Annotated in this window: 50 protein-coding genes, 1 tRNA gene and 3 pseudogenes; 35 read left to right on the top strand and 19 right to left on the bottom strand. The window is 73.3% G+C overall.

Annotation, left to right across the window (positions count from 1 at the left end; genetic code table 11):
- Positions 1–1,281 precede the first annotated feature (1,281 nt).
- The 8 genes and pseudogenes from AB0L74_RS30725 to AB0L74_RS30690 all read left to right on the top strand — a co-directional run bounded on the left by AB0L74_RS30725 (position 1,282) and on the right by AB0L74_RS30690 (position 7,030).
- On the top strand, positions 1,282–2,331 hold the full coding sequence (locus AB0L74_RS30725) for a pentapeptide repeat-containing protein (protein WP_365659552.1): 1,050 nt from the start codon (positions 1,282–1,284) through the stop codon (positions 2,329–2,331).
- Positions 2,332–2,651: 320 nt separating this feature from the next.
- Positions 2,652–3,014 (top strand): DUF2089 domain-containing protein, encoded by a 363-nt coding sequence (locus AB0L74_RS30720; RefSeq protein ID WP_365659550.1) that lies wholly within the window; start codon positions 2,652–2,654, stop codon positions 3,012–3,014.
- Positions 3,014–3,274 (top strand): hypothetical protein, encoded by a 261-nt coding sequence (locus AB0L74_RS30715; RefSeq protein WP_365659547.1) that lies wholly within the window; start codon positions 3,014–3,016, stop codon positions 3,272–3,274. The genes AB0L74_RS30720 and AB0L74_RS30715 overlap by 1 nt, the downstream gene beginning before the upstream one ends.
- Positions 3,275–3,293: 19 nt before the next feature.
- The gene (locus AB0L74_RS30710) at positions 3,294–3,731 is read left to right on the top strand and encodes a hypothetical protein (RefSeq protein ID WP_365659545.1); all 438 of its coding nucleotides are present in this window, start codon (positions 3,294–3,296) and stop codon (positions 3,729–3,731) included.
- A gap of 365 nt (positions 3,732–4,096) precedes the next feature.
- Positions 4,097–5,082, top strand: a pseudogene (locus AB0L74_RS30705) (ATP-binding cassette domain-containing protein).
- Positions 5,079–5,843 carry an ABC transporter permease gene (locus AB0L74_RS30700; RefSeq protein WP_365659542.1) on the top strand — a complete coding sequence of 255 codons (765 nt, stop codon included), beginning with the start codon at positions 5,079–5,081 and terminating at the stop codon, positions 5,841–5,843. Before AB0L74_RS30705 ends, AB0L74_RS30700 begins: the two are co-directional and overlap by 4 nt.
- 144 nt (positions 5,844–5,987) lie before the next feature.
- Positions 5,988–6,278 (top strand): GlsB/YeaQ/YmgE family stress response membrane protein, encoded by a 291-nt coding sequence (locus tag AB0L74_RS30695; RefSeq protein WP_365659539.1) that lies wholly within the window; start codon positions 5,988–5,990, stop codon positions 6,276–6,278.
- A 176-nt stretch (positions 6,279–6,454) separates the two neighbouring features.
- On the top strand, positions 6,455–7,030 hold the full coding sequence (locus AB0L74_RS30690) for a DUF6328 family protein (protein ID WP_365659536.1): 576 nt from the start codon (positions 6,455–6,457) through the stop codon (positions 7,028–7,030).
- Between the two features lie 239 nt (positions 7,031–7,269).
- On the opposite strand, the gene AB0L74_RS30685 is transcribed toward AB0L74_RS30690, so the two are convergent.
- On the bottom strand, positions 7,270–8,091 hold the full coding sequence (locus AB0L74_RS30685) for an ATP-binding cassette domain-containing protein (RefSeq protein ID WP_365659533.1): 822 nt from the start codon (positions 8,089–8,091) through the stop codon (positions 7,270–7,272).
- A 355-nt stretch (positions 8,092–8,446) separates the two neighbouring features.
- On the opposite strand from AB0L74_RS30685, the gene AB0L74_RS30680 reads away from it, so the two are divergent.
- From AB0L74_RS30680 to AB0L74_RS30655, 6 genes are all read left to right on the top strand, one after another.
- Positions 8,447–8,887: a hypothetical protein gene (locus AB0L74_RS30680; protein ID WP_365659530.1), complete on the top strand. Its 441-nt coding sequence runs from the start codon at positions 8,447–8,449 to the stop codon at positions 8,885–8,887.
- Between the two features lie 169 nt (positions 8,888–9,056).
- Positions 9,057–9,518, top strand: coding sequence for a hypothetical protein (locus AB0L74_RS30675; protein ID WP_365659528.1), 462 nt, complete (start codon positions 9,057–9,059; stop codon positions 9,516–9,518).
- Between the two features lie 14 nt (positions 9,519–9,532).
- Complete coding sequence (locus AB0L74_RS30670; protein ID WP_365659525.1) at positions 9,533–9,892, top strand: peptidoglycan-binding domain-containing protein; 360 nt, start codon at positions 9,533–9,535, stop codon at positions 9,890–9,892.
- Between the two features lie 209 nt (positions 9,893–10,101).
- On the top strand, positions 10,102–11,103 hold the full coding sequence (locus tag AB0L74_RS30665; RefSeq protein ID WP_365659522.1) for an RICIN domain-containing protein: 1,002 nt from the start codon (positions 10,102–10,104) through the stop codon (positions 11,101–11,103).
- A 185-nt stretch (positions 11,104–11,288) separates the two neighbouring features.
- Positions 11,289–11,861, top strand: a complete 573-nt coding sequence (locus AB0L74_RS30660) for a hypothetical protein (protein WP_365659519.1) — start codon at positions 11,289–11,291, stop codon at positions 11,859–11,861.
- Positions 11,862–11,958: 97 nt separating this feature from the next.
- Positions 11,959–12,495, top strand: coding sequence for an isochorismatase family cysteine hydrolase (locus AB0L74_RS30655; protein WP_365659517.1), 537 nt, complete (start codon positions 11,959–11,961; stop codon positions 12,493–12,495).
- Positions 12,496–12,528: 33 nt separating this feature from the next.
- On the opposite strand, the gene AB0L74_RS30650 is transcribed toward AB0L74_RS30655, so the two are convergent.
- The 6 genes from AB0L74_RS30650 to AB0L74_RS30625 all read right to left on the bottom strand — a co-directional run bounded on the left by AB0L74_RS30650 (position 12,529) and on the right by AB0L74_RS30625 (position 18,140).
- The gene (locus AB0L74_RS30650) at positions 12,529–13,773 is read right to left on the bottom strand and encodes an MFS transporter (RefSeq protein ID WP_365659514.1); all 1,245 of its coding nucleotides are present in this window, start codon (positions 13,771–13,773) and stop codon (positions 12,529–12,531) included.
- Positions 13,770–14,345, bottom strand: a complete 576-nt coding sequence (locus tag AB0L74_RS30645) for a hypothetical protein (protein ID WP_365659511.1) — start codon at positions 14,343–14,345, stop codon at positions 13,770–13,772. The genes AB0L74_RS30650 and AB0L74_RS30645 overlap by 4 nt, the downstream gene beginning before the upstream one ends.
- A gap of 70 nt (positions 14,346–14,415) precedes the next feature.
- Entirely contained in the window at positions 14,416–15,645 is a 1,230-nt protein-coding gene (locus tag AB0L74_RS30640; RefSeq protein ID WP_365659509.1) for a hypothetical protein, read from the bottom strand.
- Between the two features lie 94 nt (positions 15,646–15,739).
- A complete protein-coding gene (locus AB0L74_RS30635) occupies positions 15,740–15,892 on the bottom strand; it encodes a hypothetical protein (RefSeq protein WP_365659506.1) in 153 nt (50 codons plus the stop codon).
- Between the two features lie 359 nt (positions 15,893–16,251).
- Entirely contained in the window at positions 16,252–16,917 is a 666-nt protein-coding gene (locus AB0L74_RS30630) for a response regulator transcription factor (protein ID WP_365659503.1), read from the bottom strand.
- A gap of 5 nt (positions 16,918–16,922) precedes the next feature.
- Positions 16,923–18,140, bottom strand: a complete 1,218-nt coding sequence (locus AB0L74_RS30625; protein WP_365659500.1) for a histidine kinase — start codon at positions 18,138–18,140, stop codon at positions 16,923–16,925.
- Between the two features lie 132 nt (positions 18,141–18,272).
- Here AB0L74_RS30625 and AB0L74_RS30620 point away from each other — a divergent pair, with 132 nt between their 5' ends.
- Together AB0L74_RS30620 and AB0L74_RS30615 are read left to right on the top strand one after the other, a co-directional pair.
- The gene (locus AB0L74_RS30620; RefSeq protein ID WP_365659497.1) at positions 18,273–19,196 is read left to right on the top strand and encodes an ATP-binding cassette domain-containing protein; all 924 of its coding nucleotides are present in this window, start codon (positions 18,273–18,275) and stop codon (positions 19,194–19,196) included.
- A gap of 3 nt (positions 19,197–19,199) precedes the next feature.
- On the top strand, positions 19,200–19,937 hold the full coding sequence (locus AB0L74_RS30615; RefSeq protein ID WP_365659494.1) for an ABC transporter permease: 738 nt from the start codon (positions 19,200–19,202) through the stop codon (positions 19,935–19,937).
- A 220-nt stretch (positions 19,938–20,157) separates the two neighbouring features.
- Here the strand turns inward: AB0L74_RS30615 and AB0L74_RS30610 are convergent, their stop codons facing one another.
- Positions 20,158–20,742, bottom strand: a complete 585-nt coding sequence (locus AB0L74_RS30610) for an XRE family transcriptional regulator (RefSeq protein ID WP_365659491.1) — start codon at positions 20,740–20,742, stop codon at positions 20,158–20,160.
- Positions 20,743–20,861: 119 nt separating this feature from the next.
- On the opposite strand from AB0L74_RS30610, the gene AB0L74_RS30605 reads away from it, so the two are divergent.
- From AB0L74_RS30605 to AB0L74_RS30595, 3 genes are all read left to right on the top strand, one after another.
- On the top strand, positions 20,862–21,698 hold the full coding sequence (locus AB0L74_RS30605; RefSeq protein WP_365659488.1) for an EamA family transporter: 837 nt from the start codon (positions 20,862–20,864) through the stop codon (positions 21,696–21,698).
- A gap of 30 nt (positions 21,699–21,728) precedes the next feature.
- The gene (locus AB0L74_RS30600) at positions 21,729–22,376 is read left to right on the top strand and encodes an FMN-binding negative transcriptional regulator (protein ID WP_365659485.1); all 648 of its coding nucleotides are present in this window, start codon (positions 21,729–21,731) and stop codon (positions 22,374–22,376) included.
- A gap of 73 nt (positions 22,377–22,449) precedes the next feature.
- On the top strand, positions 22,450–23,157 hold the full coding sequence (locus AB0L74_RS30595) for a phenylalanine--tRNA ligase beta subunit-related protein (protein WP_365659482.1): 708 nt from the start codon (positions 22,450–22,452) through the stop codon (positions 23,155–23,157).
- A 73-nt stretch (positions 23,158–23,230) separates the two neighbouring features.
- Here the strand turns inward: AB0L74_RS30595 and AB0L74_RS30590 are convergent, their stop codons facing one another.
- Positions 23,231–24,529, bottom strand: a complete 1,299-nt coding sequence (locus AB0L74_RS30590; RefSeq protein WP_365659557.1) for an SGNH/GDSL hydrolase family protein — start codon at positions 24,527–24,529, stop codon at positions 23,231–23,233.
- A 321-nt stretch (positions 24,530–24,850) separates the two neighbouring features.
- On the opposite strand from AB0L74_RS30590, the gene pdhA reads away from it, so the two are divergent.
- The 4 genes from pdhA to AB0L74_RS30570 are packed head-to-tail and all read left to right on the top strand — an operon-like array spanning position 24,851 to position 30,200.
- Positions 24,851–25,930 carry a pyruvate dehydrogenase (acetyl-transferring) E1 component subunit alpha gene (gene pdhA / locus AB0L74_RS30585; RefSeq protein ID WP_365659479.1) on the top strand — a complete coding sequence of 360 codons (1,080 nt, stop codon included), beginning with the start codon at positions 24,851–24,853 and terminating at the stop codon, positions 25,928–25,930.
- A 2-nt stretch (positions 25,931–25,932) separates the two neighbouring features.
- The gene (locus AB0L74_RS30580; RefSeq protein ID WP_365659476.1) at positions 25,933–26,913 is read left to right on the top strand and encodes an alpha-ketoacid dehydrogenase subunit beta; all 981 of its coding nucleotides are present in this window, start codon (positions 25,933–25,935) and stop codon (positions 26,911–26,913) included.
- A 33-nt stretch (positions 26,914–26,946) separates the two neighbouring features.
- Complete coding sequence (locus AB0L74_RS30575; protein WP_365659555.1) at positions 26,947–28,227, top strand: dihydrolipoamide acetyltransferase family protein; 1,281 nt, start codon at positions 26,947–26,949, stop codon at positions 28,225–28,227.
- Between the two features lie 20 nt (positions 28,228–28,247).
- Entirely contained in the window at positions 28,248–30,200 is a 1,953-nt protein-coding gene (locus tag AB0L74_RS30570) for an acetolactate synthase large subunit (RefSeq protein ID WP_365659474.1), read from the top strand.
- A 55-nt stretch (positions 30,201–30,255) separates the two neighbouring features.
- Here the strand turns inward: AB0L74_RS30570 and AB0L74_RS30565 are convergent, their stop codons facing one another.
- The 3 genes from AB0L74_RS30565 to AB0L74_RS30555 all read right to left on the bottom strand — a co-directional run bounded on the left by AB0L74_RS30565 (position 30,256) and on the right by AB0L74_RS30555 (position 33,789).
- Positions 30,256–31,461, bottom strand: coding sequence for a cytochrome P450 (locus AB0L74_RS30565; protein WP_365659471.1), 1,206 nt, complete (start codon positions 31,459–31,461; stop codon positions 30,256–30,258).
- 419 nt (positions 31,462–31,880) lie between these two features.
- Positions 31,881–33,056 (bottom strand): cytochrome P450, encoded by a 1,176-nt coding sequence (locus AB0L74_RS30560; protein ID WP_365659469.1) that lies wholly within the window; start codon positions 33,054–33,056, stop codon positions 31,881–31,883.
- 202 nt (positions 33,057–33,258) lie between these two features.
- Complete coding sequence (locus tag AB0L74_RS30555; protein WP_365659466.1) at positions 33,259–33,789, bottom strand: flavin reductase family protein; 531 nt, start codon at positions 33,787–33,789, stop codon at positions 33,259–33,261.
- A gap of 200 nt (positions 33,790–33,989) precedes the next feature.
- Between AB0L74_RS30555 and AB0L74_RS30550 the strand changes: the two genes are divergently transcribed.
- A complete protein-coding gene (locus AB0L74_RS30550; protein WP_365659463.1) occupies positions 33,990–34,265 on the top strand; it encodes an acyl carrier protein in 276 nt (91 codons plus the stop codon).
- Between the two features lie 400 nt (positions 34,266–34,665).
- Positions 34,666–35,079: pseudogene (locus AB0L74_RS30545) on the top strand (SDR family NAD(P)-dependent oxidoreductase); the annotation flags it as partial.
- 267 nt (positions 35,080–35,346) lie between these two features.
- Here the strand turns inward: AB0L74_RS30545 and AB0L74_RS30540 are convergent.
- From AB0L74_RS30540 to AB0L74_RS30510, 7 genes and pseudogenes are all read right to left on the bottom strand, one after another.
- Positions 35,347–36,069: a class F sortase gene (locus tag AB0L74_RS30540; protein WP_365659461.1), complete on the bottom strand. Its 723-nt coding sequence runs from the start codon at positions 36,067–36,069 to the stop codon at positions 35,347–35,349.
- Positions 36,070–36,084: 15 nt separating this feature from the next.
- The gene (locus AB0L74_RS30535) at positions 36,085–37,041 is read right to left on the bottom strand and encodes a hypothetical protein (RefSeq protein WP_365659458.1); all 957 of its coding nucleotides are present in this window, start codon (positions 37,039–37,041) and stop codon (positions 36,085–36,087) included.
- A 799-nt stretch (positions 37,042–37,840) separates the two neighbouring features.
- A pseudogene (locus AB0L74_RS30530) lies at positions 37,841–38,239 on the bottom strand (transposase); the annotation flags it as partial.
- 83 nt (positions 38,240–38,322) lie between these two features.
- A complete protein-coding gene (locus AB0L74_RS30525; protein WP_365659455.1) occupies positions 38,323–39,705 on the bottom strand; it encodes an MFS transporter in 1,383 nt (460 codons plus the stop codon).
- 130 nt (positions 39,706–39,835) lie between these two features.
- Positions 39,836–40,942: an acyl-CoA desaturase gene (locus AB0L74_RS30520; RefSeq protein WP_365659451.1), complete on the bottom strand. Its 1,107-nt coding sequence runs from the start codon at positions 40,940–40,942 to the stop codon at positions 39,836–39,838.
- A 158-nt stretch (positions 40,943–41,100) separates the two neighbouring features.
- Entirely contained in the window at positions 41,101–41,283 is a 183-nt protein-coding gene (locus AB0L74_RS30515; protein WP_365659448.1) for a hypothetical protein, read from the bottom strand.
- 77 nt (positions 41,284–41,360) lie between these two features.
- Positions 41,361–42,389 carry a DUF2156 domain-containing protein gene (locus tag AB0L74_RS30510; protein ID WP_365659445.1) on the bottom strand — a complete coding sequence of 343 codons (1,029 nt, stop codon included), beginning with the start codon at positions 42,387–42,389 and terminating at the stop codon, positions 41,361–41,363.
- 183 nt (positions 42,390–42,572) lie between these two features.
- Between AB0L74_RS30510 and AB0L74_RS30505 the strand changes: the two genes are divergently transcribed.
- The 10 genes from AB0L74_RS30505 to AB0L74_RS30460 all read left to right on the top strand — a co-directional run bounded on the left by AB0L74_RS30505 (position 42,573) and on the right by AB0L74_RS30460 (position 52,356).
- Positions 42,573–42,659 (top strand) — tRNA-Arg (locus AB0L74_RS30505).
- Positions 42,660–42,752: 93 nt separating this feature from the next.
- Positions 42,753–43,766, top strand: a complete 1,014-nt coding sequence (locus tag AB0L74_RS30500; RefSeq protein WP_365659442.1) for a diacylglycerol kinase family protein — start codon at positions 42,753–42,755, stop codon at positions 43,764–43,766.
- Entirely contained in the window at positions 43,717–45,186 is a 1,470-nt protein-coding gene (locus tag AB0L74_RS30495; protein ID WP_365659439.1) for an MmgE/PrpD family protein, read from the top strand. The genes AB0L74_RS30500 and AB0L74_RS30495 overlap by 50 nt, the downstream gene beginning before the upstream one ends.
- Before the next feature lie 104 nt (positions 45,187–45,290).
- Entirely contained in the window at positions 45,291–46,898 is a 1,608-nt protein-coding gene (locus AB0L74_RS30490; RefSeq protein ID WP_365659436.1) for an aldehyde dehydrogenase, read from the top strand.
- Positions 46,899–47,299: 401 nt separating this feature from the next.
- Positions 47,300–48,439, top strand: a complete 1,140-nt coding sequence (locus AB0L74_RS30485) for an acyl-CoA dehydrogenase family protein (protein WP_365659433.1) — start codon at positions 47,300–47,302, stop codon at positions 48,437–48,439.
- Between the two features lie 69 nt (positions 48,440–48,508).
- Entirely contained in the window at positions 48,509–49,795 is a 1,287-nt protein-coding gene (locus tag AB0L74_RS30480; protein ID WP_365659430.1) for an aminotransferase class III-fold pyridoxal phosphate-dependent enzyme, read from the top strand.
- Entirely contained in the window at positions 49,795–50,280 is a 486-nt protein-coding gene (locus AB0L74_RS30475) for an SRPBCC family protein (protein WP_365659427.1), read from the top strand. Before AB0L74_RS30480 ends, AB0L74_RS30475 begins: the two co-directional genes overlap by 1 nt.
- A 16-nt stretch (positions 50,281–50,296) precedes the next feature.
- Complete coding sequence (locus AB0L74_RS30470) at positions 50,297–50,854, top strand: hypothetical protein (protein WP_365659424.1); 558 nt, start codon at positions 50,297–50,299, stop codon at positions 50,852–50,854.
- Between the two features lie 57 nt (positions 50,855–50,911).
- Entirely contained in the window at positions 50,912–51,916 is a 1,005-nt protein-coding gene (locus tag AB0L74_RS30465; RefSeq protein WP_365659421.1) for a VlmB-like protein, read from the top strand.
- A 209-nt stretch (positions 51,917–52,125) separates the two neighbouring features.
- Positions 52,126–52,356: an acyl carrier protein gene (locus AB0L74_RS30460; protein WP_365659418.1), complete on the top strand. Its 231-nt coding sequence runs from the start codon at positions 52,126–52,128 to the stop codon at positions 52,354–52,356.
- Positions 52,357–52,522: the final 166 nt, after the last annotated feature.

Below are 52,522 nucleotides of genomic sequence, written 5' to 3'. Positions count from 1 at the left end.
CCGCGGTGGGACGTGAAGTGGGGGGCGGGTCTGCGAGAGGAACGGGTGCTCAACACTGACTCCTTCTGCGCGGCCGCGGGTCGCGCGGCCAGTGGCCGGGCCGCTGCGCGGCGCCGGCCTCTCCTCGCCCTGTGCATCATCAGGCATCTTGTGTAGCGTCTGGGGTTCTGGGGTTTGGGCCCGCCCCCTCCGCTGCGCTGCGGGGGCGGGTGACGGTCCGTCCGCTCCGCTCCCGGACCGGGGCCCCTTCGGGGTCTGGCTGGTTACGAGGGAGGGGGGCGGGGTGGGTGGTCAACTGCCGGGACGGCTACAAGAGGTGATGTACATGTACCGATGGCGGATCGAGGCCACATCCCGTGCATCGTTTTGAGCGCTGTGTAGAGTCTGGAACCACAGCCCCCCTGCGGGCGTTCACGGGCCCGTCAACGCCCGGAACACGGGCGCGGCACACAGCACTCGCGGCCCTCCCCAGGCCGTGCGGGCGCAAAGGGAGGAACGAGGGGGCGCAGCGCTCTGACCTGCGAGTGCACCCGCCGCAGGCGTGATCCTGGCCGTGAACGACACCGCCCGGGCATCAGATCGGGTCAGTGCGGGGCGTTTGAGGCGCCGCGCCGGGGTGGCCGACTCCCGTGCGGGGCGGCTCGGCGGGCTCTGTAACCCACTGACAGCCTTTCGGATCCCGGCTGTAAACACAGGGCGGCCCCGGAACGGATTCTGTTCCGGGGCCGCCCTGTGGCATTCCGAATTACACGGACCGCTCCCGCTCCTTCTTCCGCCGATTAACAACCGTCGCGGACACCGGCATCGCAGCCCTCGTTGTCGAGTGCACGGCATCGCGGAGGCCCAGCCGAACGGTCTTCCGATCACGACCGACAAGTTCAGCGGTCTGGCTGAGCTTCAGACCATCGGGACCGGCGTCCCGGATCGCGGCCACTGCTTGTGAGAGCCAGACAGGCGTGGCCGTCCCGTCGTCGCTCTCGGCGGCACAGAACCTGATGCTGAGGGGGGTGACCAGGTATCAGGTCCTCAAGAAGGCCATGGTCTGCCAGGGGCTGACGGGCAGGATCTCACCCGCGAGGCTGCGGCGGGTGGTGCTGGCGGGCAGTCGTCGGCCCTGTTCGGTGTGGCTTGATCGTTTTCGCGGAGACGGCCTAGGCTCCCGTGTCCATGCGGACGGGGGAACCAGGTCAGGGCAGGTGGCCGTGGCGGGAGCGGCTGGTCGGGCGTCGTGTGGTCGGGGCGCTGGTCGGCGGGGTGGCGGGGCTGGCCGTACTGGGGGTGGTGTTCGTCGTGCTGCCGGGTGTCGTGGTCGACCGCGATCTGGCCGGGGTGAGCGTCGCTCCGCAGGACCGGTTGAAGGCGGTGAACGATGTCCGTACCGCGTTGCTCCAGGTGATCGGCGGTTTGGTGGTGCTCATCGGCGCGTACGCCACCTGGCGGCAGTTGCGGGTCAGCCAGGAGGGCCTGCGGCTCACCCAGGAGGGACACATCACCGACCGCTTCAGCCGGGCGGTCGATCAACTTGGCAGTGACACGCCGGATGTGCGTATCGGTGGCTTCCACGCTCTGCTGCGCATCGCGGAGCACTCGCCGCGTGACCGCGAGGCCGTCATCTCCCTCCAGGCCGCGTACCTGCGTACGCATCTGCCATGGCCGCCTGTCGGGCCGGATGCGCCGGCGGCGGACGTGCCCATCAACGACATCGCCCCGTTGGAAGTTCGTGTCCCCGATGCCCAAGTGGCACTGACCGGCCTCGGCATGCTCTGCGAGCGTCGCGAGCAGCGCTGGGTCAACCTCAGCGCCACCGATCTGCGCCGCGCTGACTGCGACGGGCTGGTGCTGCCCGAGGTCAACCTCGACCGCGCCTGCATGGAGGCCGCGGGCTTCTATCACGCCAACCTGACCCAGGCGTCCCTCGTCTCCGTCAACCTGCGGTACGCCGATTTCAAGACCGCGGTCCTGCGCCGGGCCCGCTGCGCCCTGGCCGACCTGCGGGGTGCGCGGCTGGTGGCGGCCGACCTGCGTGACGCCGATCTCACGGAGGCCGACCTGCGTGAGGCGAACCTGCGCAAGGGCGACGCCAGGGGCGCCGTGTTCCGCCGTGCCGACCTGCGCCTGGCCGACTTGCGGGGCGCCGACTTCAGCACGGCCGATCTCACGCAGGCACGCCTGGCCGGCGCCCTGGCCAGTGACCGTACGCGCTGGCCGGCCGGTTTCGACCCTTTGTCCCTGGGCGTCGTCGACGCCGAGGACCCCGGCCCCGAACCCCCTCCCCTGCTCCAGCCGCCGGGGATAACGGCACAGCATCCGCCGCTGCGTTCTCTGCCGTGACCCTAAGGCTCCGGTGAGGGCCTGATGCGGCACCTCCGGTTTCGCGGCACACGCCGCGGGGCGGGTGTCTCGGCCAAAAGGGGGGGTGTCGTACGACCGGCGGCCGAGTCCGTCGACATCGTGATCGCGGTGATCTGGGGAGGGCCGGGCCCCTGCCTGGCGCAGGCGGGGTGGAGACTCGTCCGGTCTCACGGGCGGTAGTGCGCCTTGCCACTCTTCAAAGTCGAAATTGAAAAAGTTAAGGTGCACACGTTCTGTTCTTAAAAAACTCAAGATACAAATGAGTGGCGGGCTCGTTGTCGAGAGTGAGGGAGCCGAAGGTGGACTGGCAGGAGCTGACGGACCTGACGCAGGGACAGCCGTTCACGGTCGAGCGAGTCCGTCTCGTCGGCAGCGGGGTCGCGATCGAGGGACAGTTCGTTCCGCCGAAGCTGGCTCAACTCAGCTTCGACGACCAGGTGTTCGTCGCCGCGTTCGTCCGGTCGCACGGTTCGATCAAGGAGATGGAGCGGATCTTCGGGGTGAGCTACCCGACGGTCAAGTCCCGCCTGAAGCGCATCGCCGAGCACGTCGACTTCGTCGACACCGACCCGGCGCCCACCGGCGCCGCCGATGTCGTCGACCGCCTGCGGCGCGGGGAGATCAGCGCTCAGGAGGCGCTGGCGGAGCTGGAGGGCTCCTGATGGTCCCGCAACTGGTGACGGTGCGCTATCGCCGCGCCGGCGGCCGCAAGCGGCGCCTGTCCGTCCCTGTCGTGCCGGTCCTGCTGGTGCTGTCACCGCTGCTGCTGCTCGCCGTGCCGGCCGGAGTGGTCGCCTGCCTGGCCGCCCGGATCAGCCCGATGGGCGCGCTGCGCGGCACCGGGCGGCTGCTGTGGGCGCTGCCCGGCACCCGGTTCGAGATCGAGGACGACCGCGCGGTCTTCCAGATAAGCGTCAGATGACCCGGAGAGGAAGAGCGACATGAACGAGCAGCGCCGGCAGGTCCTGCGGATGCTGTCCGAAGGCAAGATCACCGCCGAGGAGGCCGAGCGGCTGATCGACGCTCTCGACCGCGAGCAGTCCGAGCCCCCGCCGGGAGCCGCGCCCCGCCCGAAGACCCGCCCCAAGTACCTGCGCGTGGTGGTGGACGCGGCGGACGGCTCCAGCGCCGGCGGGGACGGGGCGAGCCGGGTCAACATCCGGATCCCGCTCCAGCTGCTGCGCGCCGGGGTCCGGCTCGCGAGCCTCCTCCCGCCGCGGGCCCTGGCCAAGGTCAACGAGGAGCTGAACAGGTCGGGGGTGCCCATCGACCTCGGCGAGCTCAAGCCGCAGCACCTGGAGGACCTCGTCGATCATCTCGACGAGGTCACCGTCGACGTCGACGACCCCGAAGCCAAGGTGCGGGTGTACTGCGAGTGACACCGCCACGGCGCCGTACGCCCTCCGGGGCCACGGCGCCGGGCTGCCGGCCGGAAGGACGGCGGCCACGGGCTCTCGGCCCGTTCCGGCGGACGGGGAGAATCCACGGACCCCGGACGCATACGCCCCCGGCCGGGCGGACCGCGCCCAGGCCGTTCACCGGCCGGCACAGCGCGGTCCCCGGCCGCACCGAGGCGGCCGGTGGCACACACCGGGTGACCCGCGGGCCGGCACCACCGCCCGGCTCCGCCCCGCTCCCCCTTTCTTCCTTCCTCTCTCTCCCCCCTGCCTCTCCTGCTCCCCGACTCGCCTTTCCCGCCCGTCAGTTCAGACTCCGCATGGGAGGACTCATGCCTTTATCTGTCATGCCCGCATCACGGCGGAACGGTGATCCGCAGTCGCCCGCCGCCATCTGCGCCGCGGGTCTGCGCAAGTCCTACGGCGGCAAGACCGTCCTCGACGGCATCGATCTGCGCGTCCCGGCCGGTTCGGTCTTCGCGCTGCTCGGTCCCAACGGCGCCGGGAAGACCACCGCCGTGCAGATCCTGTCCACCCTCATCCCCCCGACGGCGGCGAGGCCCGGGTCGCGGGCCACGACATCGCGGCATCGCCCGGCGGGGTGCGGGCCGCGATCGGTGTGACCGGGCAGTTCTCCGCCGTCGACGCCCTGATCACCGGCGAGGAGAACATGCTCCTCATGGCCGGCCTGCACCACCTCTCCAAGCAGGAGAGGAGCCGGGTGACCGCCGAACTCCTGGAGCGCTTCGGCCTGCTGGAGGCCGCCAAGAAGCCCGCCACCACCTACTCCGGCGGCATGAAGCGCCGCCTCGACATCGCCATGACCCTGGTCGGCAACCCGCGGATCATCTTCCTCGACGAGCCGGCCACCGGCCTCGACCCGCGCTCGCGCCACACCATGTGGCAGATCATCCGCGAGCTGGTCTCCGACGGTGTCACCGTCTTCCTCACCACCCAGTACCTGGAGGAGGCCGACGAACTCGCCGACCGCATCGCGGTGCTGGACAACGGCAAGATCGCCGCCGAGGGCACCGCCGAGGAACTCAAGCGGCTCGTGCCCGGCGGACACGTCCGGCTCCGTTTCACCGACCCGGGCGCCTACCAGAGCGCCGCCACCGCGCTGCGCGAGGTGACGCGCGACGACGCATCCCTCACGTTGCGGATCCCCAGCGGCGGCAGCCAGCGCGAACTGCGCTCCCTCCTCGACCGGCTGGACTTGGCCGGCATCGAGGCCGACGAACTGACCGTCCACACCCCCGACCTGGACGACGTGTTCTTCGCCCTGACCGGCGGCGCCAACGTCTCCGGCCAGGCCGAGGAGGCCGTCCGATGAGCTCCCTCGCCCTGGCCGTGCGCGACTCGTCCACGATGGTGCGGCGCAACCTGCTGCATGTGCGGCGCTACCCGTCGATGACGCTGAATCTGCTGCTCACGCCGATCATGATGCTGCTGCTCTTCGTCTACGTCTTCGGTGACGTGATGAGCGCGGGCATCGGCGGCGGCGCGGACCGCTCCGGCTACATCGCCTACCTCGTCCCGGGCCTGCTGGTGCTGACCATCGGCAGCACCGTGATCGGGGCCGCGGTGTCCGTCTCCATGGACATGACCCAGGGCCTCACCGCCCGCTTCCGGACGATGGCGATCTACCGGGGTTCGCTGCTCGTCGGGCACGTCGTGGGCAGCGTCCTGCGAGTGCTCGCCGGCGTGGCCCTGGTCGGCGCCGTCGCCGCGGCCATCGGCTTCCGCTCCGCCGACGCCACAGCCGTGGAGTGGATGGCGGCCGTCGGGCTGCTCACGCTGTTCGCCCTGGCGCTCACCTGGATCGCGGTCGGGATGGGCATGGCCGTCCCCAACCCCGAGGCGGCCGGCAACCTGGCCATGCCGCTGGTCCTCCTCCCGCTCGTCTCGAGCGCCTTCATCCCGGCCGGCACGATGCCGGGCTGGTTCCAGCCGATCGCCGAGTACCAGCCGTTCACCCCGGCCATCGAGACCCTGCGCGGCCTGCTGCTGGGCACCGAGATCGCCTGGTGCCTGGTCCTGACCGTGCTCGGCCACCGCTGGTCGCAGGCGTTGTTCAACCGCGGCCCGAAGTAGGCGAGACAACCGCGGCGGACCGGTGGCGCGACGCGGCCGGGACGGGCCCGTAAGAATTGCGATTGAAAAGGGACGTTTGTTCGGGCCTGGACGGTATAGACGGTGAGCTGAGACAACCGTTGGACGACGAGACGGAGACGCACCATGGGCATCATCGCCTGGATCATCATCGGCCTGCTCGCCGGTGCCATCGCCAAGGCCCTCATGCCGGGCAAGGACCCCGGCGGCATCATCATCACCATGCTCATCGGCATCGCCGGCGGCCTGCTCGGCGGGTGGCTCGGCAAGGTGATCTTCGGCGTCGACTCCGTGGACGGGTTCTTCGAACTCTCCACCTGGATCGCCGCCATCGTCGGCTCCCTCATCCTGCTCGCCCTGTACCGCCTCATCGCCGGCAACCGGCACGCGCACCGGCACACGCACCGGCACGCGTAACCCGCCGGCGCCGTGCGCGTCCGGACGCCTCTGAACGGCTCCCGCCCTGGTTCGCAGGGGGGAGCCGTCGGCGTACCGGACCACCGCCCCGGACCGGCCCCGGGTACCCGGGGCCGGTACCCGCATGGAAAGGGCGCGAGCGGGGCACGTGCTCTCCCTGGGATTCGGAGGAAGCCATGACCATGACGGAGCGGCCGGCCGAGCTGACGAAGGAAGACACCGCCTGCTGCACGCACCACCACGACCACGACCGGGGACCCGGTGACGAAGCGCCGGAGACGGCGCGTGAACGGGTCAACCGCCGCTGGAACGAGGTCCTGCAAGAGACACGGGTCACCCAGACGGGCGTGCAGATCCTCTTCGGGTTCCTGCTCAGTGTCGCTTTCACCCCGCTGTTCCGGGAGTTGGAGACGTTCGACCGTGTCGTCTACGTCACCACCGTGGTGCTCGGCGCGGCGGCCACGGGATCGCTCATAGCGCCCGTCTCCCTCCACCGCTTCCTGTCCGGTCAGCGCATGAAGGACGAGGTGGTGGAGGCCGCCTGCCGCCTGATGATGTGCGGCATGGTCTTCCTCGCGCTGACCATCGGCTGCACACTCCTGCTCATCCTGCGTGTGGTGATTCCGGGCGTCCTGGCCGAAGTGCTCGTCGGCGGGGTCATGCTGTGGTTCGCCCTGTGCTGGTACGTGCTGCCGCTGTGCCTGCGGCACCGCGCCGCCCGGCGCTCCCGCACCGACGGCACGGACGACTGAACGGCCCGGTCACAGGGCGATACACCTAGTGCCGCAGGCAGGCAACGTCTGCCCATCAAGGAGCGGCGTCCGGTGCGTGCTCTGGGGCCCCCGGCCGAAGGCCGGGGGGAGTGCCGGCCGGAAGCCCTCGTACCGGACGTACTCGGGCTTTCGGCCGGTGCGGCGAGCGGGGGCCCCTGCTCGAAGAGCCTGGGAGAGCGTGCCGGGCGCCGCGGCGGCGAACGCTGCCCGCCGCGGCACTAGCGGCCCGAGCGGGCGTACCAACGGCCGTCGTGGCGGGCGACGTGAACGGGACGCCCGAAGCAGGACGTCATGTTGTCCGGTGTGAGGACGTGGCCGACCGGGCCGGATGCCAGCGTGCGGCCTTCTTTGAGCAGGAAGGCGTGCGTGGTGCTGGGCGGGAGCTCCTCCAGGTGGTGGGTGACCGTGACGGTGGCGAGGTCGCCCCGGCCGGCTGCCAGCCGGTGCAGCGCGTCCACGAGGTCCTCGCGCGAGGGCAGGTCGAGGGCGTTGAACGGCTCGTCGAGCAGGAGCAGCGACGGATCGGCCATCAGAGCACGGCTGATCAGGACGCGGGCGCGCTGGCCGCCGGAGCAGTCGCCGAAACGGCGGTCGGCGAGCTCCTTGCACCCCAGCTCGCCGAGCAGGGCGTGGGCGCGCTCGCGAGTGGCGGTGTCGTACCTCCCCCACAGCGGCTGCACGGTCCCGGTCGCCCCGGTGAGGACGACGGTGTGGGCGGTGGCGTCCAGCGGGACTTCCTGGGCGGCGGAGACCAGGCCGATGCGTGCGCGCAGCTCGCGCATGTCGACCCGGCCGAGGCGGTGGCCGAGAACCTCGACCGTGCCGGCCGTGGGGTACATGACCGCTCCGACGAGCCGGAGCAGGGTGGTCTTGCCGGCTCCGTTGGGACCGAGGAGCGCCCAGTGCTCACCGGGCCGGACGGTCCAGTTGACGCCGTCGAGGACGGTCTCCTGTCCCGTGGTGCGGCGATGGACCGCCACGTCCGTCAAGGCGACGACGGCACGCGGCTCCTGGGCTTCCTCTACAGCGGCTTGGGTCACATGGGCACGATAGTGCGGAAGCCGGCGGCCCGCGGAGCCGTCCGGCAAGGCGCCGTCCAGGGCCCGCCGGGGGCGCCGCGGTCTGCCGCCGGGGTGGCGCGCCGCGTCTGCGGGGCGGGGTGCCGGCGCGGTGCGCTGGGCCGCCGCCGCGTCCCGTCCCGCTGCGGCCTGGCGTCAGTACCACGTCACCGCCGCGTCAGTTTTCCCTGTCACCGTACCCTCGCGGGCCCGGAAGCGCGCCGGCGGCCGAAGGCGGCCCGCCGGGTGCCCTGACGGTCCGCGCCCGCTCCACCGGCCCTTGCCATCGCGGCAGCACGGCCGTCCAGTCCCGGCCCGGCAGTGAGGAGTACGGACGATGATCGACGGCTTCCGGCGGGAGGCGCGCCGCCTCGCGGCGTCGGTGGTGGCGTCGGCTCTGGCGTGCTGCGCGGTCGCCGTGGCACCGGCCGCCTCCGCCGCCGAAACGGCCGAGTGCGGGCTGCGGCCCGCCGAGCAGCACCGCGACTGGACCGGGATGGACTTCACCGGCGATCTGTGGTGCGAGCTCCAGCCGGGCTTCGTGCGCATCCAGTCGCGTTCCACCAGTCCGGTGGTCGGCAGGATGCTGTACTCCCCGAGCTGGTTCGTGTGCTGGAAGCGGGGCAGCGACTACCTCGGCAGCGATATCTGGTACTACACCCAGGGCGACCAGGTGCTGACCCGGCCCGTGACGAAGGCATGGGGCTACATGCCCGCCGTCGCCGTCAAGGCGCCCGCCCCGGAGTCCACGGGCCTCGCCAAGTGCCCTTGGTCCTGAGGTCTTTCGTTCGGATCAGGCCGGATCGGGGAGCGTGGCCCGGTGCCGTGCGCCGCGAGGCGGAGGAGGGCGGGGCGCCATGGCGCAGCCGTGGCAGCCGTCGGCAACGCGGCCAGGCGCGGTGCCGCACCCCGCGGCGCCGGCATCGACACGAGGAGAGGGTCCACAGATGCACATCTCGACACCGGGCGCCGGGCGGCGCCGGAGGGCCGCCGTCGCGGCGGCCGCCGGGGCGCTGCTGGCGGGCACGGTCCTCGCCTCGCCCGCCCAGGCCGCGGCGACGGCCACGACGTGCGGCATGCGCGAGGGGCTCAGCATGCGCGACTCCGTGGGCAACGTCTTCAGCAGGGCTCTGTACTGCGACAACCTGCCGTCCGATGTCTACGCCAGGGCCGCGTTCGACGCTCCCCTCACCGGCTGGCTCGTCCTGTCGCCCTCCTGGTTCACCTGTTACACCAACGGCCCGAAGGACACCCAGGGAAACACCGTCTGGTACTACACCCAAGGCGATCAGGTGGGCGAGATGCCCCGGATCAAAGGGTGGGGGACCGTTCCCGCCGAGGTGGTGCAGGTGCCCGCCGGCGCGGCCCATCCCTACCCGGCGGATCTGCCCCGGTGTCCGTGGTACTGACGAGGAGACCATCCATGCGCATCCGATCCGGGTCTTGGCGTGCCGCTGCCGCCGCCCTGCTTGCCGTCGCTCTGGCCGGTGCCGCCCCGGGCGTCGCCGCGGCCCAGTCTCAGGCACCCGTCGCCACGGCCGCCGGCGAGTGGCGGCTGTGCCTGTACTTGGGCGGCCATCCGACGCTGCTGAAGGGCAGCACGGGAGAGGCGGTACGCCACCTCCAGTGCATCCTCAGCGAGGTCTACCGTTACCTCAACGTCTCGGTGAACGGTGTCTTCGACGAGGTCACCGAGGCCTCCGTCAAACATGTGCAGCAGCAGTTCAGCCTGCCCGTCACCGGGATCGTCGACGCGGCCACCTGGCAGGCGTTGCACCCGTGACCGGCCACCGCGGCCGCGCCCCGGCAGCGGCACGGCCATCGGTCACGGCAGCCCCGGCGACGGTGGCGAGCAGGCGCGGACACCAGCCCTGACCGCCTCGCGACGCTGACCCACGCGCCACGCACCGCGGACCGGGTCCGCGGTCATCTGCCCTCCCGCGCACCAGTGCCGTGCGCAGTCCTGCCCGTACGCACCTGAAGGAGCTGTCCATGCGAAGATCCCGTCTGCCTTTGCGCCACGCGTTCGCCGCCGCTTTCGCCGCCGCCCTCTTCTTCGCGGCGCCGGGCGCCCACGCCGCGCCGCGCCCCGCCGGGGCGGCAGTCGCCCAGGAGATCAACATCATCTCCACCCACAGCGGCATGTGCCTGGAGATCGGCACGCTGGCGGAGGGCGAGGCCGTACGGCAGCACCGCTGCGCGGGCCGGCCGGGGGCACAGTGGTATCTCCGGCCGTCCGCGGCGGGCAACGGGTCGGTGAACATCGTCAGCGCGTACAGCGGCAAGTGCCTCCAGGTGGCGGACTCCAGCCCGGCCAGCGGGGCGGCGGTGCGGCAGGGCGCCTGCGGCACCCAGACCGGCGCGAGCTTCGTCTTCGCGGACCTGGGTTCGGGCAGCGGTGCCGTCATCCAGCCGCTGACCGCCAGCCCCCGCAAGTGCCTGGAGGTCACGGACTCCTCCACCGCGGACGGAGCGGCGCTGCGGCAGTGGGACTGCGAGCGGCAGCCCGGTACCGGCTTCGCCCAGGGCCAGTTCAAGGGGCTGGCAGAGGGCTGGTCGACCATCCGCCCCGTCGGCGCTCCGGGCCTGTGCCTGACCGAGGGGCGTGCCCGCAGCGGTGCGTACGGCAGCGCTGTCGCCGTGCAGCGCCCCTGCGCCACGGCGACGCCCCCGCGCACCTACCTCCAGTCCGCGGGCAACGGCCTGTACCGCATCCAGTGGCACCACCCCGAGTTCGGTGTCGGCTGTCTCACCGTGATGAGCGGCGGGCCCGTGCCCGGGATGCTCGAACCCTGGGACGACTGCGCCAGGGCGACGCAGTTTCACGTGGAACCAGTCGATTCTCCCGTCTTCGGTGGTTACCGGTTCCGGGTCTCCGGCAGCAGCTTGTGCCTGGGCATCGTGAACGGTGAGACGGTGGCGGGCGCGGAAGCGGTGCAGGCCGCCTGCGCGGGCCGGGCCGACCAGGAGTTCTTCGTCGACCCGGCCGCGTGAGCCGCCTTGGCCGCCCCGGCGCGCGGCCAAGGCGGCGGCGTATCGGTGTCGCGGGCGGCACAGGCGTAACGGGCGCGCGTGGTCCGTGACCGCGAGTCATGTCGCGGCCGGGTGGAGGCTCGTGGCGGGCCGCATAATGACCTCAGCCGCGCACGAATCGCCCATGCCATCGCCTGGAGGGTGCCGTGACGTCACCCAGCCCGCCGCCGCGGCGGATCGCCCTGGTCGGTCCGGTCGCGTCCGGCAAGAGCACTTGGGCTGCCGCCGTCGCGGCCCATACCGGGCTGCCCCACATCGGCCTGGACGACCTGTTCTGGGGGCCGGCCTGGACCCCGGTCCCGGCCGCGGAGTTCCACATCCGGGTGCGGGAGGCACTGGCGGCCCAGGCGTGGATCGCGGACGGCAACTTCGGCGGCGCGGTCGCCGAGACGCTGCTGGCGCGGGCCGAGCTGGTGATATGGCTGGACCTGTCATTGCGTGTGTGCCTGCCCCGCCTGGTGGCCCGCTCATTGCGGCGGGCCGCCACCGGGCAGGAGCTGTTCGGGGGGAACCGTGAGACCTTCCGTCACCTGCTGGCCCGGGACTCGATCCTGTGGTCGGGTCCGGCCCACCATCACCGGGACCGGCGCCGCTGGGCGGCCCGCCTGGCCCGGGCCCGCGCCGCCGGTGCCCCGCCGCTGCGTCTGGGCAGTGCCTCGGCCATCGCCCCCGCCCTCGCCGCCCGCGGGCTCCTGCCCCCGGGGCGCCAGGACGCATGAGCCTGCCCCCGGCGGTCCCGGGAGCCGCGTCCGGTCAGCGCGGCCGCGCCCGGGCCACGGGTCGCTGGAACCCGGAGGGCGGGGAACCCTGGGGTGCATGAACAAGACCGCCCTCGTCGTCATCGACATGATCAATACGTACGACCACAAGGACGCCGAGCTGCTGATTCCTTCGGCCGCCGGGGTGGTGCCCGTCCTGACCGGCCTCATCGGGCGGGCCCGGGAGCGGGATGTCCCCGTCATCTACGTCAACGACAACTTCGGTGAGTGGCGCTCGCATCACGGAGAACTCCTCGACAAGGCCCTCGCCGGGCCGCACGCCGGCCTCGTCGAGCCGCTGCGGCCGGACGACTCGTCCCTCTTCGTGCTCAAGGCCCGCCACTCGATCTTCTTCGACACCCCGCTGGAGTACCTGCTCAGGCAGCAGGGGATCGACCGGCTCGTCCTGTGCGGTCAGGTCACCGAGCAGTGCGTGCTGTACTCGTCCCTCGACGCCCATATCCGCCACTTCGACGTCGTCGTCCCCCGGGACGCCGTCGCCCACATCCACCCCGACCTCGCGGACGCCGCCCTGCGCATGATGGAACGCAACATGGGAGCGCGCGTGTGCGGCAGCGACGAGCTGTGGGCCTGACACGACGCGGCGGGGTGCCGGGGAGGCCGGCTGTCAGCGGCGTGCGCCGCGCAGCGCCACCGCCGGGATCACCGCGAGGGCGAGGGCCCCGGCGGCCGCCGCCAGGACCGGGTAGCCGCCGCTGCCCACCACCAGGCCCGACGCCATGCCGCCTGTCGCGCCCGCCACGGACATCCCCACGTCCGCCAGGCCCTGTACCGCGGCGCGGTTCTCGGCGGGGGCGGCGTCCGTGATCAGGGCCGTGCCGCTGAGCAGGGCCAGGTTCCAGCCGATGCCGAGCAGGACGAGCGCGCAGGCCAGCAGGGGGACGGAGGCCGGCGGGGCGAGGCTCGCGAGCAGGCCGGCGCCCGGCAGGACGGCGCCGGCCGCGGCGGCGACCCGCCGCGCGCCGAGGCGGTCGGTGAGCAGGCCGCTCAGCGGTGACGGCAGGAACATGGCGCCCACGTGCAGGGCGATGACCAGGCCCACCGCCTGCGTGGTGTGTCCGTGGCCGTTCATGTGGACGGGCGTCATGGTCATCACGGCGATCATCACCAGCTGCCCGGTGATCATCACGGTGGCGCCGGTGATGAGGCCGGGGCGGGCGCGCAGCGGGCCGCGGGGCCCGGTGCCGGGCGCGGCGGCGGCCTCGCGGGGTGGTCCGGGCCGGGCCGGGGGCGGCGGGGTGGGGCGCGGCCCCATCAGCAGCACCAGGGCCGCGGCGGTGTAGGCGGCCGCCGCCAGCAGGAAGGGGCCCGCCAGGCGTGGAATGCCCCAGGTGTGGGCGAGGGTGCCGGTGGGGCCGACGAGGTTGGGGCCCGCGACCGCGCCCAGTGTCATGGCGAACAGCACGGTTCCGGCGGCCCGGCCGCGTCGCTCGGGCGGGGCGAGCTCGGCGCCCGCGTAGCGCGCGAGCAGCCCCGTGGCCGTGCCCGCCCCGTAGACGAAGAGGGCGGCCAGCACCACGAGGGGCAGGTGGGCGGCGGCTCCCGCGACCACGCCCGCGCTGCCCAGCGCGGCGATGCCGTTGCCGAGCGCGAGACCCGGGCGGCGCCCGAAGCGCTGGCAGACGCGCCCGAGGACGGCGGCTCCCAGGGCCGCGCCGATGGTGAACAGCGCGGCCGGCAGCCCGGCCAGGCCGGTCGAGCCGAGCAGGTCCTGGGCGAGCAGCGCGCCGACCGTGATGCCGGCCGCCATGCCGGCGCCGCCGAGCACCTGGGAGACGACGAGTACCGTCAGGGCGCGGCGCCGTGCCGGGGGGAGGTCCGCCGCCGTGGCCGGCGGCGCCGTCTGGGTCATGTGCGGTCCCGCGCCGTGGCCGCCGGGCCGCCGGGGGTCTGCGCGTCGCCGGCCAGGGCGGCTATCTCTCCCAGGGACAGGCCGAGTTCGTCGTGCAGGAACCGCACGATCGTCCAGTGCGGCAGGGCGTCGGCGTCGAACGGCCCGAACGCGGCCGTGTAGAGGGGGATCCAGCGCAGGGCCTGTTCGGCGGCGGCCTTTCGGCCGGGGGCTTGCTGGTAGGTGTCGTAGGAGATGCTCCGGTGGTGGATGAAGTGGCCGCCGGGCAGCCGCTGTTCGCACAGTTCGCGGTACTGGCGGGTCTGCAGGATGAGGTAGTGCCATATCTCGTCGATGTCCTGCTCGACGGGGAGGAAGAGGCCGCCGAGCCGGTCGGGGTGGCGGGAGACGAGGTAGAGGTAGCGCAGGCACTCGCGGACCTGGTGGCGGACGACGGCCGCGGACGGGGCGTGGGGCTTGGCCGTGAAGTGCCGTACCACTTCATCGTACAGGGCCGGGCCGAGCAGTTCCTCGGCGGTGGGCGCCGGTCCGGTGGCGGTGTCCGCGGGGGCGTGGGCTGCGGAGGCGGGCATGGGGCTCCTGTCGGGGGGCGTCGCCGGGCGCGCCGGGCCGGTGTCGTGCCCGGGGCCGGCCGGGGCGGGGTCAGGACGGGCCGGGTGCGGTGGTCAGCCAGGCGTATTTGCCGGAGCGGCCGATGGGGATGCCGGTGCGGTGTTCCACCTGGCAGGCGCGCCCGGTCAGGGCGCTGACGGTCGCGGCCAGTTCGGCCGCCAGGCCGGGTGCCGGCGGTACGTCGTCGAAGGTGGTGTACGCCAGCTCGCACGCGTCTTCGCCGGTCAGGCGCAGCTGGTGGAGGAAGACGCGGGTGCAGACGGCGGCGATTCGGGCGTCGAGGTCGGCCTGGGAGACGGGGCCCCGGGGGGTGGGCAGCAGTTCCTTCTCCCGTCCGCAGAAGGAGACGATGCGCTCCGGGTCGGTGCTGCCGTCGCGGGTGCGGACGCAGTCGCCGGACCGGTAGCGGACCAGCGGCATGTACGGGTTGCGGACGCTGGTGACGATGAGGCTGTGGATGCCGCTGCCCGGTTCCACCGGGATCAGCTCCACGCTCATGTCCTCCAGGTAGGGCCGGTAGCGGCCTTCGGCGTCGCTGTAGAAGAGGTAGCCGAGTTCGGTGCTGCCGAAGAGGTCGATGACGGGGCAGTCGAAGTGGGCGCGCAGGTAGGCGCGGACGTTCAGCGGCGTGTATTCGTAGGCGTGGACGATGCCGGCGGGGCGGGGGAAGCCGTCCCACAGGTCCCAGGCGGAGACTTTGCGGACCAGGTGCGCCAGGTGGTAGCCGGAGCAGTCGAGCAGGTACGCGCCGCCGGGATGGGCCGCGGCCGCCCGGCGGATCTCGGCGAGCATGCGCTCGACCTCGCCGCGGTCCCAGCCGGCCGGGTCCAGGCGGCGGTTGAGGTACAGCGTACGGTCGTCGAGCCAGCGTTCCCCGGGGGTCGCGCCGGGCTTGCGGGCGTTGACCCGGGTCACGTGCTCGGTGGCCAGGGCGGTGGTCAGGGAGACCCGCCGGGCGCCGTCGTGCCACGAGGGGCCGAGGTCGGGGTGCTCGCTCCACAGGCGGTAGTAGGAGCGGAGCAGGAAGTAGGGCGGCCGGATGAGCTGCATACGGGCGTGGTTGGTGCCGGTGGACAGCACGAACTCGGCTTGTCCCGTCTCCAGTGCGCGGGCCAGCGCGGGAGTCATCCAGTTGTCGGGGAAGCCCTGGGCGATCTGGGGTTTCTCCAGGATCGGGAAGTGGCCGCGCTCGAGGGAGGGGCGGTAGATCGGGATGTCGCGCACCTTGTCCAGGACGTCGGCACTGGGCTGGGGGCTCACGCGGGCTCTCCGGGCGGGGTCGGCGGCGAGGAAGCGGGCGGGGCGCGCCGGCGCGGCGTCGGCCGCGCCGGCGCGCGAGGGGGATGTCAGCGGGTCAGGAGATGCAGCCGCTCTTGGGGGCGGCGCTGATACAGCCGCTCTTGGGCGTGGCGCTGATGCACCCGTCCTTCGCGGCCTGGGCGGAGTTGGCGGCGACCCACTTGCGCCACACGGACTCCTGCGTCATGCGTTTGATGAGCTGCTCCATGGCGAAACCTCCTGAAAGGGAAGGGACCGGGCGTTTGCTCGTGAAAGGACGGGTTTGTGATGATCACCCATCGCCCTCGAAGGTAAAGAGATGGTCAATCAATCGTCAAGGGGAGGCTGATCAATTGACCTGAACCGCACCGCGGCGCGGCCGGCCGCCCGGGGCCGGGGCCGGAGGCCGTCGCCCGTGTTCCCGGCGCGCGCAGACGCCCCCGCCCCGGTCTGCCGGGGCGGGGGCGGCGCGCCGGAGGTGTCCGGATCCCGCACCGCCGGCGCCCCGGCGTCCGGGCGCCCCTGGGGGCCTGTCCCCTGGCCCGGCGGGGCCGTTGGGGCCGGGGGCCCGGTGGGGCCGTGGGGCCGCTACCGCCGCTCGTCCGCCCCCGCGGTGACGAAGCCCGACTCGTACGCCGTGATCACGGCCTGGACGCGGTCGCGCGCGCCGAGTTTGGCCAGTACCGCGCTCACGTGGGTCTTCACCGTCTCGGTGCCCAGGTGCAGTTCGGCGGCGATCTCCGCGTTGGTCAGGCCGCGTGCGACCAGCCGCAGCACCTGGCCCTCGCGTTCGGTGAGCGCGGCCTTCGCCAGTGCGCGCCGCGCCGGCTCGTTGCCGTGCGCGGCGGCCAGGGAGCGCAGGGCGGGCGGCAGGAGCAGTGACTCGCCCTCGGCGGCGATCCGCACCGCGTGCACGATCTCGGCGGGCCGGGCGCGCTTGAGCAGGAACCCGCCGGCGCCGGCGCGCAGCGCCCCGTAGACGTACTCGTCCTCCTCGAAGGTGGTGATGACGAGGATCCTCGGCGGGTCGGGGACCGTCCGCAGCACGGCCCGGGTCGCCTCGATGCCGTCCATCAGCGGCATGCGCACGTCCATGGCGACGACGTCCGGCCTCGTCTTCGCCACCAGGGGGATGACGGCCGCGCCGTCCGCCGCCTCGCCGACGACCTCGATGTCGGGCTGTGCCTCCAGGATGGCGCGCAGCCCGGCGCGTACGAGCGCGTCGTCGTCGACGAGCAGGACGGTGATCGGCATGCCGGTCACTGTAGTGGCAGGGTGACGTGCACCCGCCAGAACCCGTCGTGGGGTCCGTAGGCGGCCGCGCCGCCGAGCAGGACGGCACGCTCGCGCAGCCCGCGCAGCCCGGAGCCGCCGCCGCGGTGGCCGCCGGACCCGGCCGGCCGCTTGTTGCGCACCTCCAGTTCCAGCCGGCCGCCGAGGGCTTCGACGCGCACGGTGACCGGCACCGGGCCCGCGTGCCGCAGCACGTTGGTGAGGCACTCCTGCAGCATGCGGTAGCCCTCGCGGGAGACCGGCCCGGGTACGGCGCCGAGGTCCCCGGTGATCCGGGTGGTCACCTCGGCCCCGGCCCCGCGCGCCGATTCCACCAGCCGCCCGGCGTGCGCGAGCGTGGGCCGCCGCGCCGCCGGGCCGGCGTCCTCGCGCAACAGCCGGAGCACCCGGTCCAGTTCGGACAGCGCCTCGCGCCCGGTGTCCTCGATGGCGGCCAGGGCCCGCTCGGTGAACTCCGGTGTCCCGGCCGCGCGTGCCGCGCCCGCCTGCACCACGGCGAGGGTGAGCGCGTGCCCGATGGTGTCGTGCAGTTCGCGGGCGAGCCGGGTGCGCTCCAGCAACCGCTCGGTGCGCTCTTCCAGTTCCGCCAGCCGTTCCGCCGGGGAGGGGCCCAGCAGCCGGGGTGCGAGGCCGGCCATCAGGGCGCCGGACCCCCGCACGAGGGCGGCCAGCGCGGCGGCGGTCACCGGGGCCAGCAGCGGGTACCACCACTGCCATCGCCCGGGCAGCGGCATGGGAGCGGGCCCGAACGGCGGCCACAGCGACGGCATCACCAGGCCCAGCGTCAGGACGACACCGTGGAAGGTGAGGGCGGTGACCGTGAAGCCGAGCCACAGGCGCAGGGTCAGCCACACGAAGACGCGCCACCGGTCGGTCCACGAGGCCGAGGGCGAACCGGCGATCGTGGGCACCGGATGCTCCCCTGGTGCCCGCGGCCCGGGGTAGAGCAGCAGCCGTGCCTGCACCGTCTCGGCGACCCGGGTGCCGGGGACGAGCGCGGCGAGCGCGAGGAGCGGGAGCGGCAGGAAGAGCAGCAGCAGCCACATGCCCGCGCTGGGGTCCTCGAGGCCCGGGAAGATCCCCCCGACCAGCACGGCGGCCACCGCGCCCAGGAACAGGTGCAGCCACCGGGTGTAGGTGACCGCGCGCGACATCGGCTCCAGCAGCCGGTGGAGACGCTTCATGGGGACCATGATCCCAGCGGGGGCGGGGCGGCCGCCTCCCTCGCGCGGGGCGGCCCTCTCCCCCGCGCGGGGGAGGGCGTTCCCTTCGCCGGGGGAAGCGGGGACCCGTCCCCGGGCGGCACCGTCGTCACCATGACAGCCATCGACGTGAAGGGCCTGACCAAGGTCTACGGGCAGGTGCGCGCGGTCGACCGCCTCACCTTCTCCGTCCGGCCCGGCCAGGTCACCGGGTTCCTCGGCCCCAACGGAGCGGGCAAGTCCACCACCATGCGCCTCATCCTGGGCCTGGACCGCCCCAGTTCCGGCACGGCGACGGTCGGCGGCCACCCGTTCACGCGGCTGGAGGAGCCGCTGCGGCATGCGGGCGCCCTCCTCGACGCCCAGGCGCCACACGGTTCCCGTACCGCCCGCGGCCATCTTCTGGCACTGGCCGCCAGCAACCGCATCCCCGGCCGGCGGGTGGAGGAGGTCCTGGAACTGGCGGGCATCGCGAGCGCGGCCTCCCGCCGGGTGAAGACGTTCTCCCTCGGCATGCGCCAGCGCCTCGGCATCGCCGCGGCCCTGCTCGGCGATCCCCGGGTGCTGCTGCTCGACGAGCCGTCCAACGGCCTCGATCCCGAGGGCATCATCTGGATCCGCGAACTGCTGCGCCGTCTCGCGCGGGAGGGCCGCACCGTGCTGGTCTCCAGCCATCTGATGGGCGAGACGGCTTCCTTCGCCGACCACCTGATCATCCTGGGGCGGGGCCGGCTGCTGGCGGACACCCCGACCAAGGACTTCATCGCGGCCCGCGTCAGGCCGCGGACCCGCGTCCGTACGACGGAGCCCGCACGGCTGCGCCAGGTGCTGCTGCGGCACGGTCACACCCCCGTCGAGTCGGACGGCGGGTGCCTGCTGGTCGACGGCGCCGAGACCGACGCCATCGGCCCGCTGGCCGCCCGGGAGGGCATCGCCCTCCTCGAACTCGCCGCCGAGGAGGCCACGCTGGAGCAGGCGTACCTCGACCTGACCGCCGCCGTCACCGAATTCACCGCACGCACCCGGCAGGAGGCCTGAACCATGTCCCCCGCAGCCGTACTCCGCTCCGAGTGGATCAAGATCAGGACCCTGCGCGGAACCGTGTGGTCGCTGGCGGCCGTCTTCCTGCTGACGGCCGGCTTCGCCGTCGCGGGCAACGCGGCGACCGGCGACTCCGAGGTGGGCAGCCCCGGCTTCGACGCGCTCTTCTCCGTCTTCATCGGCCTCAACCTGGGCCAGATCGCGGCGGTCTCCTTCGGCACGATGGCCGTGTCGTCCGAGTACCAGGGCGGAGCCATCCGCGCCTCGCTGACGGCGGTGCCCCGGCGGGGCCTGTTCTACGCGGCGAAGCTCGCGAACGTGGCGGGCCTGGCACTGGCGACGGGACTGGTGACGACGTTCGTGTCGTTCCTGGGCGGCAGCGCCTTCCTGGGCGACGCGGCGCTGAGCCCGGGCGACGGGGACGCGCTGCGCGCCTGCCTGGGCGGGGCGGTCTACCTCGCGCTGATGGCGCTCTTCGCGGCCGGCCTGACGGCGGTGCTGCGCAGCGGCCTCGCCGTGCTCAGCATCCTGATCCCGTTCATCCTCGTCGTCTCCCTGGTCCTGGGCGAGACGTCGGGGTCCGTCGCCGCCTACCTCCCCGACCGCGCCGGGCAGCAGGTCCTGTACGCGAACCCGCCGGGCGACCTGGCGCCGCTGGCGGGTCTGGCGGTGACGGCGCTGTGGACGGCCGCCGCGGTGCTGGCGGGATGGTGGTCGCTCAGGCGCAGGGACGCCTGAGCCCCGCGGGCGGCCGCAGGGCGCGGGCCGCGGCACCACCGCCGCGGGCCCGCAGAACCCGCGGGCTCCTCCCGGACCGCGGGCGCGGCCGGTGAGCGAAACGGGCCGCCCGGCGCGCAGAGCGGCATCCCCCCTCGGGGGACCGGGCCACCCGGCGCGCAGAGCGCCATCCCCCCTCGGGGGACCGGGCCGCCCGGGGGTGCGCGCGGCCGGCCGCGGGTCAGCTGGCGGGCACGGGGCCGGGCGGCAGGTGGACGGTCATGATCAGGTGGCAGGTCTCGTCGCCGCAGCCGCGGTAGGTGTGGGGGGCGTCGCCGTCGAAGGTGGCGGTCTGCCCGGCCGCCACGAGGTGCTCGGCGCCGTCGACGACCAGGGTCATCCGCCCGGCGGTGACGCTGACGGTCTCGACGACGCCGGCCTGGTGGGGATGGCTCGGGTACTCCTCGCCGGGCTCCAGCCGCCAGCGCCACACCTCGACCGGGGCGGGGCCCGAGGTCGTCAGCATGAGCCGGGCCTCGCTGCCCCGCTCCCCCGCCCACAGCGGCATCACGGCGTCCGCGGACACGACGCGGACCCGGCCTTCGGCCGGCCCCTCCATCAGGGCGGACACCGAGATCCCGAGGGTGTCGGCGAGGCGGACCAGGGTGGCGAAGTTCGGGTTGCCCTGGGCTTTCTCCAGCCCCACCAGGGCCCCCTTGCTGACCCTGGCCCGGCGGCCCAGTTCGTCCAGGGACAGGCCCGCGCGGGTACGGGCCGCCCTGACGTTGTGCGCGAGCGTGCGCAGAGCCGCCTCGGTCTCGGCCATCCGGTCACCATCCCTCACACCTGGGCCACTGGAATGTACCGCGCGGTCGTTTGGTTGACACCAGGCGGTCGTTTGGATGTACGTTTCAGTCGTTCCGTTGACATAGTAAGGGATGTACCGTGATCGCTCTGCTGCTGGCCCTGGGCAGCTCGCTCGCCTACGGATGCGCCGACTTCCTCGGCGGCCTCGGCGCCCGGAAGGCCCACGTGCTGCGCACCGTGATGGTCGCCGCCCCGGCCAGCCTGGCGGTGGAGCTGCTGCTGTGGCCCGTGCTCGGCGCCTCGTTCGGCCCCGCCGCCCTGGGCTGGGGCGCCGCCTCCGGCGTCGCCTCGGCCGCCGCGTTCGCCCTGCTCTACAAGACCCTGGCCATCGGCCCGATGAACGTGCTGTCGCCGGTGACCGCGCTGGTGTCCGCCGCGCTGCCCGTCGGCGTGGGCCTGTTCCAGGGCGAGCGCCTGGGCATGGCCGGCCTGCTGGGCCTGCCGCTCGCGCTCCTCGCGGTGGTGCTGGTCAGCGCCGGGCACGGCGCGGGCGCCGCGCGGCCGTCGCGGACGGCGCTGCTGCTGGCCTTCGGCGCGGGCGCCGCCATCGCCCTCCAGCTGGTCTTCCTGCACCAGGCGCCCGCCGGCAGCGGCGTGGCCCCGCTGATCATCGGCAGGGCGGTCTCCTCGGCGGTCACCCTGGGCGCGGCCGGGATCCTGCACCGCAGGCTCGGCCCCGACAGGCCCGCCTACGCCCTGTCGGCCGCCGCCGGTGTGCTGGACTCGCTGGCGAACCTGCTGTTCCTGCTCGCCGCCCGCGGCGGGGACCTCACCGTCGTCGCCGTGATCACCGCCCTGTACCCGGCCGGGACGGTCCTGCTCGCCCGCGGCGTGCTGGCCGAACGCATCCACCGCGGCCAGCTCGCCGGCCTGGGCACCGCCGCCGTCGCGGTCGGTCTTCTCGCCCTCACCTGAACCACCGCACCGCCCCGCAAGGAGACACCCATGTTCATCCAGCCCTGGGACGCCGCCCTGGACGACACCGAGTGGCGGGCCTGGATCGCCGAGGGCCACGACTTCGGCCAGCTCAGCGTCAACGGCCTGCCCGGCCACCCGCCCGCCGTCGTCCCCACCCACTTCACGTGCGACGGCGACCACCTCCTGGTCCACCTCGCCCGCCCCAACCCGGTCTGGAAGGCGATCGAGCACGACCCCGCCGTCACCTTCACCGTCATCGGCGATTACGCCTTCGTCCCCGGCCCCTGGCGCGCCGGGCCCGGCACCCCGCCCGCCGAAGGCGTCCCCACCAGCTACTACGCGGCCGTCCAGTTCACCTGCCGCGCCCACATCGTCGACGATCCCGAGGCCAAGGCCGACCTGCTGCGCCGCCAGCTCGCCCACTTCCAGCCCGACGGCGACCACGCGCCCGTCGCCGCCGGCCGGCCGCCCTACGGCCGGATGCTGCCCGGCATCCGTGGCCTGCGGCTGGAAGTGACCGAAGTGCGGGCCAAGTTCAAGTACGACGACCACAAACCCGTCGAACACCGCGCCGCCGTCGCCGACCGCCTCACCGCACGGGGCCAGGCCCTCGACGTGCCCGCCGCACACCGGCAGCGCCGCCGCCTGGACCGCCTCGGCCCCTGGCGGCCCTGACCCCCTGCCCCCCTCCCCCACCCGCCTCAGTCTTCACCTGCCTGCACCCGCACCGGAACGGAAGAACCCCGCCATGACCGCCTTCCGCATCAGCCCCGCCGTCGCCGACGCCTTCCCCGGCACCCTCATCGCCCTGGTCACCGCCACCGGCCTGCGCGGCCACGAGCCCTGGCCCCACACCACCGCCGCCCTGGAACGGCTGGAGCGGCAGCTCGCCGACGGCTCCTGGCGGCCCGCCGACGAGGCCGACCCCCGCATCGAGGCCTGGCACACCGCCTACCGCTCCTTCGGCACCAACCCCCGCCGCATCCGCCCCAGCGTCGACGCGCTCGGCCGCCGCATGGCCAAGAAGGGCTCGCTGCCGCGCATCAACCCCGCCGTCGACTCCTACAACGCCGTCTCCGTCCGCCACGGCCTGCCCGCCGGCGCCTTCGACCTCGACCACGTCACCGGCGACGTCGACATCCGGTACGCGGACGGCACCGAGGAGTTCACCCCGCTCGGCGAACCCGGCACCGTGGAGAACCCCAAGCCCGGCGAGATCGTCTACGCCGACACCACCGGCGTCCTGACCCGCCACTGGAACCACCGCGACGCCCACCGCACCCGCGTCACCGAGGACTCCGCCCGCGTCGTCTTCGCCCTCGAAACCCTCGACGCCTCCCGCGACGGGCATCTGCTCAAGACGGCCGCGGAGGAACTGCGGGACCTGCTCGCCCCGCACACCGGCCAGACCGCCGTGCACTACCTCGGCCCGCGGCAGCCCCGGGCCACCGTCTGAGCCGCCGGCCGCCCGGCCGCGCCGCGCCGGGGCGATACCGCGCGGCGCGGCACGGCCAGGGGGCCGCGGCCGGTCAGCGGAACAGCCCGGCCGGAACCGCGCGTGCCAGGGCGGCGTAGCCGGCGGGGTTGAGGTGGAGGTGGTCGCCCTCGTCGTAGAGCGGGTGCAGACGGGCCGGGGCGTCCGGGTCGCGGACGGCCCGGTCGAAGTCGATGACCGCGTCGAAGGTGCCGCTGGTGCGGATCCAGTCGTTGACCCGCTGCCGGGCCGCCTCGCGCACGCCGCCCGGGTCGTCGTACATCTGGTTCCGGCCGAACGGGGTGAGGGTGGCGCCGTAGACGCGCAGGCCCTGGGCGTGGGCGCGGGTGACGATCTGCCGGTAGGCGACGATCAGGTCGGCGGCGGTGCGCCGCTGGGCGGCCTCGGTGGCCTGCGCGGTGCCCAGGTCGTTGACGCCCTCGAAGACCAGCAGCCACCGTGCCCCGCTCCGGGCGAGGACGTCCCGGTCCAGGCGGGCCAGCACGTTCGGGCCGAGCCCGTCGTTGAGGACGCGGTTGCCGCCGGCCGCCTGGTTCACGACGGCGACGTGCGCGGTGGGCGCCGTGGCCGCCAGGCGGTCCTGGAGCAGGTCGGGCCAGCGGTTGTTGGCGTTGGTGGTCGAGCCGCGCCCGTCGGTGAGGGAGTCGCCGAGCATGACGGCGGCCGCGGCGCGCGGGTGGGCCCAGGTCTCGGCGCCGCTGAGGAAGTACCAGTGGTCGACCCCGGTGGCGCCCGGCAGATCGGTGGCGGTGGTGTGATCGCCCTTGATCAGGTACGAGGTGGTGCGCGATCCGGGGTGCGAGGTGATGGACGTCGACGCCTGCCCGTCGGCGAGGTACACCGTCACCGTCAGGTTGGTCCGGGCCGGCACCTTCATGTGCACCGGGTCGGAGACCATCTGCGCGCCCGTGGGCACCACGGCCGAGGGCCGTCCCCCGAAGGTGACCGGCCGGGACGTCCCCGGCTCGATCCGCGCCACGCCCGCGGCGCCGCCGGCGGGCAGCGCCACCGAGACCCGGGTGATGGGCAGCGCCGCGCCGCCGAAGGCGTTGGAGAAGCGCAGGCGCAGCCGGTCGCCCGCGATCGTGGTGCGGATGGTCTGCCGCACGGTGCTGTCGTCGAGGACCAGCTCGTCCCCGGTGAACGGGGCGGGCGGCATGTTGTGAGGCTCGGTCAGCTGCGGCATGGACGTCCAGGTGTCCACCCAGTGGGCACCGCCGGGCGCCGCTCCCGGACCGGCGGCGCTCCCAGCACTGCTCCCGGGGGCGCCGAGGGCCGAGACGGTGGTGGTGACGGCGACGGCCGCACCGGCGACCGCGGCCGTGCGCACCACCGGCGCGGCCTTCTTCACGAGCCGGGCCAGCGCCCGGCGGGATCTTTCGAGTACGGAGGTCATGGGGTTCCCCACGTCGCGGCTTGCGCGTTCCCGCGCCGGGGCCGGTAAGCGGCGCGGAGAACGCCGTCGAAACTTGCCGACTGCGGCCCGAATGTTTCCGCGAGGAACCTACGGAGCGAGCGGGTGGGAGTCAACAAGCGGGCACGGACCGGGGCGGGCCGGTGTCAGCTTCAGAACCCTTCAAGTGGGACTCCACGCGTTCACGCCACGCTCTGGATGAGGGCCGTAGCGGTCCTCACGGCTTGCAAGGAGGCTCGCGTGACAACGGGAACCGTGCAGTTCCTGACCCACGAAGGGGAGTTGACCTCCCATCCGGACCACGAGGCCGAGATCTCACCGGACGGCCTGCGGAAGCTGTACCACGACATGGCGTGGAGCCGCCGGATGGACGCCGAGGCCGTCACCCTCCAGCGTCAGGGCGAGCTGGGGCTGTGGCCGTCCCTGCTGGGGCAGGAGGCCGCCCAGATCGGCGCCGGCCACGCCCTGGGCGCGGCGGACTACGTCTTTCCCAGCTACCGCGACCACGGCATCGCCCTGTGCCGCGGCGTCGACCCGCTGGACCTGCTGCGCATGTTCCGCGGCGTCAGCAACGGCGGCTGGGACCCGGCGGAGAAGAACTTCCACCTCTACACCCTGGTCATCGGGTCGCAGGTGCTGCACGCCACCGGGTACGCGATGGGCCTGGCCAAGGACGGCACGGCGGGTGCCGTCCTGACCTGTTTCGGCGACGGCGCCACCAGCCAGGGCGACGTCAGCGAGGCGTTCAACTTCGCGGCCGTCTACCACGCCCCCATCGTGTTCTTCTGCCAGAACAACCAGTGGGCCATCTCCGAGGCCAACGAACGCCAGACCCGGGTTCCTCTCCACCAGCGCGCCGACGGCTTCGGCTTCCCCGGTGTCCGCGTCGACGGCAACGACGTACTGGCCTGCCTGGCCGTCACCAAGTGGGCTCTGGAGCGGGCGCGGTCGGGTGAGGGCCCCACCCTCATCGAGGCGTTCACCTACCGGATGGGCGCGCACACCACCTCCGACGATCCGCTGCGCTACCGGGACGGCGAGGAGGTCGCGTACTGGAACCTGCGGGACCCGCTGGCCCGCCTGCGGACCCTCATGGAAGCCAGGGGCTGGGCCGACGGCGCCTACTTCGACTCGGTCGCGGCGCGGTGCGAGGAGAAGGCCCTGGACCTGCGCGGCCGGCTGCGCGCCACCCCCGATCCCGATCCCGGGGACATCTTCGCCCATGTCCACGCCGACGGGCACGCCCTGGTCGACGAGGAACGCGCCCGCTTCGCCGCCTACCAGGCCACGTTCGCGGACGCGGCCGGAAGGGACGAGTGAGCATGACCGTACAGAAGCTGCCCATGGTCAAGGCGATCAACGAGTCGCTGCGCCGTGCCCTGGCGGCCGGCCCCAAGGTCCTGGTGATGGGCGAGGACGTCGGCAGGCTCGGCGGTGTCTTCCGGGTCACGGACGGCCTGCAAAAGGAGTTCGGCGACGAACGCGTGCTGGACACGCCGCTGGCGGAGTCCGGCATCGTCGGCACCGCCATCGGTCTCGCCCTGCGCGGTTACCGCCCCGTCGTGGAGATCCAGTTCGACGGGTTCGTCTTCCCCGCCTACGACCAGATCGTCACCCAGCTGGCGAAGATGCGGGCCCGCTCGCTGGGGAAGGTGAAGCTGCCCGTCGTCATCCGCATCCCCTACGGCGGCGGCATCGGCGCCGTGGAGCACCACTCCGAGTCGCCGGAGGCCCTGTTCGCGCATGTGGCGGGCCTGAAGGTGGTGACACCGTCGAACGCCGGCGACGCCTACTGGATGATGCAGCAGGCCGTCACCGGCGACGACCCGGTGATCTTCTTCGAGCCCAAGCGGCGGTACTGGGACAAGGGCGACGTCGACCCCGGCGCCGCCCCCCTCCCCCTGCACCGCGCGGTCGTGGCACGCCCGGGCCAGGACCTGACGCTGGCCGCCTACGGGCCGATGGTCAAGGTGTGCCTGGACGCGGCGCGGGCGGCCGCCGAGGAAGGCCGGTCGCTGGAGGTGCTCGACCTGCGCTCGCTGTCCCCGCTCGACTTCGACACCCTGCAGACCTCCGTGGAGAAGACCCGCCGGCTGGTGACCGTGCACGAAGCGCCGGTGTTCTTCGGCGCCGGCGCGGAGATCGCCGCCCGCGTCACCGAACGCAGCTTCTACCACCTGGAAGCCCCCGTCCTGCGGGTCGGCGGATACCACTCCCCCTATCCGCCGTCCCGGCTGGAGGACACCTACCTGCCCGACCTCGACCGGGTCCTGGACGCAGTCGACCGCGCTCTGGCGTACTGAGAGGAGAGTCCAGCTGTGGTTCGCGAGTTCACCATGCCCGACGTGGGCGAGGGACTGACCGAGGCGGAGATCCTCACCTGGTACGTCCGGCCGGGCGACCCGGTCACGGACGGGCAGACCGTGTGCGAGGTGGAGACCGCCAAGGCCACCGTCGAACTGCCCATCCCCTACACCGGGGTGGTGCGGGAACTGCTGGCCGCCGAACGGACGACCGTCGAGGTCGGCTCGGTGATCATCACCGTCGCGGAGGAGGCCGCCGTGCCCGGGGAGAGCGCCGGGCAGGCCGAAACGCCGCCGCGGCGGCAGCCGGTCCTCGTCGGGTACGGGGTCAGCGACGCCCCGGCCAGGCGGCGGGCGCGCACGACCGCCCCGCCCGGGGTGCCGGGCCGGGGCGGCACCCCGGGCGGGGACAGGCCGCTGGCCAAACCGCCGGTGCGCAAACTGGCCAAGGACCTCGGCGTCGACCTGCGCGTCGTCATCCCCTCCGGCCCCGGCGGCACCATCACCCGCGACGACGTGCACGCCGCGCTCCCGGCCGCGCCCCGGCCGGAGCCGGCCCGTCAGGACCCCCCGGCCCCGCCGGCGAACCGGCCCCCGCAGGCGGACACCGCCGCCCGGGAGACCCGCCTGCCCGTCACCGGCGTACGCAGGGCGACCGCACAGGCGATGGTCGCCTCCGCCTTCACCGCGCCCCATGCCACCGAGTTCGTGACCGTCGACGTCACCCGCACCATGAAGCTCCTCGACCGGCTCAGGCGGGACGAGGAGATGGCCGGCCTCCGCATCGGCCCCCTGCTGCTGGTCGCCAAGGCCCTGCTGGTCGCCATCGCCCGCAACCCCCACATCAACGCCGCCTGGGACGAAGCCGCCCAGCAGATCGTCCTCAAGCAGTACGTGAACCTCGGCATCGCCGCGGCCACCCCGCGCGGACTTCTCGTGCCGAACATCAAGGACGCCCAGGCCAAGACCCTGCCGGAACTGGCCCGCGCCCTGGAACAGCTCGTCCGCACCGCACGCGAGGGCACCACCGCGCCGGCCGCGATGCGCGGCGGCACCGTGACCATCACCAACATCGGTGTCTTCGGCGTCGACACCGGCACGCCGATCCTCAACCCCGGCGAGTCCGCGATCCTCGCCGTCGGCGCCATCGGGCCGCGGCCCTGGGTCCACCGCGGCAAGGTGAAACCCCGGCAGGTCACCACCCTGGCACTCTCCTTCGACCACCGCCTGGTGGACGGAGAGCTCGGCTCCAAGGTCCTCGCCGACACCGCGGCGATCCTCGAGGACCCCAGCCGGCTGATCACATGGTCCTGAGGGAACGAGGCGACACCACCATGGAGAGCACCACCCAGCGCACCCACCCCGCCGAACCCGGCCGCCCCGTCCTCGGCACCGCCCCCGCCCCCGCCCCCGGCCCGGTCCCCGGCGCGGTCCCCGGCGCGCGGGAGAGCGCCGCGGACCGGGCCCGCCCGGAACCGGAGGGCACCCGCCTGACCGGCGCCGCGGCTCTCGTGCGGGCCCTGGAGGAGGCCGGCTGCGAGACGGTGTTCGGCATCCCGGGCGGCGCGATCCTGCCGGCGTACGACCCGCTGATGGACTCCGCCGGGCTGCGGCACATCCTGGTCCGCCACGAGCAGGGCGCGGGCCACGCGGCCACCGGTTACGCGCAGGCCACCGGCAAGGTCGGCGTCTGCATGGCCACCTCCGGCCCGGGCGCCACCAATCTGGTGACCCCCCTGGCCGACGCCTATCTCGACTCGGTGCCGGTCGTGGCGATCACCGGGCAGGTGCCGGCCCACCTTCTGGGCACGGACGCCTTCCAGGAAGTGGACATCATCGGCGTCACCACGCCGATCACGAAACACAACGTCCTCGTCAAGGACGCCGAGGACATCCCGGGGACGATCGCCGAGGCCTTCCGCATCGCCTCCACCGGCCGCCCCGGCCCGGTCCTGGTCGACATCACCAAAGACGCCCTCCAGGCCACCGCCGTCTACTCCTGGCCGGCGCGCCGCCGCCTCCCGCCGCTGTCCGCCCGGCGGCCCGCCCGGCGGCCGGCCCGGCCGCATCCCGGCCGGATCCGCGAGGCCGCCCGGCTCATCACCTCCGCCAAGCGGCCCGTCCTCTACGTCGGCGGCGGCGTGCTCAAGGCGCGTGCCACGGCCGAGCTGAAGGTGCTGGCCGAGCTGACCGGAGCGCCCGTCACCACCACCCTGATGGCGCTGGGCGCCTTCCCCGACAGCCACCCGCTGCACGTGGGGATGCCGGGCATGCACGGCGCGGTCACCGCCGTCACCGCGTTGCAGAAGGCCGACCTGATCGTCGCCCTCGGCGCCCGCTTCGACGACCGCGTCACCGGCCGGCTCGACTCCTTCGCCCCGCACGCCAAGGTCGTCCACGCCGACATCGACCCCGCCGAGATCGGCAAGAACCGGGCCGCGGACGTGCCGGTCGTCGGTGACGCCCGCGAGGTCATCGCGGATCTCACCCAGGCCGTGCGCAAGGAGCACGCCGAGGGCCGCCGGGGCGACTACGCCGCCTGGTGGAAGGACCTCAGCCGCTGGCGCGAGACCTACCCGCTCGGCTACGACCAGCCCGGCGACGGCTCGCTGTCCCCGCAGGCGGTCATCGAGCGGATCGGGCAGCTCGCCCCCGAGGGCACGATCTTCGCGGCGGGCGTGGGCCAGCACCAGATGTGGGCCGCGCACTTCATCGGCTTCGAGCAGCCGGCGACCTGGCTGAACTCCGGCGGCGCGGGGACGATGGGGTACGCCGTCCCGGCCGCCATGGGCGCCAAGGCCGGCCGCCCCGGCACCCCGGTGTGGGCGATCGACGGCGACGGCTGCTTCCAGATGACCAGCCAGGAGCTGGTCACCTGCGCCCTGAACAACATCCCGATCAAGGTGGCCGTCATCAACAACGGCGCCCTCGGCATGGTCCGCCAGTGGCAGACCCTGTTCTACGGCCGGCGCTACTCCCACACCGCGCTGCACGCCGGCCGCCCCGGCGAGGGCACCCGCCACGGCACCCGTGTCCCGGACTTCGTGAAGCTGGCGGAGGCGATGGGCTGCGTCGCGCTGCGCTGCGAGGACCCCGCCGACCTCGACGCCGTCATCGCGAAGGCCAACGCGGTCGACGACCTCCCCGTCGTCGTCGACTTCGTCGTCCACCGCGACGCGATGGTGTGGCCCATGGTGGCCGCCGGCACCTCCAACGACGAGATCATGGCCGCCCGGGACGTCCGCCCCGACTTCGGCGACGGCGGGCAGGCCGGGAGCCGGCCGTGACGCGGCCGCGGCGGGCCCGGCCGGCGGACCCCTCACCGGCCGGGCCCGGCCGGGCTCACCAGCGCACGGGCAGCTTCCGTACACCCCTGACCAGCATGCCGGGCACCCATGCGAGGGCACCGGCGTCGGTGTCCGCGGTGATGTCCGGGCAGCGCTCCAGCAGGCTGCGGATCGCGATCCTGCCTTCCAGGCGGGCCAGCGACGCGCCCAGGCAGTGGTGCAGACCGTGCCCGAAGGCGAGGTGGCCGCGGGCGTCCCGGCGGATGTCGAAGCGGCCGGGCCGCGCGAACCGCGCGGCGTCACGGTCGGCGTCCGCCAGGACCACCCGCACCGTGGAGCCCGCCGGGATCAGTACGCCGCCCAGTTCGACGTCCTCCAGGGCGAGGCGTTCCAGGGAGGTCTCCACCGGGCCGTCGTAGCGCAGCATCTCCTCCACCGCGCCGTCGACCAGGCGGGCATCGCCGCGCAGCAGCCGCAGCTGGTCGGGGTGGGCGAACAGCGCCCGCATGCCGTTGCCGATCAGATGGGCCGTGGTCTCGTGCCCGGCGACCAGCAGCAGGTTGCACATGCCGACCAGTTCGGCCGGCGAGAGCCGGTCGCCTCCCTCGTCGACGGTGTGGATCAGGGCGCTGAGCAGGTCGTCGCCGGGCCCGGCGCGCTTGGCGGCGATGAGCTGGGGCAGATACGCGCCCAGGCTCGCGTAGGCGGCGCCCTGGGCCTGCGGGCTGGTGGGCGAGAGCATCTCGTCGGACCAGTGGCGGAACGCCTGCCGGTCCAGCTCGGGCACGCCCAGCAGTTCGCAGATGACGCTCATCGGCAGCGGGAAGGCGAAGCTGTCCACCAGGTCGGCCCTGCGGGCGCCGTTGGCCGTCATCTCCTCCAGGAGCCGGTCGGTGATCTCCTGCACGCGCGGGGCGAGGGCGTCGATGCGCAGGGGGGTGAATTCCCGTGTCACCAGCCGCCGCAGCCGGGTGTGGTCGGGCGGGTCGGACATCGACATGTGGGCGAGGTTGGGGTCGTCCTCGTCGGCGTTGATGATCTGGCGCAGTCTGCCCGAGCCCCGCCAGTCGCGGCTGAGGCGGGGGTCGGTGAGCGCGGCCCGGCAGGTGCCGTACCCGAGCACGAGGTAGATCTCCGGGCCGTCCGGGGTGCGGACGCGGTGGACCGGTGCCTGGGCGCGCAACGCCGCGTAGACGGGGTAGGGGTCGCGCACGAAGTCGGGGCTGAGCCGCAGCAGATCGACGGTGGTCGTGGCAGGCAATTGGGTGAACCCCCTCCTGGTCGGCCTCTCACGCTAGCCCGGTCCTTGACCGGTGCGCGGCCGGGTTCAGTGCCTCTGGATCCGGTCACGAGGCGGTCTGGCCCGGGGCGGGACCCGGCTGCCGCCCGGGCCGGGCACCGGGCGGGCGGGGCGGACGCGTCGGCCGCTGTGCGTCCTGGGGGGTTGGGACGCACAGCGGCCGAGAGGACCCGTCGGTGACAGCGGCTCGGGTGGGAGCGGCGGCCGCTCGGCGGCCTTGTGGGCCGCCGGCGTTCACCGTACGGTCGTCCGTCCCGCCGGCCGGTTTCCGGTGCGGCGGTCGGGTCTGGGGGTACGGGGGTGGTCCGGGGGCGGGCCGGGGCGCCGCGGTGTGCGGCCGGCCGCCTCCCCGCCGGAGCTCCCCCCCGGGGGCGGGGTGGTTACCAGGTCACCGGGAGGTTCTCCAGGCCGTACACCAGGCTCTTCTGCCGGAACGTCAGCTCGTCGACGTCGACCGCCAGGCGCATGCCGGGGAAGCGGGCGAGGAGGGAGGTGATGGCGATGTCGACCTCGCGGCGGGCCAGCGAGGAGCCGGCGCACAGGTGGGTGCCGAAGCCGAAGGCGACGTGGCGGTTGTCGCCGCGGTCCAGGTCGAAGCGCTCGGGGTCGGGGAAGGCCCGCTCGTCGTGGTTGGCGGAGGGGATGGCGAGGACGACCAGTTCGCCCACGGACATGGCGGCCCCGGAGAACTCCATGTCCTGGTCGACGACGCGCAGGATGTTGTCCTGGGAGACGGACCAGAACCGCAGCGACTCCTCCACGAAGGCGGTGATGCGCTCGGGCTCCTCGATCAGCTGCCGGCGGACCTCGGGGTTGGTCATCAGCGTCAGCGCGCTGAGCGCGATCTGGCTGGTGGTGGTCTCGAAGCCGGAGACGAGGATGAAGCGGACCATGGGCAGCAGTTCTTCCCGGTCCAGCTCGCCGGTCTTGACCCGGTCGACGATCAGACGGCTGATCAGGTCGTCGGCGGGCTCGCGCTCCTTTTCCTCGATGAGCCGGTTGAGGTAGTCGTTCATCTCGTAGTAGGCGGCCCAGGACTCCTCGGGCCGGTCCAGGCTCAGGATGGTGCGGCTCTGCTGGGCGAACTGCCGGTAGTCCTTCCGCGGGACGCCGAGCAGCTGGGCGATCACCTGGGTGGGCAGTGCCAGGGCGAACTCGGAGTAGAGGTCCACCGGGCGCGGCAGTTCTTCGAGGTGGTCCAGGAGCTCGTCCACCAGGGCCTGGATGCGCGGGCGCCATTCCTTGATCCGGTGGGCGGTGAACTCCGTCATCATCATGTGCCGGAGCCTGCCGTGCTCCGGCTCGTCCGTGCGCCAGAAGGAGTTGAGGTTCTCGTTGGGCGGCAGCTGGGTGCGGGCGCGCGCCATCTTGGCATCGTCCGAGCTGAGCCGCGGGTCGTTCATGGCCTGCCGGACGTCGTCGTAGCTGGTGAGCAGCCAGGCCCAGTCGCCGTCGGGCAGGTCAACCTTGGTGGGCCCCTTGCCCCGCAGCGTGGTGTATTGGGGGGGCGGGGCCATCGGGCACTGGCGGGCCATGGGGTAGGCGGGGTTCGCCATGATCGCACGTCCTTCGGATGCGTGGTGGCCGGTCCTGGGACAGCTCACGGTAGGGACGCCCTTTGACGCCCCGCTGACTGCGGGCTGACGGACGGCCGGGGGTGCGGCCGGCTCCGGTGCCGTGTCAGCGCGGGACCGGCGCGCCCGGTCCGGCCGCGGCGCCGGGGGGCGGTGCCGGGGGTGGGGCGTCGTGTTCGCCGTGTCAGGCGGTGACGGCGGCGGGGACCGGGGTGTGGAAGGCGCGCTGGTACCACAGCAGGGGCGGTGCCGATTCGTCGCGGATGCGGATCTGCTGGGGGGTGCCGAGCAGCAGATCGTGGTCGCCGGCGCGGATCACGTCGACGGTGCGGCAGCGCAGGAGCACTGTGGCGTCCGGCAGATAGGGCAGTGCGGCGTCGCCCTCCCAGGCGCCGAAGTCGCCGGGGGCGAACCGGTCCACGCCGCTGGTGGCGAAGCGCTGGGCGATGGGGCGGTGGTGTTCGCCGAGCAGGTTGACGACGAACTGGCCGGCCTGGGCCATGGCGGTGTGGCAGCTGGAGGTGAGGGCGATGCCGACCATCAGCAGGGGCGGGTCGAGGGAGACCGAGGACACCGAGCTCGCGGTGAACCCCCAGCGGCGGCCGGCCGCGTCCAGGGCGGTGACCACCGAGACGGGGGCGGCCAGGAGTGCCATGGCGTCCTTGAACGCCTGGGCGTCGGTGACTGCCGGTGTCTGTTCCTGGGCTGGACTCATCTGGATCCCTCCGTGGAAGCCGATCGGTGGAGACGATGCCAAGGGCGGCTCAAGAGCCGCTTGAGGACGCGGGGAGCGGGCGGCGAGCGGCGGGCCGGGTCAAGCCGGGGTTGAGCGGCGGGGAGCAGGATGGGGGGAGGTAAGGCAATGGGCGTAGGCAGATGCCGACGGACCACGTGAGGACACGTAAGGAGCTGCTCATGGCGGACAGGGAGCCGGTCATGTCCGAGAGCGAGATTCTCGGCTGGCTCACGGAGAGGCTGGGCACCCAGGTGTCCCTGCCGATTTCGCAGATCAACCCCGACGTCCCGTACGTCGAGTACGGCCTGGACTCGGTGGCGGCGCTGGGTCTGTTCGGCGACATCGAGGAGAAGTTCGGTCTCGTTCTCGACCCGAGCGTCGCCCTGGAGTACTCGACCCTGGCTTTGATGGCGGCGTTCCTGGCCGCGGAGCGCAGCGAGGTCGTCCACAGCTAGTGCCGCGGCAGGCAGCGTTCGCCCGTCAAGGAGCGGCGTCCGGTGCGTGCTCTGGGGGTCCCCCCGGCCGGAGGCTGGGCAGTGCCGGCCGGGAGTCCTGGTACCGGACGTACTCGGGCTTTCGGCCGGTTGCGGCGAGTGGGGTCCCCCCTGCTCGAAGAGCTCGGGGGAGCGTGCCGGGCGCCGCGGCCGGGTGAACGTTGCCTGGTGCGGCACCAGTGCCGCACACCAGGGCCTGTCGTCACACTCCCGCCGTCCGCCCCGAGGGCGGGCCTCGCTCTCGCCGTTTCCGGGCCCTGATCCTCGTACTTCGACGTACCTGGGTCAGGGTCCGGTGCGGCGGGGGGCGTGCGTGGCGTCGTGAGGCAGACGGGAGTGTGACGACAGGCCCTGTTCCTCGGTGCCGAGCGGCAGGCGGGTCGGGGGCTGGTCGGCCGCCACGAGGCCAGCACCGCGGCCGCGGCCTTGTCCGGGTCGCCCGGCTGGTGTGCCCGCTGCCGTGGACGCGCCGGGCGCGCAGCGGCTCGAACAGCCCGCCGTGGTCGGCGACCGGACGGGGGCGCGGATCATCCGAGCGGCCGCCCAGTCGGTCCGGAAACCGCCCGGCTCGTCGGTGGTGGGCCCGGTTGACGTCCCCGTCGCCAACGCCGGCTACGGCCGTGACGGCCTCCGCGAGGGGGCGCCGGCGGGCGGCCTGCGCCGTCAGTTCGAGGTGAACGTCTGCGGAACCGTGGCGGTGGTCAGGGCCGTGCTGCCGCAGAGGGGGAAGCGCCGTTCGGGCCACCTCATCGCCGTCACCTCGGCGGGCGGGCTGGTCACCACGCGCCGCGCGTGCGCGGCCCGGGCCGGTGCTGACGCCGGTGACCCGGGGATGTCCTGGTGTCCGGCGCAGGAGTTCCCTTCGTGCGATGCGCGCGCAGGCCGGCCGGGGCCTCATCGCGGACGGCCCGGCCGGCGCGGACGCGGAGTCCCGCCGGGCCGGGCCGTCGGCCGCGTCTTATCGTCTCCGCCGGTTCCCCGCCCCTCGGCCGCCGGTCGTGCCCCACCGTGGCCGCCGGTCGTTCGCAGGGCCTGGCGTCGCTCACTTCACCGCGGTCAGATGGGCGAAGACCACCACGTTGCTGGTGTAGCCGGTGCGCCGGCTGAACAGGCCGCCGCAGGTGATGACCCGCAGCTCCGGGCGGCCGGTCGCGCCGTAGACCTCCTTGTCGGGGAAGCTGGCCTTGTCGAAGACCCTGACCCGGTCCACGGAGTAGACGGCGGTACGTCCGTCCGCCCTGCGCACCTCGACGGTCTTGCCGGGCTTGACCTGGGCGAGCCCGGCGAAGACGGCGGGTCCGCTACGGGTGTCGCGGTGGCCGACGGCGATCGCCGTACCGGCCTCGCCCGGCATGGGCCCGCCCCGGTACCAGCCGACCAGCCGGGGCTGGTCCACCGGCGGCGTCTCCAGCTCCCGGTTCGCGTCCAGGCCGAGGGGGGTGATCGGGGCGTCGATGCCCAGCGACGGCATCCGGAAGGAAGTCGGCCGGGACGGGGGCAGCGGGCGGGAGGTCGCGGCCGGGGCCGCCGCTTCGCCCGTACCGCCCGCCCGGCCGGCCGCGGCCGCCGCTTCGCCCGTACCGCCCGCCCGGCCGGCCGCGGCCGCCGCTTCATCCGTACCGCCCGCCCGGCCGGCCGTGGCCGGTTCGTACAGCTCCACGCAGCGCGAGCCGAGCGTCGCCAGGACGGTCACCAGCACGGCCGTCCTCGCCAGTCGGTAGGCGCGCCTCCGGTACCGGGGCCTGCGCCCGCTACGCGGCGCCACGGGGCCGGCGGCGGATCAGCCGGACGTACACGGCGGCGCCGACCGCGACCAGCCCCACGGCCCCTGCTGCGACCACCGGGGGGGACGCAGCCGTGGCGGCGAGGCCGCCGCCGCCTGCGTCCACCCCACCCTTCGGGCCGCCGTGATCGCCGCCGCCCTTTCCCGCGGCCCCTGGTGCCCCCGGGCCGCCCGGACCCCCTGGGCCGCCTTGACCCCCTGGGCCGCCCGGAGCCCCTGGGCCGCCCGGAGCCCCCGGGTCGCCCGGAGCCCCCGGGTCGCCCGGAGCGCCCGGGCCGCCCGGAGCCCCTGGGCCGCCCGGAGCCCCCGGGTCGCCTGGACCCCCTGGGCCGCCCGGAGCGCCCGGGCCGCCCGGAGCGCCCGGGCCGCCTGGGGCGCCGGGGGCCCCTGGAGCACCGGGAGCCCCCGGGGCCCCTGGAGTTCCCGGGGCGCCTGGAGCACCAGGGGGTCCGGGAGGCCCGGCAGGCCCGGGAGGCCCGGCAGGCCCGGGAGGTCCAACAGGTCCAGCAGGCCCGGGGGGTCCAGCAGGCCCGGGCGCCCCGGGCGCCCCGGGCGCTCCAGGCGCTCCAGGCGCCCCGGGAACTCCGGGCGCTCCAGGCGCCCCGGGGGCTCCGGGCGCTCCAGGCGCCCCGGGATCTCCGGGCGCTCCAGGGGCTCCAGGCGCTCCGGGAACTCCAGGCGCTCCAGGCGCTCCGGGAACTCCGGGCGCTCCAGGGGCTCCGGGCGCTCCAGGGGCTCCGGGCGCTCCAGGGGCTCCGGGCGCTCCAGGGGCTCCAACACCACCTCCCGGGCCCCCAACACCGCCTCCCGCGCCCCCAACACCGCCCCCCGCGCCCCCAACACCGCCCCCCGCGCCCCCAACACCGCCTCCCGCGCCCCCAGCACCCCCTGGACCGCCAGCACCCCCCTGGCCCCCAGCACCTCCAGGGCCTCCCGGAGCACCTGGCACCCCATGTCCGCCTGGGCTCCCCGGGCCGCCCCCATTCACCCCATAGCCCGACCAGTAGGCCCCGTAGCCGCCCGCGGCGGGGAGGGCGGCGTCGCCGTTCCCCCCGAAAGCCGCCGCGTTCGGCGCCGCCAACCACGACGCGCCTGCCGCGGCCAGGACAGTGAGGACGACGGTGGCACCCGCGCGGGAGCCGATGGCATGGGGAGGTGTCGGGGGGAGCATGCGCAATCCTCCAAATTCAGATGATTTTCATACGAATCACTCTTTCACCTGAACACTGCCCCGTGATCCGGGCGCACCCCCGGGCGTGCCGCCGGATACGCTCGTGCGGCGCAAACCCGGGTCCCTCGCGCCGCTCCCGCGTCACCTGTCCGGCCGCCCTCCCGGGTGAGCGCAGCGCGAGGCGCCGCCGCTCCAGCGTCCAGGGTCCGTCTTCGAAGATCATCGAGTGGTGGGTCATGGGGGGGTAAGCCGTCATGAACACACCGGCCGTGAGGGGGACTTGTCGCTCCGCTGATACCGCGGGCCGTCACCGGACGGCCCCGGGCGTCGGACCGTCAGGTCGTCGTCAGCGGGATGGCCTGCACGATCCGTACCGGCATCCGCGGCGTGACCCGCCGGAAGGCTACGGGCCCTGGCAGACGGTCACCCCTGCTTCCGCCGCTGAGCGATCGACGACGTGTTCACCCTGGCCCTGCGACAGATACAGGCCCAGGCGGATGCCGCCGGCGGCATCGACTGGCTGGTCCACCACCGAGGTCCACCTCGCCTGCGACGGCCAAGGCCGTCCTCTCGCCCTTCTGATCACACCGGGCCGGCGCCACGACAGCGTCTGTACGCGGCGCCGGCCTGAGCCTGGTGCGGCCAGCCGCACCAACGCGGCCAGGGGCATCCCGGAGGGCGGGCCGGAGCGCCGGACCCCACGGCTGCCACCTCTTCGCATGCCCCACCTGGGCCGGGATGCCGCAGCGGGTGCGGCGGGCGACCTTGGCCGCGCCTGTCTGGGGCGAGGCGGGGTCCCGGGAGGCGGGCAGGAAGCAGCCGCCGGCCGATCGCGGCCGAGGCGTGGTCGGTGGCCAGGTGCGCAAAGACGCCCGCCCGGCAGTCGGTGACCTTGCCCGCGGTGCCGGTGTACTGCCGGGCCGCACACGCCGCGGCGCCCCCGTCCTTGAGGAAGCCGGTGTCGTCGATGGCCAGTGCTTCCGGGCCCGGTCACCCCGTGCATCCGCCGGGCCGGCCGGGCCCGCCCCATGGGCCGCATCCGCCTCGTGGCCCCGGGGGCGGGGTCAGTCGCGGTCGACGGAGACGCCGGTGGTGCGGCCTCCGAGCAGCAGGACCACGGCCACCAGGGCGCCCATGGCGCCGGCGATGACGCCGAACATGGGGCCGGGGCCGTAGGTGTCGAGCACCGGCAGCAGGGCGAACGGCAGGGCGGCGGCGCTGAGTTTGGACAGCGAGTACGCCAGTCCGGTGGCCGCCGCGCGGATCGGGGTGGGGTACTGCTCGGCCAGGTAGACGTGGCTGACGGTGGAGAAGACGTTGCTCACCAGGGTGTAGAGGATGCCGAGGGCCATGATGAGCGTGGCCGATCCGGCGTAGGCGAAGCCGAGTCCGGACAGTGCCATGGCCGCGGCCGACAGGGCGACGAGCCGTTTGCGTTCCATGCGGTCCATCACGGGCACCGACAGCAGCGCGCCGATGGGGTAGCCGAGGAAGGACACGGCGGTGAAGCCGATGCTGGTGACCACGTCGTATCCCTTGGCGGCCAGGATCTGCGGGGCGAGCGCGCCGAAGCCGTAGTAGCCGACCACCGAGAGGGTGCAGAAGAGCCACAGCATGGCGGTGCGCCGCCGGAAGCGTGCCTGGAACACGTCCCGCATGCGGGCGGGCGGCGCCGCGGGGCGGGCGGCGGGCGGCGCGGCCGGTGCCGGGGCCCGCCCGGCGGCGGGGGCGGGCACTTCGGCCTCCATACGTGCCACCAGCTCTTCGGCCTGCTGTTCCTTGCCGTTGGCGGCCAGCCAGCGCGGGGATTCGATGAGGTTGCGGCGCAGCATCCATACGACGGCCGAGCCGGCGGCGCCGAGGACGAACAGCCAGCGCCAGCCGTCGATGCCCAGCGGGCTGAGGGGGACCAGCCACAGCGCGGCGAAGCCGACGGCGGGGACTCCGCAGAAGGCCAGGGTGTAGGCCCAGGCGGTGTAGCGGCCGCGCTGTTTGGCGGGCAGTACGTCGGCCAGGTAGCAGTCGGACAGGGACTGTTCGGCGCCGATGCCGACTCCGGCGAAGAAGCGGGTGACGATGAGCCAGGCGGCGTTCGGGGAGAACGCGCCGAGCAGGGAGAAGCCGGAGTACAGGGCGAGGTTGATCAGGAAGGCGCGGCGTCGGCCGTAGCGGTCGGCGACGCGTCCGAGGACCACGGAGCCGAAGAACTGCCCGATGAACGCCGAGGCGAGCACGAGTTTGAGGGTGGTGCCGTTGAAGGCGAAGTCCTCCTGGAGCACCTGGGAGATGGTGCCGGCGAGGTTGTTCTCGAAGGTGTCGAAGAGCAGGCCGACACCGACCACGGCGGTGAGTCTGCGGTGGGTCGGGGTCACGGGCATCCGGTCGATCCGGTCGCCGATGGAGGACGCCGCCTCGGTTCTTTCGCGCAGCGCCGTCGGTTGTGCCATGGGGCTCAGAGCTCCTGGAGAGTGTGTGTGGGCTGAGGCGGGTCGGATGCGTCTGCGCCCCGGCGGCCGGCCGGGGCGCAGACGAGAGGTGCGGGGGGTCGAGCGGGCGGTGGGCGCCCGGGGGCGGGGGTCAGGCGGCCGCCTTGTCCTTGCGCCGGGTCGGTTCGCTCACCTCGTGCAGGAAGGTGGCGACCTGCCGGTAGGACTCCCAGAAGCCGACCTCGAGGTAGGGGATGCCGCGTTCGGCGCAGTACTCGCGGGTGAGTTCCCTGGCGCGGGCCAGGTTGCGCTGCGGCATCGCCGGGAAGAGGTGGTGCTCGACCTGGTAGTTGAGGCCGCCGTAGAGGAAGTCGATCCACCAGTTGGGGCGGATGTTGCGGGAGGTGAGGACCTGGCGCTCCAGCCAGTCCAGGGTCTCCTTCTCGCCGTCGCGGACCTCCATGCCCTTGTGGTTGGGCGCGAACATCAGGCCGAAGTAGACGCCGAGCGCGGCGTGCTGCACCAGGATGAAGGCGACGGCCTGCACCGGGGTGAGGACGGTGAAGACGGCGGTCAGGTAGATCGCGGTGCGCAGGACGACCAGGCCGATCTCCAGGTGGCGGTGCTTGGCGCCGCTCCTGGCGAGTTCCTTGATGGTGGTCTTCTCCATCTTGTAGCCCTCGAGGACGAGGAGGAGGAAGAACAGGACTCGCTGGTGGCGGACGATGAAGCGCTGCACCGGGGTGCGGGTGGCGTACTGCTTGATGTCGAAGATGGCGGTGCGGCGGCCGATGTCGGGGTCGAGGCTGATGTGGTTGGGGTGGCTGTGGTGCCGGTTGTGGTGGTTGACCCACCAGGCGTAGCTGACACCGCTGAAGAAGTTGGCGTGGAAGTAGGCGGTGAGTGTGCCGATGCGCTTGTCGCGGAACATCGCCTTGTGGCCGACCTCGTGCCACATGTAGGCGCTCTGCACCCCGCACAGGCCCATCCACACCGCGACCGGCATCTGCCACCAGGACTGGCCGATCAGGAAGAACGCGACCAGGCCGGCCGCGATGAGCGACATGTTCAGGGCGAGGCGGCGGTAGTCGTAGCGTGTGTCGAGGTCGAGGAGCCCCTCGGCCTTCACGCGCTTGAGCAGCTCGGCGAAGCTGGCGGAGGCGCCCTGGCTGCTCAGCTCCCCCGTCGCGACCGCAAGGCCGGTGTCGAGCTGCCGTACCGTGCCGGACTGTGTCTCGCTGATGTTCGGAGACTGCATAGAAGGATCTCCTCGGGGCAGGACGTATCCCGGCGCGGGGCGCCGGATGAAAGCACACTTCAGCGTCGGGCACCGTGCTGATGTCCCGCTGATGGCGCTCTGGAAGACGGCAGGGGCGGGCGGGCCCCGGGCATCGGGCGGGTGCCCGCCGGGGGGTGTCAGGCGGTGGCGGGCTGCCGGGCGAGCTGGGTGTCCAGGGCGCGCAGGACGTCGTCCGCGCGGCGTGCGGTGTCCAGGTCGTCGGGGGCGCTGATGACGCCCATCAGGGACTCGACCAGCTGCTGCTTGAGGGCGTCGGTCCGGGCGGGGGCGGCGGTGCCGGTGGGCGTTTGGGTGGTCATGGCGGCTTGCTCCTTGTTCGCCGCCGCGGCGGGGCGGCGGATGCGGGACGGGGGCGGGGGTGGGGCGCGGGGGTGGGTCAGAAGGCGTTGCAGGCGCGGAAGATGTGCGCGAACGCGGCGACGGAGGCGGGCCCGTCGAAGGCGACGTACTCGGGTATCGGCGCCTGGGGCGCCCACTTCTCCTTGTAGGCGAGCTGTGTCTGGGCGGGGTAGAGGGCGGCGCCCTGCTCCCACAGGAAGTGCATCAGCCACTGGAAGGAGGCGCTGTGGCCGGGCAGTTCGCTGGCGGCGTCCAGGCCGGTGAAGGGGGTGAAGCCGAAGTGGAGCCACTGGGCTCCCTCGGCCCTGAAGAGGTCGATGACGTGGGAGTTGATGGCTTCCATCAGGCCCGGTGTGCCGTCGGGGATGCGGCGGCTGAGGTCGTGCATCCAGCCGGCCCTGCTGCCGTAGACCGGGGAGTAGGAGATGTAGCCGACGGGGCGGGAGTCGATGGTGCCGACGAAGAGGCGGCGGTGCCGCTGGGCCGGTCCGCCCAGTTCGCCGACGAGGAATTCCAGCGGGCGCGCGTCGGCGCCCTTGGAGCCGAGCCAGGCGGTGTCGATCTCGCGGATGGCCGCGGTCATGTCCTCGGCGGGCACCTCCCTGACGGTCAGGCCGCTGCGGAAGGCCCGGGAGATCTTGTTGCGCATGCGCATGAACCGGGTGCCGCGCAGGGTGAAGTCCGGCAGGTGCACCACCCAGGAGGAGCCGAACTGGTTGACGGTGAAGCCGCGTTCGGCGTACGCCTGCGCGTCGTGGCGCTGGAGCTGGGCGCCCACGACCCGCAGGCCCTGCCCGTGGGCGTGGGCGATGAAGCGGTCCAGCAGCGGGCGGTAGGAGTCGTCGGCGGCGAACGGGCCGCCGAACTGGATGAGGTACCGGCCGGCCTTGCGGTAGGCGATGACGCCGTCGAGGCCGGGGGCGGTGAAGGCGCTGGTGCCCCGGCTCATCGCCAGGAAGGCGCTGGGGTTCTCGGCCCGGGTGTGCGTGCGGATCGCGTGGAGGACGGTGTCGTACAGCGCCGTCTTGCCCGGCGCGGTGTTCTCCAGTGTGGGTGTCGAAGACATCAAGCCTCTTCCTTCCCGTTCTGTATCGGAACTGGACTGAGGGAAGTAGAGCACTGGATATTCGTGTCCCGGAAGAGCGGAATTCCGGGGCCCTATGCGGGTGTCAGCCGCCTGTCAGGCGAATATCAGGAGGGGGTGGAAACGTAAGCGGCGCGACCGGGAGGAAATACGTCCCGGGAACTGGGAGAGGTGCCCGGAGTGGCTTATCGGGGACCGGAGTTCGCTTCCGTCGGGTGCAAACCCACGCAGGTTCGAATCCTGCCCTCTCCGCGCCGGGCACTGACATGGGACGTGCCGCGGGATGTGCCACGCCGATTCCCGTCCGGCCGCCGATCACCGACGCAGCGTCTGGAGAATCGCCTCATGCCGACCGCGGCATCCCCGGCCCCCCGGCGGGCCCTCGTCGTCGTCAACCCCACGGCGGGCACGGCCCACCCCGATCTGGTCGAGCAGGCCGTGCGGATGTGCCGGGAGCGGCTCGACGCCGTCGAGGTGCACCGCACGACGCACCGCGGCGGCGCCACCGAGGCCGTCCGCGCCGCCCTGGCCGCCGGGGCGCGAGCCGCCCCGGACCTGGTGGTCGCGGTGGGCGGTGACGGCACGGTGCACGAGGTCGTCGAGGCGCTGGCCGGCCCCGACGCCCCCGGGCGGCGTGCCGCCCTGGCCATCGTGCCCGCGGGCACCGGCAACTCCGCCTACCGCATGCTGTGGGCGGACCGGCCGTGGGACCAGTCGCTGGGGGCGCTGTGGGCGGGCGGGGGCGGCGGGGCCCGGCTGCGCCGTATCGATCTGGGGCTGGTGGCCGAGACCGGGGAGCCGGTGCTGCTCGGCGCCTGCTCGGGTCTGATCGCCGAGGGGCTGATCGCGGCCCGTGCCGTCGCGGCCGCCGGCCGGGAGAAGTACGCGCGGGCGCTGCCCGAGGCGGCCGCGGCCTTCACCCCCTACCCGGGGCGGGTCACGGTCGACGGGCGGGTGCTGCACGAGGGCCTTACCGTCCTGGCCAACGTGGGCGGGGGACGCCACCGCGGCGGCCAGTATCTGCTGCTGGAGGGGTCCGAGCTGGACGACGGGCTGCTGGACGTGTGCGTGGTCGGCGCCGAGGTGCCCGCCGCCGAGGTGCCGTCGCTGGCCCGCCGGGGCCTTTTGTCCCGGCGGGCGGGAGTGGTGCGCGGCCGGGGCCGGCGGATCGTCGTGGAGCGGACCGACGGCCAGCCCTTGCGTTTCGAGTACGACGGTGAACTACAGCACCTCACCTGGGCCAGCATGACCGTCGAGGTGCTGCCGGGCGCGCTGCCGGTCTGGGGTGCTCCCGAGGAGGAAGTGACGCGTGTCGATACTCAAGGAGCTGTGCCGCTGGGCGGCGTGGCTGCGACCTGAGGACATCCCGGCCCGGGTGCGGGCCCTGGCCTCCAGCCAGCTGCTGTCGCAGCTGGCCTCGATCCGGGCGGGGGCCGCGCATCCGCTGGGCCGGCGTCTGATCGACGGCTTCGGGCCGCCCTTGCAGGCCGATCCGCGGGCCTCGGCGTGCGTGCTGTCCGGGCTGGGTTCCTGGCTGAACCTGGACGACACCGCGTACGCGGGCCATCTGTCGAACTCCACGGTGTCGGTGCCGCTGGCGTTCGCCCGCGCCCGGGGCCTGGACGGTCCCGCGCTGCTGGCCGCGGTGGTGGCCGCCAACGAGTGCGCGGCCCGGATCACCGCGGCCGCCACGCTGGGCCCGCTGCGCGGCCACAGCGCCGTGCACACCCATCTGGCGGGCGCGGTCAGCGGGCGGCTGCACTGCGAGGGCGCCGACGACGCGGTGTGGAGCAACGCGCTGGGCCTGGCCTTCGCCATGCCCAACTGGCCGCTGATGCGGGCCTTCCTGGCCAGCGACGCCCGGCTGTTCAACACCTTCACCCCGGTGCGTACCGCCATGGACTCCTGTGACGCGGCCCGCGCCGGGCTGCACGGCGCCGTGGACATCCTGGAGCATCCCGACGGGTTCCTGGACCGCTTCGCCTCGGTGCCGCTGCCGGACGCGGTCAGCGCGGGGCTCGGCGAGCGCTGGCACACCGAGACCCTGTCGTTCAAGATGCACCCGGGCGGGCCGGGGGTCGACGCGGCCGTGGACTGCGCCGCCGAGCTGTACCGCCAGCTGGGGCCCTGCCGGCCCGAGGACATCGAGGAGATCGTCGTCGAGGCGTCGCTGTACACGCTGTTCGCGGGCAAGAAGGCGGCGTCGTACATCGTCGGGCCGGGCTCGCCGCTGGGGGCGCTGGTCCTGCACACCCCGTACCCGGTGGCCACCGCGCTGCTGACCGGCGGGCTGACGGTCAACGACTTCGCGGCGCCGCTGCTCAACGAGCGGGCCCGCTGGGACGTCGCCGAGCGGGTGCGCCTGGTGCACGACCCGGAGCTGACGCGGGCCCTGTTCGCCTCCGAGGCCCCGTTCGGGGAGGCCGTGCGGCAGGCCGGGGAGGCGGCCGGGCCCTGGCTGCGCGCCTTCGCCGGGGAGGAGGTGGCCGAGCTCGCCCGGGGCGCTGCGGGAGACCGCACGCGGGCCGCGTTCACCTCGTCCGCCAAGGCCACCGGGGCCCGGGTGACGGTGCGTCTGGCCGACGGGCGGACCGCCTCCCGGCAGCGCATGATCCCGCTGGCGGCGGCCGGCCCGCACACCCGGGCCCACCACGCCGAGCTGATGCGGGAGAAATTCCTCGAATTCGGCGGGTCCGCCGATGTCGCCGACGCCGCGGCCCGGATCGAGTCCATGGACGCCGACGCGTTGCGCGACTGGATCGAAGCGGCGCTGCGGTAATTCACGAGGGGAATGTCAGCGGCGAGTCAGCCGTCGCTGACAGGATCGTTTCCCGGTGGGCTCATGGACAGTGAGCAGGACCATAGACTTGGAAAGGTCCTTTGATGCCTGACAAGGAACTCCGCAGCTACAAGCTCTACATCGCGGGCAAGGACGTCGAAGGCGATGGCTGGGTCTATACGGTCAGCGCCCGGTCCCTTCTCGAAGATGTCTTCACGAGCGTCAGCCTGAAGCGTGAACTCGAGCAGAACCCGGCTTCCGACGCCGCCGGCCACCCGTATGTGGTGGGCCGCTGCGCCATCGCCGGCGACGCCTCCATCGACCTGGCCACGGAGGCCGCCGCGGCCGCCGCCCCGGCCTGGGCCGAGGTGCCGCTGGAGCGCCGGATGCGGCTGGGCAGCATGTTCCGCGAGGAACTGATCCGGCGCGAGGACGAGTTCCTGGACATCCTGACGGCCGAGGCGCATCCGCTGCGCCTGGCCCGCTGGGAACTGAGCTGCATGAAGCAGATCTACAGCGACGAGAGCCTGTACTGGTACCGGCAGCGGATGCACACCGAGTTCCAGCACGAGGGGCGGCGGCTGATCGTGCGCCGCCAGCCCGACGGCGTGGTCGCCTTCAACCCGCCGCAGAACGCGCCCGCGCCCAGCGCGGCCCTGGCCGTGCTGGCGCTGATGGCCGGCAACGCCGTCGTGATGCGCGCCCCGCGCAGTATCGCGCTGAGCACCATGTGGCTGATGCGTGACGTGGTCGGTCCGCTGCTGGAGGAGATCGACGCGCCGGCCGGCATCCTCAACGCGGTGTGCTCCAACCCGAAGCAGACCCTGGACCGCTGGATCGCCTCGCCGCTGGTCAACGACATCTTCTACATCGGCGGCAGCGAGGAGGGCCTGCGCTTCCAGGAGAAGTGCGTGGCCAACGGCAAGAAGCCCATCCTGGAGCTGGCCGGCAACGACACCATCGTCATCTGGAAGGGCGCCGACCTGAAGAAGGCGGCGGAGGCGATCTGCGAGTCCTTCTACGGCTCCGGCCAGATCTGCATGGTGCCCAACTGCGTCCTGGTCCACCCCGAGATCGCCGAGGAGCTCATCGCCGAGGTGCGCGAGCGGGTGAAGCTGGTCAAGCCCGGCTACCCCGAGGACGAGGACGTGCTGCTGTCCCCGGTGCGCCGCAGCGAGAAGTTCTTCGCGCTGCTGCGGCAGTCCCTGGACCTGGGCGGGCAGATCATCACCGGCGGGCAGCGCACCGAGGTCGACGGCACCGTGTCGGACACCGGCGTCTTCCTGCAGCCGACCGTGGTGCGGGTGGACGGCCTGGCCGGGGCCCGCCAGCACGACATCGTCCGCAGCGAGACGTTCTTCCCGCTGCTGCCGATCGTGGTGCCCCAGCCGGCCGACGCCGCCGACGAGGACGAACTGCTCAACACGTTCATCGACTTCGTGAACTCCAACGAGTACGGTCTGCGCAACTCGCTGTGGGTGAAGTCGGCGCGGGTGATGAACGCGTTCGTGCAGCGCGTCGTCAACGGCGGACTGCTGAAGATCAACGACTCGCATATCGGCTTCCTGCCGTATCTGCCCAGCCACGGCGGCACCGGCCTGACCGGCGGTGTCTACGGCGAGGCCAACTATCCGATCCTGAAGACCTCGCACATCCAGGGCGTGAGCATCGCCCACGACGTCAGCCCGCACGAGGCGGTCTTCGGGCCCTGACCCCGCGGGCCGGGCGCGGGCCCGGGCCGGGCCCGCACGGGTCCGGCGGGCCACACGGCCTCGGGCGGGCCCCGGGACCGCGCGGCCCACGGGCCCGGGCACACCGGCCGCGGCCCGGGACCACGGGCCGGGCCCGCGTCCCACGGCCCCCACGGCTCTGCGAACCTCGGGGCCGCAGGGCCACCGGGTCTCCGGCCACCGGGTCTGCGGCCTCAGAGCCTGGCGGGCCGGCGGTCCTCGAGGCCGGCCGCGCCGGTCCGGTGGCCGCTCGCCGCTCCCCCGGCGGCCGGCCGCCGCGCCACCGGTCCCGGCGGCCCGGCCGGTCCCCGTCCGGGCCGGCTGCCGCTCGGCAGGCCGTCCAACCAGCCGTTTTCCGTACCACCCAACGGAGGTGTTCGTCCGTGCGCTCCCTCGACTCCGCCCGCGCGGTCTGCGACCGGTATCACCCCGGGCTGCTCAAGGCGCTGGAAGCAATCCCCTTCGCCGAGCGGGAGGCCCTGGGGAGCCCGGCGGTCGACGTGTTCCGCGAGCACGGCGGTGTGGGCCTGCTGGTGCCCGCCCAGTTCGGCGGGCACGGGGCCGACCCGGTGGACGCGGTGCGGGTGCAGCGGGCGCTGGGCGCCGCCTCGCCGTCCGTGGCCGCCGGTGTGACCATGCACCACTTCACGGTCTCGATGCTGTACGCGCTCGCCGAGGAGTCCGGGCGCCTGGAGCCCGGCCAGCTCGACCTGCTGCACCGCGTGGTGCCCGATCAGATCCTGATGGCGTCGGGCTGGGCGGAGGGCAGGACCCAGCAGAACATCTTCACGCCGTCGGTGGTCGCCGAGCCCGTCGAGGGCGGCTACCGGCTCAACGGCGCGAAGAAGCCGTGCAGCCTGGCCCGTTCGATGGAACTGCTCACCGCCTCCATCGCCGTCCCCGGCCCCGACGGCTCCCCCGAGCTGGCCCTGGCGCTGGTCCCGGCCGGCGCGCCGGGCCTGACGGTGCACTCGTTCTGGGGCAATGACGTCCTGGCCGCCTCGCAGAGCGAGGAGATCCGGCTCACCGACGTCTTCGTGCCCCACGCCATGGTCGTCCGCACCACGGCCGAGGACCCGCACCGGCTGGACGACCTGCAGACCGCCGGCGTCATCTGGTTCGAGATGCTGATCTCGGCCGGTTACGCCGGCGCCGCCGCGGCCCTGGCCGAGCTGGTCCTCGAGCGCGGCCGGGGCACCGCCGGGGAGCGCGCCACCGTGGTCGTCGACACCGAGAGCGCCTTCGCGCTGCTGGAGGGCGCGGCCCGCGCGGTGCGCGACGGCCTGTCGGGCGAGGAGGCGGTGGCCCAGGTGCTCATCGCCCGCTACGCCGCCCAGGACGCCCTGGCCAGGTCCGCCCAGCTGAGTCTGGAACTGCTGGGCGGGGTCGACTTCATCCAGAGCTCCGACCACTCCCGGCTCGCCGCCTCCGTCCGGCCGCTGATCTTCCACCCGCCGGGCCGGTCGGCGACGTCCGGGCCGCTGGCCGACTACTTCAACGGCGCCCCGCTCGACCTGTCCTGACCCGCGCCCCGGCCGCCCGGTGCCCCCGGGCCCCGATGCCACCAGCCCGTTCTTCCCAGGGAGTTATCCGTGACCGTGACCCAGGACATGCGGGTCGACACCGAGGCAGAGATCCTCGGCCTGTACCGGGCCCACCTCAGCAAGGGCCGGGCCACCCTCGCCGAACTGTTCGGCAGCCACATGGAGGTGGCCTCCTCCGGGAACTGGCTGACCACCAGCGACGGCGAGCGGTTCCTCAACGCCGGCGGCTACGGCGTCTTCATCATGGGCGCCCGGCACCCCATCGTGATGGAGGCGGTCCAGCGCCAGCTGGACACCCACCCCGTCGCCACGCGCATCCTGCTGGAGCCGACCGTGGCCCGCGCCGCCGAGGCGCTGGTCTCCGTCATGCCGCCGGGCCTGGACCGGGTGCACTTCGCGCTGTCGGGCGCCGAGGCGGTCGAGACCGGTCTGAAGCTGGCCCGCGCGGGCGGCCGCAAGCGGACGGTGTCCATGGGCGGCGGGTACCACGGCAAGACGCTGGGTGCCCTGTCGGCCACCGCCAAGGAGGTCTACCAGAAGCCGTTCCGGCCGCTGATCCCCGATGTGACGCATCTGCCGTACGGGGACGCGGACGCGCTGGAGGCCGAGCTGCGGGCGCACCCGGGCGAGGTCTGCGTGATCCTGGAGCCGGTGCAGGGCGAGGGCGGGGTGATCATTCCGCCCCGGGGCTACCTGAAGCGGGTGGAGGAGCTGGTCCGCGAGTACGACGGCTTCCTCATCCTGGACGAGGTGCAAAGCGGCATGGGCCGGCTCGGCGAGTGGTGGGGCGCCGACATCGAGGGGGTGGTCCCCGACGTGCTGCTGGCGGGCAAGGCGCTGGGCGGCGGTGTGGTGCCGGTCTCGGCGGCCGTCGCCACCCGCAAGGCGTTCCGCCCCTTCGACAAGGACCCTTACGTCCACACCGCGACGTTCTCCGGGCAGCCGCTGCTGATGGCCGCCGTCCAGGGCGCCATCCGGGCCGTCAAGGAGGAGCGCCTGGTCACCAAGGCGATGGACCTCGGTGCCCGGCTGCTGCCCAGGATCGCCGAGATCGCCCACCGCAACATTCCCGGCCTGGTGGTCGACGTGCGCGGCCGGGGTCTGCTGATCGGGGTGGAGCTGGCCGAGCCCGGCCTGGCCGGGGAGCTGCTGATCGAGCTGTTCAACCACGGGGTCGTCGCCAACCACTCGATGAACGGCAGCTCGGTGGTCCGCTTCACCCCGCCCGCCACGCTGACTCCGCTGGATGTGGAGTTCCTGCTCGACTCCTTCGACAAAGCCACTCTCGACCTGGTCGCCGGTTCGGCCAGGATGCCGGAAGGCGGTAACAACTGATGCGGCACGTGGAACTGGACGCGGTGGTCCTGGGCGAGAACGCGGGGACCGTCTACGAGTCCATCGCGAGGTTCGACCGTTTCCCCGAGCTGGCGCCGCACGTCAGCTCCACCACGGTGCACGGCTCCCTGCCCGCCGCCGTGGGCAGCTCCAGCTGGGAGCTGCACTTCCGCAGCGGCCTGCTGCGCTGGACCGAGGAGGACCGCTTCGCCCGCGACGAGCTGGAGATCGTCTTCGAGCAGGAGGACGGCGACTTCGACCACTTCGCGGGCAAGTGGGCGCTGACCCAGGAAGGCGCCGACGTGGTGGTGCACTTCGAGGTCGACTTCGACTTCGGCATCCCCAGCCTGGAGGGCATCCTCGACCCGATCGCCGAGCGGGTCATCAAGGAGACCGTGGCCTGGGCGGTGACCGGCCTGTTCGACCGCACGCGGCTGCGCGGCGAGGTCGCGCTGGGCACGCCCGCCGACATCGTCGGCGTCTGAAGAGGGGGGGCAGGTCATGGACCAGGCGAACCCCTTCGAGACGCCGCGTACCTTCGCCCTGCACCGGGCCGAGTACCTGGTCGCCTTCGCGGTGTGCTCGGTGCTGATCATCATGCACCTGGACGAGATCCGCTGGCTGCCCGCCATCGGCCTGTTCCTGTACATCGACCTGATCGGGTACATCCCGGGGGCGATCGCCTTCCGCCGCAGCGGCGGGAAGCCGATCCCGAAGTTCTACTACGTGCTCTACAACGTCATGCACAGCCTGATCACCCAGGGCGCCGTCGTCGCGCTGTGGTGCGCGGTGATCGGCCCGGAGTGGGCGCTGCTGGCGATCCCGTGGCACCTGAGCGGTGACCGGGGCCTGTTCGGCAACTTCATGAAGTCCTTCGCGCTGCCGTATGAGCCGGTCACCCAGAAGGGCTACCTGCGGCTGCTGGACGACCTGCGGCTGAAGCACCCCAAGCCGGTGGGCCACGCCCAGGACCCGGAGCCGGTCGGCCACATCGCCCCCGCCCCCGCGGGGCGGGCGGCGCGGCCGGCCGAGCGTGCGGTGACCCCGGCCGCCCGCTGACGACATCCCGCCGTCCCCCGGGCCGTGGGCCCGGGGCAGAAAGGAGCACCACCCGCCATGACCGGTTCCACGCCCAGCACCGTGGCGCAGGAGGCCGACTGGGACACCGCTCCTGGTCTGCTCGACGGCGCCAAGGAACTCGCTCTCGGGCCCGAGGAGTGCAACCTCGCCTACTGGATCACCCAGGTCGCCCAGGGCACTTTGCGCGGCCGCGGGGTCACCGGCCACCACGACAGCGCGCGGGTGCCGGACTTCCTCAGGGCGCCGGGCCCGCTGCGCGAGGCCCTGGTCCTGGAGTTCGGTTTCCGCGGCCTGTCCGAGGAGGTCGCCACCCGGATCCTGGCCCCCTACGTGGAGATCGCCCCGGGCATCCCCGAGATGGAGTTCTACGCCACCCAGCTGATCGACGAGGCCCGGCACGCCCGGGTGTTCCGCAACCACCTGGTGGAGCTGGGGATGCCGGAGGCGACCTTGCTGCGGGACATCGAGGAGATGGCGGCCGACTACCACCGCGAGGTGCTCCAGCCGGTCATCGACTTCACCCTCGACATCGTGCAGACCCAGCGCGACTTCGCCGGCGGGGTGGCGGTGTTCGCCATCGTCATCGAGGGCGTGCTCGCCCCGGCCGCGGAGCTGAGCGAACGCAAGTGGACGCCGCTGTCCCCGGCCACCGGGGAGATATCCCGCGGCACCGCGATCGACGAGATCCGCCATCTGACGGTCGCCAGCACCATCCTGCGCGACCATGTGCGCGCCCACCCGGAGTACCGGCCGCGGCTGATGGAGATCCTGCGGGCCGGGGTGGAGCTGTGGGACGCGATCGACGACCGCAAGTTCGTCATCCACCGCGAGGAGCTGTTCCAGCAGGGCATGGCCGAGCACGCCGACAAGATCGGCGACTACGAGATCTGGCCCGGCACCCGGCTGCTGGACACCACGCCCGAGGAGCGCTACGACATGGCCGAGCGCTGGACGGACGAGATGGCCGAGTCCCGGATGGCCTACATGGGCCTGCCCGTGGAGGTGCTGTCGTCCGGGGCCGCTGCCGGGGCTCCGGCGTGAAGTCCCCCCTCCCGGCGGGCGCCGGCCGGTATCGGCCGCCGCCCGGCCGGCATCGCCGAGGCCGGCGCCACCGCCGCGGCGTCGCTGCCGCCCACGCCGCCGGCCGGGTCCGCGGCCGGCGGCTCACCGCGGGCCGGCCCCCGGGGCCGGCCGCCCTCACCCGGCCCGACGTCGCCCGTCGGCTGATCCCTGCGGAAAGGAAACCCGCCATGTTCGACACCCTCAAAGAGATCCTGGTCTCCATGCTCAAGGTCTCCCCCGACCTGATCACCGAGGAAGCCACCCGTGAGGAGGCCGAGCTGGACTCCCTCGCCGTCGTCGAGCTGTCGATGCTGCTGGAGAAGGACTACGGCATCAAGATCAGCGACGACGAGCTGATGGAGGCCGAGAGCATCGGCGAGATGGCCCGGATGATGACCGAGCGCCGCGCGACGGTCTGAGCACCCGGGCCGCCCGCCGTCCTCCCGCTGTCTGCCGCACCGGCGGCCCGCCGGCCGGGAGGGCGCGGGAGCCGTCACCCGGGAGGGCGTCACGCCCCGCGGCGACCTGGAACTACGGCTGCCCGAGTAGCCGTTAAGGTCGACAGCGCCGGGGAACCGGGACGAC

Source organism: Streptomyces sp. NPDC052020 (assembly GCF_040680575.1).
Classification (GTDB): domain Bacteria; phylum Actinomycetota; class Actinomycetes; order Streptomycetales; family Streptomycetaceae; genus Streptomyces.
Note: the sequence above shows the minus strand (reverse complement) of the source record. Positions and strands in the feature narration are given on the sequence as shown.

What these genes read in the sequence shown, in the direction of transcription:
- AB0L74_RS30715 (WP_365659547.1), top strand. Translation starts at nt 3,014, where the DNA reads ATGGTCCCGCAACTGGTGACGGTGCGCTATCGCCGCGCCGGCGGCCGC.
- AB0L74_RS30710 (WP_365659545.1), top strand. Translation starts at nt 3,294, where the DNA reads ATGAACGAGCAGCGCCGGCAGGTCCTGCGGATGCTGTCCGAAGGCAAG.
- AB0L74_RS30700 (WP_365659542.1), top strand. Translation starts at nt 5,079, where the DNA reads ATGAGCTCCCTCGCCCTGGCCGTGCGCGACTCGTCCACGATGGTGCGG.
- AB0L74_RS30695 (WP_365659539.1), top strand. Translation starts at nt 5,988, where the DNA reads ATGGGCATCATCGCCTGGATCATCATCGGCCTGCTCGCCGGTGCCATC.
- AB0L74_RS30690 (WP_365659536.1), top strand. Translation starts at nt 6,455, where the DNA reads ATGACCATGACGGAGCGGCCGGCCGAGCTGACGAAGGAAGACACCGCC.
- AB0L74_RS30680 (WP_365659530.1), top strand. Translation starts at nt 8,447, where the DNA reads ATGATCGACGGCTTCCGGCGGGAGGCGCGCCGCCTCGCGGCGTCGGTG.
- AB0L74_RS30675 (WP_365659528.1), top strand. Translation starts at nt 9,057, where the DNA reads ATGCACATCTCGACACCGGGCGCCGGGCGGCGCCGGAGGGCCGCCGTC.
- AB0L74_RS30670 (WP_365659525.1), top strand. Translation starts at nt 9,533, where the DNA reads ATGCGCATCCGATCCGGGTCTTGGCGTGCCGCTGCCGCCGCCCTGCTT.
- AB0L74_RS30665 (WP_365659522.1), top strand. Translation starts at nt 10,102, where the DNA reads ATGCGAAGATCCCGTCTGCCTTTGCGCCACGCGTTCGCCGCCGCTTTC.
- AB0L74_RS30655 (WP_365659517.1), top strand. Translation starts at nt 11,959, where the DNA reads ATGAACAAGACCGCCCTCGTCGTCATCGACATGATCAATACGTACGAC.
- AB0L74_RS30650 (WP_365659514.1), bottom strand. Translation starts at nt 13,773, where the DNA reads ATGACCCAGACGGCGCCGCCGGCCACGGCGGCGGACCTCCCCCCGGCA.
- AB0L74_RS30645 (WP_365659511.1), bottom strand. Translation starts at nt 14,345, where the DNA reads ATGCCCGCCTCCGCAGCCCACGCCCCCGCGGACACCGCCACCGGACCG.
- AB0L74_RS30635 (WP_365659506.1), bottom strand. Translation starts at nt 15,892, where the DNA reads ATGGAGCAGCTCATCAAACGCATGACGCAGGAGTCCGTGTGGCGCAAG.
- AB0L74_RS30630 (WP_365659503.1), bottom strand. Translation starts at nt 16,917, where the DNA reads ATGCCGATCACCGTCCTGCTCGTCGACGACGACGCGCTCGTACGCGCC.
- AB0L74_RS30625 (WP_365659500.1), bottom strand. Translation starts at nt 18,140, where the DNA reads ATGAAGCGTCTCCACCGGCTGCTGGAGCCGATGTCGCGCGCGGTCACC.
- AB0L74_RS30620 (WP_365659497.1), top strand. Translation starts at nt 18,273, where the DNA reads ATGACAGCCATCGACGTGAAGGGCCTGACCAAGGTCTACGGGCAGGTG.
- AB0L74_RS30615 (WP_365659494.1), top strand. Translation starts at nt 19,200, where the DNA reads ATGTCCCCCGCAGCCGTACTCCGCTCCGAGTGGATCAAGATCAGGACC.
- AB0L74_RS30610 (WP_365659491.1), bottom strand. Translation starts at nt 20,742, where the DNA reads ATGGCCGAGACCGAGGCGGCTCTGCGCACGCTCGCGCACAACGTCAGG.
- AB0L74_RS30600 (WP_365659485.1), top strand. Translation starts at nt 21,729, where the DNA reads ATGTTCATCCAGCCCTGGGACGCCGCCCTGGACGACACCGAGTGGCGG.
- AB0L74_RS30595 (WP_365659482.1), top strand. Translation starts at nt 22,450, where the DNA reads ATGACCGCCTTCCGCATCAGCCCCGCCGTCGCCGACGCCTTCCCCGGC.
- AB0L74_RS30580 (WP_365659476.1), top strand. Translation starts at nt 25,933, where the DNA reads ATGACCGTACAGAAGCTGCCCATGGTCAAGGCGATCAACGAGTCGCTG.
- AB0L74_RS30575 (WP_365659555.1), top strand. Translation starts at nt 26,947, where the DNA reads ATGCCCGACGTGGGCGAGGGACTGACCGAGGCGGAGATCCTCACCTGG.
- AB0L74_RS30570 (WP_365659474.1), top strand. Translation starts at nt 28,248, where the DNA reads ATGGAGAGCACCACCCAGCGCACCCACCCCGCCGAACCCGGCCGCCCC.
- AB0L74_RS30560 (WP_365659469.1), bottom strand. Translation starts at nt 33,056, where the DNA reads ATGGCGAACCCCGCCTACCCCATGGCCCGCCAGTGCCCGATGGCCCCG.
- AB0L74_RS30555 (WP_365659466.1), bottom strand. Translation starts at nt 33,789, where the DNA reads ATGAGTCCAGCCCAGGAACAGACACCGGCAGTCACCGACGCCCAGGCG.
- AB0L74_RS30550 (WP_365659463.1), top strand. Translation starts at nt 33,990, where the DNA reads ATGGCGGACAGGGAGCCGGTCATGTCCGAGAGCGAGATTCTCGGCTGG.
- AB0L74_RS30535 (WP_365659458.1), bottom strand. Translation starts at nt 37,041, where the DNA reads ATGGGGTGCCAGGTGCTCCGGGAGGCCCTGGAGGTGCTGGGGGCCAGG.
- AB0L74_RS30525 (WP_365659455.1), bottom strand. Translation starts at nt 39,705, where the DNA reads ATGGCACAACCGACGGCGCTGCGCGAAAGAACCGAGGCGGCGTCCTCC.
- AB0L74_RS30520 (WP_365659451.1), bottom strand. Translation starts at nt 40,942, where the DNA reads ATGCAGTCTCCGAACATCAGCGAGACACAGTCCGGCACGGTACGGCAG.
- AB0L74_RS30515 (WP_365659448.1), bottom strand. Translation starts at nt 41,283, where the DNA reads ATGACCACCCAAACGCCCACCGGCACCGCCGCCCCCGCCCGGACCGAC.
- AB0L74_RS30510 (WP_365659445.1), bottom strand. Translation starts at nt 42,389, where the DNA reads ATGTCTTCGACACCCACACTGGAGAACACCGCGCCGGGCAAGACGGCG.
- AB0L74_RS30500 (WP_365659442.1), top strand. Translation starts at nt 42,753, where the DNA reads ATGCCGACCGCGGCATCCCCGGCCCCCCGGCGGGCCCTCGTCGTCGTC.
- AB0L74_RS30490 (WP_365659436.1), top strand. Translation starts at nt 45,291, where the DNA reads ATGCCTGACAAGGAACTCCGCAGCTACAAGCTCTACATCGCGGGCAAG.
- AB0L74_RS30475 (WP_365659427.1), top strand. Translation starts at nt 49,795, where the DNA reads ATGCGGCACGTGGAACTGGACGCGGTGGTCCTGGGCGAGAACGCGGGG.
- AB0L74_RS30470 (WP_365659424.1), top strand. Translation starts at nt 50,297, where the DNA reads ATGGACCAGGCGAACCCCTTCGAGACGCCGCGTACCTTCGCCCTGCAC.
- AB0L74_RS30465 (WP_365659421.1), top strand. Translation starts at nt 50,912, where the DNA reads ATGACCGGTTCCACGCCCAGCACCGTGGCGCAGGAGGCCGACTGGGAC.
- AB0L74_RS30460 (WP_365659418.1), top strand. Translation starts at nt 52,126, where the DNA reads ATGTTCGACACCCTCAAAGAGATCCTGGTCTCCATGCTCAAGGTCTCC.